Consider the following 56,115-nt stretch of genomic DNA (forward strand, 5'->3'; position numbering starts at 1 on the left):
CCCGCAAGCCGGTTATCCGGCACACGACTGGCCCGATAAAGGCAGGTCGGTCGGACCCAATCGGAAAGGGGTTAGACAGTGAGCACAGCTGACAAGGCCAAGAACAAGGCTGAAGAACTCGCCGGCCAGGCGAAGGAGAAGTTCGGTCACGCCACCGACGACCAGGACCTGAAGAACGAGGGCAAGGCCGACCAGGTCAAGTCCAACCTCAAGGACGCGGGCGAGAAGGTCAAGGATGCCTTCCGTAGCTGACCGATAGTCCGGTCACTGCAGTCGAGCGGGTGCGCGCCCATCGGGCGCCGCCCGCTCGTCCGCGTCCCGCGGTCCGTCCAGCGAACCGAGGTCTTGATGGCGAGTCCGGCGATAGGGTGCAGTGGTCTATCGCGTAGATCGGTGACTCGGGAGGATCGGGATGATCGCGGCACGGATGGTGGCTGTTGTTGCGTCGGTGTTCGTCAGTGCAGGACTATTGGGGGGAGTGGGGCCCGCCGCGGCGGGACCGGTGGCATGTGCGACGGGAAATCCGTTGCAGCCCACCGCGGAACTGTTCGCGACCGACAACACCGCGACGATCACCGACCCGGAAGATCAGCGGCTGCGCACCCGGCTGGACGGGTTCGAGCTGGCCGTCGACGGTATCGCGTTGCAGCACATCGGATTACCAGTCGGCTCGACGTTGGTCAGCGGCGTGTTCTGGTCCGACGACCGGCAGCAGGCGACCTATGAGCGGTCCCGCGAGTTCCATCTGGCCTGTGTCGACAGCGCCGATCTGCGGCAGATCGCCGACCAGGTGCGCGGGCAGTTCCATCAGGAATCGGTGCTCACCTTCCAACGGCTCGCCGCGAATTCCCCTGGGGTGGACGCGTTTACGGTGGCCATCGCGGGGGTCGATGTGCGACGGTTCCGCGATGGTCTGGTCGCCGACCCGGTGGCCCGCGAACGGCTCGTCGGTGGGTCGGTCACCGAGGCGAACACGCTGATTCTCGTGGTCGATCTCGCCGATATGGCGTTGGCGCAACAGTTCGTGGCCGGCCTCGGTGGCACCTGGGATGCGGGCAGCGTGCAGTACGGGGATCGTGAGTTCGTCAGCGCCTGAAGGGTTCCCGGCTCAATGCTCGATCCTGCTCAGGATGTCGCGTAGCGCCCGCAGGTCGTCGGCGGGCAGGGCGTTGACCGAGTCCGGCGCGGGATCCGGCGTCGCCAGCGCCTTGGCGAGCACGGCGCGACCGGCCGTGGTGATGGACACCAGCTTCTTGCGGCGGTTGGTCGGATCGACCTCCCGGACGACGTAACCCTGCTCCTCGAGATCGTTGACCGCGACCGTGGCGGCCGGTGCGTCGATCGCCGCGGCGTGCGCCAGCTCTTTCACGGTCAACGGCGCGGCCCGCAGTCGGCGCAGCACGCGAATCCGGCTGAACGGCAAACCCGTTCGCTCGACCGCGGCGCGCCGCCACGGGTCGCGGGAGTACATCACGACTCGGGTGAGCAGGGCCCACACCTCGTCGGGTGTGGGGTTGTCATCCGGCATGGACGGGCACCTTCTGTTCCAGCAGTGGGGCGACACGGTCGCTCGACCGCTTGGCCCACGGCGTATTCGCGACTATGCCGAGTATGGCGACACCGGCGGTCAGCACCGCGATCACCCACCACAGTCCCGCGCCGGCCAGCGCGCCGCACAGCGCGACACCGATGCTCACGCCCACCTGACGGCTGGTCGAGGCCACCGCCGACGCGGCGCCCGCCCGATCCAGTGGCATCCCGCTCACCGCCGTGGTGGTGATGGGCGCGTTCACCGTGCCGAAGCCGATGCCGAAGATCGCGAACATGATCACCAGCTGCCACACCGGAGTATTCGGATCCAGCGTGGTGAGCATGACGGCGGCGACGGTCATCATCACACCCGCCACGATCAGCGACGGCTTGGTCCCGACCCGGCCGACCAGCCGGCCCGACAGCGGCGAGACGATCACCATCGCGATGGCCATGGCCAGGTACAGCAGGCCGGTGTGCACCGCCGAATAGTGCCTGACCTGCTGCAGATACAGCGAGCAGCTGAACAGGAACGCGCCGAGCGCGGCGAAGGAGAAGATGGCGATCACCGTCGCCGAGGCGAACGGCACGCTGCGGAAGAACCGCAGATCGATGAAGGGGTCAACGCGGCGCGACTCGTAATAGACGAACGCGGCGAGCGCGAGCGCCGACACCACGAAGATCACCGGCCTGCGTTCGATCAGCCCGAAGACCGTGGCGAACAGGAACACCACCGCGAGCAGCTGCCCGATCGGGTCGATGCCGCGCACCGTCGCCGACTTCGATTCCGGCACGAACAGCACCGTCATCACCAGCGCGAGCAGGCAGATCGGCAGGTTGATCCAGAACACCGACGCCCAGCCGAACGCGTCGATCAGCACGCCGCCGACGGTCGGCCCGAGTGCCATCGAGATGCCGACCACCGCGCCCCAGACGCCGATCGCCCGAGCGCGTTCCACCCGTCCGGTGAAGACGGTGGTGATGATCGACATCGCGACCGGATTGAGCATCGAACCGCCGATGGCCTGCAGGAACCTGGCGCCGATCAGGATCTCGATGGACGGCGCGAGGCTGCACAGCAGCGAACCGACCGCGAAGGTGACCAGCCCGATCCGGAACACCCGGCGCCGCCCGAACCGGTCCGCCGTGGCGCCGGCCAGCATCAGCAGGCTGGCCAGGGTGAGCGTGTAGACGTCGACGATCCACTGCAGCCGGGGTAGCGGCGCGTGCAGATCGGACTGAATGCTCGGTATCGCGACATTCACGATGGTCGAGTCCATGGAAACGATCAGCAGGCTCAGACAACAGGTGGCCAGCACGAGCGTCTTACGCCGCGCGGTCATCTCCTGGACAGTTGTATTCACACAACTATTGTGACTTCACAACTATTACCAGCGCAAGGGCTGTGACCGTGCTCGCATCGGGGTGGCCGGAAGGCTCGGCGATCGAGTAGCGACTGTCCTACCCTGACTACGGTTCGTCGGTCCGTTCTAGGGAGTCTCGGTGGTCGCTGCACTCGTCAAAGGGCAGAACGGCGTGCTGGCGCAACCGAAGGTCGTGCTGTCGGTGCGGTCCGAGGCGGCGGTAGATGTGTCGGCGTTGCTGGTGACCGGGGCGGGCAAGGTGCGCTCGGACGCTGACTTCGTGTTTTTCAATCAGCCGGCCGCGCCCGGTATCGTGCTGGGTGCCGGTGCGGCGCTGGAGGTTTCGCTGGCCGAGGTGCCTGCGGAGATCGCGCAGCTGCGGGCGGTGATCACGTTGGACGATTCGAACGCTACATTCGGGCAGTTCGCCGCGCCGGTGGCGACGGTGGCCGATCCGGCCGGGAATGTGTTGTACGAGTATCGGATCGAGGGGCTCGGTAGTGAGTCCGTGGTGATCGCGCTCGAGTTGTATCGGCGCGGTGCCGAGTGGAAGGTCCGGGCGGTAGGGCAGGGGTACGCGGGCGGATTCGCGGCGCTCGTCACCGATCACGGTGTGCGCGTGGACGATACGCCCGCACCGCCGGAACCCGCAGCGGAACTTCAGGTGCGGACCGTGCCCGGCGAGGTAGCCCTCTCGTTCGAGAAGCGCGAAAAGCTGGATATGCGTAAGCGCGAAGTCGCCAAGGTGCTGATCAGCAAGGACGCCTGGGGAATTCGTGCACGCATAGTGCTGGTGATCGACAAGACCGGCAGCATGCTGAAGCAGTACCGCACCGAGGTGGTGCATCGCGTGGTGCAGCGGATGATTCCGGTGGCGACTCAACTCGACGACAACGGGGCACTCGAGGCCTACCTCTACGCCCACTCGTTCGCCAAGCTACCCGACATCACCGTCGCGCACGGCGACGAATGGGCGCAGACCTATCTGCACCTCAGCGGCACGCACGCGGGCATCGACTACAGCCGAATCGGCGGCCGCAACGACGAATTGCCGATCATGCGCGACATCATGGCCTCGCTGCGCCCCGGCGACGGGCCGACCCTGGTGCTGTTCTTCACCGATGGTGGCTTCGCGAACAAGCGCGAGATCGCCGCGCTGATGCGCGAGGCGGCACAGCTGCCTGCCTTCTGGCAGTTCATCGGGCTCGGCCGCGCCAACTACGGTCTTCTGCGCTCACTCGACGAGATGACCGGCCGAATCGTTGACAACGCAGGCTTTTTCGCGCTCGACGACATCGACAAGGTCGATGACGGCGAGCTGTACGCGCGGTTGCTCGGCGAGTTCCCCGAGTGGTTGCGCGCGGCCAAAGCGGCGGGCGTCCTGCGCTGAGCTCAGTCCTCGGGGACCTGCTCCACCGCCCACTTGGCCCATTCCTCGTTCATCGCGAAGAAGCGTTGCCCCCACTCCATCGCGATGCGGCCGTACCTGGAGAAGTCGTTGTCATCCCAGTCGACCGATTCGTTGAGCGCTGCTAGCTCCACTCGATTCTTGCCGGACCTGGTCGCGATGCCGTCCAGGTAGTCGACCGCCTCGGCCTGGGAGACCGCGCCGAGGAAGAAGACACGCAGCAGCGTCTCGTTGCGGATCACCCGCTTCGGCCTGGTGTCGGTGAGCCAGTGTCGCAACTCGGCCAGTCCGGCGTCGGTGATCGTGTATTCCTTGCGGCCGCGCGGGCCTTCGTCGGACACGGCGATCAGTTCGGCCTCGGCGAGTTTGGCCAGCTCGGTATAGATCTGGCTCTGTGTCGCGGACCAGACATTGGCCAGCGAGACCTTGAACCGTTGCAGCAGGTCGTAACCGCTGGCCGGGCGGTCGGCCAGCAATCCGAGCATGGCGTAACGGAGACTCATGGCCCCCACTCTACATTCCACTCTTGACAGGTCGAACATGGAGTCTCTAGTTTTGACATGTCACAACTGGAATGTCGCGGCAATGAGGAGCTTTCGGACATGTCGTACCTGCGCACTTTCGCCCCATGGATCGTCTACGCGATAATCCCCTCCGCGCATTGGCAGTGGGCGGCGCTGATCGCGCTGATCATGTCGGTGGTCGAGGTGGCCCGCCAGCTGCGCGCGGGCCGCACCCTCGACGCCTTGATGATCGAGATCGGCTCACTGGTCTTCTTCGCGGCACTCACGGTGCTCGCCTTCGCCGACCCGAACACCGCCCTGCATCCCTACAGCCCCGCGCTCTCCTCGGGCGTGCTCGCGCTGATCGCCCTCGTCTCGCTGGCGCTGCGCAAGCCGTTCACTCTCGGTATCGCGAAACAGACCACCCCGCAAGAACTCTGGGACAACCCGGTGTTCATCCGCACCAGCTACGTGCTCACCTCGGTCTGGGCGGCGAGCTTCGTCATCGGCTGCGTCGTGCTGGCGGCGCTGGCGCATGCCGATTCGACCCCGCGGACCATCGCGCAGGTCTTGGCCTTCGTGATCCCGGTGGTCTTCACCATCCGCTACGTCGCCTACATCCAGTCCAAGGCGCGCACCGCCGCCGAAGCCTGACCTCTCGACCAGAACGGTTGTCTCCCATGACTACTGCTGTCCCGCACCTCACCGGCAACTACGCACCCGTCACCGACGAACTGACCGCCCTCGATCTCGCCGTCACCGGGCAGATCCCGCCCGAGCTCACCGGCTGGTACCTGCGCAACGGCCCCAACCCGCACGAGGCCGCGTCCCGGCACTGGTTCGCCGGCGACGGCATGGTGCACGGAGTGCGGATCGAGAACGGCCGCGCCGTCTCCTACCGCAATCGCTGGGTGCGCACCTCGACCTTCACCGACGGCGCGCGCAGCTATAGCGAAACGGGCGAGCGGAATCTGGCGGCCGGTGTCGCCAACACCCACGTCATCCGGCACGCGGGACGCACGCTGGCGTTGGTCGAGACGTCCTATCCGTATGAATTGACCTGCGAGCTGGATACCGTCGGCCCCTACGATTTCGACGGCAAGCTGCACACCGCGATGACCGCGCATCCGAAGACCTGCCCGGTCACCGGCGAGCTGCACTTCTTCGGTTACGAGGTGATCGGCGAGCCGTTCCTGACCTACCACCGCGCCGACGCCGACGGCAATCTGCTGCTCAGTCGTCCCATCGACGTGCCGGCCGCGACGATGCAGCACGACTTCAACCTCACCGCCGAGCATGTCGTATTCATGGATCTGCCGGTCGTTTTCGACTTGGCGGCCGCGGCGACCGGCGAGGGCATGCCGTTCCGCTGGAGCGACAGCTACCAGGCGCGGCTCGGCGTGCTGCGCCGCGACGACCCGTTCGGCGAGGTCCGCTGGTTCCCGATCGACCCCTGCTACGTCTTCCACTCGCTCAACGCCTACGACGAGCCGGGCAAGATCGTGCTGTACGTGATGCGCTACGCGGAGTTGTGGCGTGGAACGTCGGAAGGCTTCGACAAGTCGACCCTGTGGCGCTGGACCATCGATCTAGTCACCGGCACCGTCGCGGAGGAACAGCTCGACGATCGCAACGCGGAGTTCCCGCGGGTGGATGATCGCCTGGTCGGTCTTGATGCGCGATTCGGACATGTTGCGGTGTCCGGCGATTCCGGCGCCCTCGTGCGCTATGACCTGCACACCGGCAGCCAGACCTCGCACGAATTCGGTCCGGGCCGAATTCCCGGCGAGGCCGCCTTCGCGCCCGCCGACCAGAATCCCGGCGGCCACGGCTATCTCATGACCTACGTCTACCACGCCGAAACCGACCGCAGTGATCTCGCCATCCTGAATGCCGACGATATGGCGGCCGCGCCGGTGGCCACCATCCACCTGCCGCAGCGTGTCCCGTTCGGGTTCCACGGAAGTTGGCTCGCGGACAAGTAGTGCGGCGGGACGATGCCGCGGCGGGCTGGGTACCGCCGCGGCTTTCCGATGTCCGGCGCAGCGTCAGCCGAGCTGGAGGCGTTGGGGGAGTGGGGTTCTCGTGGTGCGGGTGGTCAGCCGATGACGGCGTTCATAATTGTGCCCGCGCTTGTCGCGACCACACCGCCGATCATGGCGCCCGCCACCATCTTCGGGGAGTCGAGTCCGCCGCCGGTCCACTTCTCCCACGCGAACTTGCCGCCCGCGTAGATGATGGCGGTGATGCCAGCCAGCAGGACGAACCAGGTGAAGTAGCGGACCAGTTGGAGGAACTTGTCGGAGACCGGCGGAGCCTCGGGGCTGGGGTTGCCGATCTGAGCAAGCAGTGTGTCGTGCACGGCGAGCAGGATCATCGTGGTCAGCTCATTCTGGATTCGGGACAGGGCAAGAGTCGCTGACTGCGATGGTATCGGTTTGTTCGCTGCAATGCAGTCGGGTCGGTGCAGCGCAGTGAAGTTCGGCGTCGCCGGGGCCTTGCCGGGGTTGCTGTCGGTCGGGATGATGGGTGGGGCGGGGTGCTCGAAGACCCGGTCGCCGCGCACCGCCGGAGCCGTCGGCGGGTTGTCGCTTACTACCGCTTGGGGGCGAGTCCGCTTGTGATACCGCCGAGCGTGAGCTCGCAGGGCCAGCAATGGTGGTCGATGCCGTGGGGTTCTGCCCGCGGTGGCCACGGGACCGCCGCCGTGCCCGTATCCTCATTCAAGATCGAATTCATCGGTGGTTTAACAGCTTTCGCGTGGCAGCTCGGCGGCGGCAAAGTTGTAGTGGAGCGTAGGGAGTAGACGGTGAGCATCATTTTGACGTCGATCGGGGATACCTTCACGACACTGGCGCAGGTGAGTAACCCGACCCCGCAGGCGCCGCCCTTGTCGGACAAGCTGTTACAGATGGTTCGCTACCTCACCTGGTTCGCGCTGCTCTCCGGGATCCTCGCCATCATCTTCGCGGGCGGCAAGTTCGCCTGGGAGAAGTGGCAGGGTGGCGCGCTGCAATCGCCGAAGATGATCGCGGGCGCGATGATCGGTGGTGTGGTCGCGACAAGTGCGGGCACCATCATGAACGCCGTGCTGGGCACTTAGGGCGTCACTCGGCAAATACTTGGCTATACTCCTGCGCGGATCTCTCGCAATGTCCGATCGGATCGGAAGCAGGGGAAAAACCTATGGGCGAGACCGACGGCGGAATGTCGCGCCGGACCATGTTCGGTGTGGCGGCAACGGTGGCGGCGTGCGCGGCCGGGTTGTCGGCGTGCGGATCCGACGACGCGTCGTCCGGTCCCGTCACCACGGCTCCGAGCACTGCTGAAGCGATCGCCAAGGACGCCTACATCTTCGGGTTCCCGCTGGTCCTGATGGACGTCACCAGGGCGGCCGCCGAGGCGACCACGCCGGCCAATCGGTTCCAGCACGCCGCGGCGCTGCCGACGCCCGCGCGCCGGGATGTGGTGCGGCTCAACCTGGACACGCTGTATTCGACCGCGTGGCTGGACCTGCGAGCCGAGCCGATGGTGTTGCAGGTGCCGGTGATGGACGGCGGCAGATACTGGCTGATGCAGTTGCTCGACGCGTGGACGAACACCGTGCACGACCCGAGCAGCGTTCGGCCGCAGGCGAAGTCGGGTGCGCCGTTCACCTATGCCATCGTCGGGCCCGGCTGGTCCGGCACGCTGCCGGACGATGTCACTCCTTTGCCGATGCCCACGCCGACGGTGTGGCTGCTCGGCCGGATTCAGGTCAACGGTGCGGGCGACCTTCCCGCAGTGCATGCGCTACAACAGCAGTTGCAACTGGTGTCGCTCAGCGACTGGACCGCGAGACGACCGGCGCCCGCCGTTCCGCTTGCGCCGCAAGCGGATTCGACCCCGCCCGCCGAGCAGGTCGCCGAGATGGACGCGCGGACCTTCTTCGATCGACTGTGCGCGGTGCTGGCGATCAACCCGCCCGCCCCCGACGACGCGCCCGCCATGAAACGCCTTGCCACGATCGGCATCACGCCGGGCGGCAGCGTCGTCGGCCTGTCCGACATCGAGCTGTCCTCGGCGGTAGCCACAGCGCGGCAACAGATTCCGGTCTACCTCGATCCGAAGTCGGTGAACGAGAACGGCTGGACCTTCGACCCCGATATCGGCACCTACGGCATCAACTATCTGCAGCGGGCCGCCGTCGCGTGGAAAGGGTTGGGCGCCAACCTGCCTCGGGACGCGATCTATCCGACGCTGTTCGCCACGGCGGGCGCCAACGGCAGCACCGGCCGGTTCCGGCTGCACTTCCCGGCGGGGCAGACGCCGCCGGTCGACGCCTTCTGGTCGCTGACCGCTTACGACGCCGACAGTTATCTGATGGCCAACCCGGCGGGGATCTACGCGATCGGCCACCAGATCCCGGTGGTGCCCAATCCGGATGGCTCCATCGACCTCGCGGTGCAGCGGGCCGACCCGGGCCCGGAGGTCCCGCCGGGCAACTGGCTGCCCATCCCCGAGTCGGGGCAGTTCTCGCTCACCCTGCGGTTGTATGCGCCGAAAGACGAAGCGATCCAAGGGCGTTGGCAACCACCGCCACTGACGCCGGTGCCCTGAGGGCGTGGATCACCGGATGTCACGTCGGCGACTTTCTCGACGTGATGGGCCCACTGTCGGATCCGCGTGCGCACGGCGGTGATCCGGTCGACGCCTTCCACGCAGACGAGACGACCGAGCAACTGGAAAGCAACTTGGGGTGCCGCGACGGCTGCAGGCGGCTGGAACGCGCAATCGAACGAGAGCTGGGGCAGGGCTACGCGGACCTCGGAATCAAGTAAACGGGTTTTACTAAACACTGTTCACAAGCCCCGGTTCTGTGGTTCCATCGTTTCTGGAACGTGTTCCACACAACGTTGTGAGGTCTGCAGTCCAGACCGGTAGGAGATAGCCCCGTGACCGTGACCACGCCCGCGATTCCCGCAGGATTCGATTTCACCGACCCCGACATGCTCGCCAGCCGACTGCCCGTGCAGGAGTTCGCCGAACTGCGCCGCACCGCCCCCGTGTGGTGGTGCGCGCAGTCCGGCCGGGCCAGCGGCTTCGATGACGGCGGCTACTGGGTCGTGTCCAAGCTCGACCACATCAAAGAGATCTCGAAGCACCCCGAGCTGTACTCCTCGCACGAGAACGGCTCGATCATCCGGTTCAACGAGGAAGTGACGCCGGAACAGATCGGCATGCTCAGCGACATGCTGCTGATCAACCTCGATCCGCCCAAGCACACCAAGGTGCGCCGGATCATCTCGAAGGGCTTCACGCCGCGCGCGATCGAGAGCCTGCGCGCCGCGCTCACCGAGCGGGCCGCCAAGATCGTGCACGACGCCAAGAAGACCGGCCGCGGTGACTTCGTCGAGCAGGTCGCCTGCGAGCTGCCGCTGCAGGCCATCGCCGAGCTCATCGGCATCCCGCAGGAGGATCGCCGCAAGATCTTCGACTGGTCCAATCAGATGATCTCCTACGACGATCCCGAATTCGAGGGCGATCACCAGGCGGCGACCGCCGAGGTGATGGGCTACGCGTGGAACATGGCCGAGGACCGGCGCAAGTGCCCGGCCGACGATATCGTCACCCAGCTGGTCAACGCCGATATCGACGGCGAGGGCCTGGCCTCCGACGAGTTCGCCTTCTTCGTCATCCTGCTCTCGGTGGCCGGCAACGAGACCACCCGCAACTCGATCACGCACGGCATGAAGGCGTTCGTGGACAACCCGGACCAGTGGGAGCTGTACAAGGCGCAGCGGCCGCGCACCGCGCCCGACGAGATCGTCCGCTGGGCCACGCCGGTGAACGCCTTCCAGCGCACCGCGACCCAGGACCTCGAGCTCGGCGGCCAGCAGATCAAGAAGGGCCAGCGGATCGGGCTGTTCTACGGCTCGGCCAACTATGACGAGGAAGCGTTCCAGGATCCGTTCAGCTTCGATGTGCTGCGCAACCCCAACCCCCACGTCGGTTTCGGCGGTACCGGCACGCACTACTGCGTCGGCGCGAACCTGGCCCGGTTGCAGATCGATCTGATGTTCAACGCCATCGCCGATGCGATGCCGAATCTGCGTCAGGTCTCAGAACCTGTGCGATTGCGTTCCGGCTGGTTGAACGGCATCAAGCGGTGGGATGTCGAATACGCTTGAATCACAGGATGAGTACCCCTAGCAAACCCCGGGGCCGCTCGCCGATCGTGACCGACGCTGAGATCCGGCGGGTGGCCAGGACGTTGCTTGTCGACCATGGACAAGCAGCGGTGAGCCTGCGTGCGATCGCGCGCGAGCTCGGCATCACCGCGCCCGCGCTGTACCGCTATTACGGGTCGCTGGATGACCTGCTGGAACGGCTACGCCTGGAATTCTGTGCCGATCTCGGCGACGAGTTGTCCGCCGAGATCGCCACCCTGCCCGACGACGGCGTGGTGCAGTTCTTCGCCATCTGCAAGGGCTTCCGCCGCTGGGCATTGGCGCACACCAGGGAGTTCACCCTGGTGTTCGCCTCGCCCGGCGGCGGTGAGGCCCGCGCGCTGCGCCGCTTCGACGAGCCGTTCGGGCGGATCTTCCTCGCGGCGGCGGGCCGGCTGCTGGCCAACTACGACATCGTCACGCCACCGACCGACGTCATCCCGCCGGAGCTGCGCGAAGATCTGGTGCACTTCCAGACCGAGCTGCTCGCGGCGCTGTCGGAGTCCGGGCAGAAATTCCCGGCGGAGAAGCTCGACCTGGGCGTGATGTACCTGATGATCCAGCTGTGGGCGCGCCTGTACGGACACGTCACCCTCGAGGTCTTCGGCAACTATCCGATCCCGCTGTCCAACCCGGAGATCCTCTTCGACGCCATGCTTCTCGACCTCGGCCAGACGGTCGGCCTACTCACCGAGTAAGCCGCACCATCGGAAACCGTGCGGCTGTGTCAGATGCGCGCGCCTTTCGCGCGGTTGCAGGCGCGGCACAGGATCTGCAGGTTGGTGGCGCTGGTGGCGCCGCCGCGGCTGAGCGGGATGATGTGGTCGAACTCGAGGTAGTGGCTGTCGCCGCACTCGACGCATTTGCCGCCGTCGCGCTGCCAGACCTCGGCTTTCACCTCCTGCGGGATGCTGCGGGTGTCGAGCTGGCCCGGCGTGAGGATCAGGCGCTTGGCCACCCGTAGCGCGCCCTCCAGCGCGGCGGCGACGTAGTCCGGATCGCTGACGGTGAAGGTGGCGCCGCCGCGCGACGAGGTCGCCGCGAGCACCACCGCGTTCTGCTCGGTATGCACGGAAACGACGCGGGACCACAGCAATTCGGTGCCCGTGCCGTCGCCGACGAAACGCAGCTTCTTGTTGCTGACGATCATCCGGCCCTCGGTGAGCCGCGGGCCGCGGGCCAGCTGGCGGACGTGCACCGCGGGCAGATCCAGATGCACCTTCTCCTCGGGATCGAGGTGCAGGCCCGGGGTACGGATCACCGGTAGCTCGCCCGCGCGCAGCCGGGACAGGGTGCGGCCGCGATGCATTCGACGACGGAGGTCCTCGATCAATGGACCGGCCAATGCCAGTTCGGTGACGGCGTGCTCGAAGGCGGCCAGCTCGTCGTGCTCGACCTCGCCGTCGGCGAAGGTGAAGGTGACCAACCGCTCCACGTAGCTGAGGCCCGCGTCGCGCAACGCCTCGCGGCCCGCGCTCTCCTCGATTCGCTGGTATCGCAACGACGCCCACAGCGACGCCCACTCGGGACCGCGCGGCCCGTGCGCGGTGAGCACCCGCCACGCCTGGGTGTGCCAGTGCGTCAGGAACTCCTCGATCTCCGCTTCGCAGGACTGGCACGGTGCGAGGCCGCCGAACATCTTGCGGCGGCGGAGGTTTCCGCAGCGGTCGCAGTGCCGGTCGCGGGGCTGATGTCGATGGTGGGTGGCGCTGGTCCACTCGGTGCCGTCCCACCAGCGCAGCCGGGCCGGGTTCTCGGGGTCCGAATGCCAGTCGGCCAGTTCGGGATTCGGTGGCGGTGCGGGCGCGGGTATCGGGTCGGCCAGGCGTCGAGCGAGATCGACCGGGCGCTGGTGGTGCGAGCGGGTCGCGGGCTGGTCGAGCAGATCCGTCTGCTGCATCCGAGGATTCGTCGGGGCGTCTTGGTCGAACGAGTCGCCGTCGACGGGAATGCGCTCCAGTGTCGGGGGCTGCGGTGCGCGTCCACCGAACGGGTTCGCCGGGTGCGGCGTTCGCGGCCGCTCGTCGATGCTGACGCCGAATTCGGTGATCAGCCCGGGCAATCCGGTGGACCAGCCCTGGGCGATGGCGCGGAACCGCCACTGTCCGTCCCTGCGGTAGAACTCGCCGAACATCAGCGCGGTGACCGGGTCGGCGTCCTCGATCTCGAACCCGGCCATCGGGCCGTGCGCGTCGTGAATGGTGAGGGACAGGCCGGTGAGGTCGCCGAAGGTGCCGTCGTCGATGGATCCCGTGATCAGGATCCGGTCCACGTCCGACTCGGTGCGCGGCAGTGAGACACTCAGTCGGGCGGTCCGCGGCGCGGGCTCCTGATCCAGGGTCACCGCCTGGGAAACATGGCGCGGGGCGTTGTAGAACACCAGATCGCGATCCGTGCGCACGGTGCCCGACTCGCCCAGCAAGAGGGCATGCGCGTCTACCGTGTGTTCCGACCGCCACGAAACAACCACGGCAAGAAGGGATGTCGGTACCGCTGCATTGGCGCCTTTGCTGAGTTTCATCGTGTTCGAACTATGCCACGACCCTCCGACACGCCGACTCGGCCGACCCCGCTACTCGGCGGGCCGCGCGCCGTCAGCGGGGTTTTCCTGCCGTGATACAGCCGTGCAGTGATTCAGCGGGCGACGCGGTCCGCCGCCGCGCGCAAGGTGGCGGCGGCCTTGAGCACCATCTCGTGGTACTCGTCCTCGGCGTCGGAGTCGAGCACGATGGCGCCGCCCGCGCCGATCCGCCAGCGGCCGTCGTAGCGCACCGCGGTGCGGATGACGATGTTGAGGTCGGCGGTGCCGCCGAGCCCGAGGAAGCCGATGGTGCCCGAATAGATGCCGCGCGCCTCGGTCTCCAGCTCGTCGATGATCTCCATGGTGCGCAGCTTCGGCGCGCCGGTCATCGAGCCGCCGGGGAAACACGCACGCAGGCAGTCGATCACGCCGACGCCGGGGCGCAGCGTGCCGCGCACCGTGGAAACCAGTTGGTGCATGGTCATATACGACTCGATGGCCATCAGCTTGGGCACGTGCACGCTGCCGATCTCGCACACCCGGCCCAGGTCGTTGCGCAGCAGGTCGACGATCATCAGGTTCTCGGCCCTGGTCTTCGGGCTGTCGGCCAGTTCGCGGGCCAGCCGTTCGTCCTCGGCGGGCGTGCCGCCGCGCGCGGCGGTGCCCTTGATCGGCTTGCTCTCCACCGTGTGGCTGCGGTCGATCTTCAGGAAGCGTTCCGGTGAGGAACAGGCGATTTCGAGGTCGTCGAAGCGCAGGAACGCCGCGTACGGCGCCGGATTGCAGCGGCGCAGCGTGCGATAGAAGTCGAGGCCGCCGTCCTCGACGGCGGGCACGGTGACGCTGTCGGTGAGGCAGATTTCGTAGGACTCGCCCGCGTGCAGCCGTTCCTGGCAGACCGCGATGTCGGCGAGGTAGCGTTCCCGGCCGCGAGTGAGCAGCGGTTCGACCGCGTCGCCGTCCGACGGCACGTCGAGGGTGGGTGGATTCGCCCATGTCGGAAGGGTTTCCAGGGTTTCGCCGGTGTCGCGCAGCCAGTCGGCGCCCGCGCGCAGCGAGTCGGCCGTCGAATCCGTCAGCGACAGCAGGTGCGTGCGGCCGCCGACGTGGTCGACCACCACGATCCGGTCGGCGAAGATCCATTGCGCGTCCGGTGCCGGCGCGCGATGGGCCGCCTGGCCGCCGGTATCGGCCTTCACCTCGTAACCGAGGTACCCGACGTACCCGCCCGCGAAATCGAAAGGCAGATCGGGCAGTTCGAGGTGGCGCAGCCGCAGTTCGGCGGCCAGATAGTCGAGCACGCCACCGGCGATCACGCGCCGATTCCCGTCCGAGGATTCGACGGTCACCTCGCCCGTGCCGACCCGGTAGCGCACCACCTCGGCCAGCGGTCCGCTCGCGTCACCCAGGAACGAGAATCGGTCGAGGCCCGGCTCGACGTGTTCGCTGTCGAGCCAGAAAGCGGTGGGGGAGTTGCCGTACAGCCGGACGAACGCGCTCTCGGTATCGATCGGCCGGTCGAGCACGGCGTGCTGCAGTTGCCAGTGTCGGGGCGGGCCGCCGTAGCGATCGAGGATCTCCGGTCGTGCCGAACCGGCTGCGCCGCTGAGTAGACCGTTGCCCAGCGCGCCGAATTGCTCGACAAGGGCCGGGAATTGCTCGGGGGACAGCGTGGATTGTGTTGTCTCCAAACGAGATTGCGCGCTGTCCGGCGAGGCGATGGTGACCGGCCGGAGCCGCATGGTCACCTGGTCCGGTCGCGCTGATGCCATCGCCCGGCCGGTCGCCCGGTGTCCGGCAGTCAGTTTCGCGAAGTTGCGCAGCAGCGCGGCGCCGTATTCGCTGGCGATCGACTCGGGATGGAACTGCACGCCCCACTGCGGCCGGGTGCGATGCCGCACCCCCATGATCACCCCGTCGGCGGCCGTCGCGGTGACCTCCAGGCTGTCCGGCAGCGGCTGCTCGGCGCACAGCGAGTGATATCGGACTGCGGTGAAGCCCTGGGGCAGGCCGGCGAACAGGTCCTGATCGTCGTGCTCGATCCGGTCGAGGTAGCCGTGCCGCGCGTCCGGGGCGATCGCGACGGTCCCGCCCGCGGCGACCACGATGCCCTGGTGTCCGAGGCATACGCCGAGCAACGGCAGATCCGTCTCGCGAATCACCGCGGCCGAGATGCCGACATCGCGAGCGACGTCCGGGCGGCCCGGTCCGGGCGAGATGACGATGTTGTCGAAGCGGGCCAATTCCAGCTCGCCGACCTCGTCGTTGCGCACGACAGTCGGCTCGATGCCGTTCACCTCGCTGATCAGCTGATACAGGTTATAGGTGAACGAGTCGTAATTGTCGATCAACAACGTGCGCATGGTGCTCGAAACCCTACGCCGCGCCGGTTGGGCCTAACTGTTGTCTAGTGCCCTCAGTTCGGTTCGACGGGTGGTGCACAATGTTGGGCATGTCTGTTGCGCAACCGGTTGGCGTGGATCGTGCAGTCGTCGACTTCGCCCTCGTCGGCAAGTGGATGGATGAGCAGGGCCTGCCCGCAGGCGAATTCGAGGAAGTGACCGCGCTCGGCGGCGGGACGCAGAACGTCATGCTCCGGTTCGGTCGCGGCGGCGCGGACTATGTGCTGCGCCGCGGCCCGAAGCATCTGCGCAGCAAGAGCAACGACGTGATCCGGCGCGAGGCTCGCCTGCTCGGCGCGATCAACGGCACCGATGTGCGCGCGCCGCGGGTGATCGCCGCCTGTCCCGACGACTCGGTGATCGGCGCGGTGTTCTATCTGATGGAGCCGATCGACGGCTTCAATCCGGCCAACGAACTGCCGGAACTGCACGCGGGCGATCCGGCGATCCGCAAGGCGATGGGCCTGTCCGCGGTCGAGGCCATCGCGCGGCTCGGCGCGCTCGACTATCAGGCCCTCGGACTGTCCGACTACGGCAAGCCCGACGGCTTCCTGGAGCGCCAGGTGCCGCGCTGGCTCGGCGAACTCGAGTCGTACTCGGCCAACGAGGGCTACCCCGGCCCGCAGATCCCCGGCGTCGAGCGGACCGGCGAGTGGCTGGACCGCAATCGGCCCGCGCAGTGGACGCCGGGCATCCTGCACGGCGACTGTCATCTCGCGAACATGATGTTCTCCTTCGACGGCCCGGAGGTCGCGGCCATGGTCGACTGGGAGATGTCGACCATCGGCGATCCGCTGCTGGATCTCGGCTGGCAGATCGCGACCAGGCCGGAGCCGGGCAGCACCGGCGCGGCGCTGGTCGGCAAGCTCGGTGCCGCGGGCGGGCTGCCCACGCCGGAGGAGATGGTGGCCCACTACGGCAAGTTCTCCGATCGCGATCTCAGCGTCGTCCCGTGGTACACCGTGCTCGCCTGTTTCAAGCTCGGCATCGTGCTGGAAGGCACGCACGCCCGGGCGTTCGCGGGTAAGGCGCCTAAGCAGGTCGGTGACTTCCTGCACGCCATCACGCTGGAGTTGTTCGAGCGGGCGCAGCAGTTGATGGAGTAATTGTCGGGATGTTGCCGACGGTTGGCTGAATATCTGTGGTTGCCGATATTCGGCCAGGTTAAGTTTGCCGCATGCCGATCGTTCCTGATGTGAAGAACTGGACCTGGGTGCTCGAACGCGCCTGTGCCGATTGTGGTTTCGACCCCGCCGCGGTCCGCTACGAGGATGTGCCGCCACTGGCGCGTGACACTGCGTCGCGATTCGCCGAGGTGCTCGCCCGTCCCGATGCCCGGGTCCGCCCGGACGACTCGACCTGGTCGCCGCTGGAGTACGGCGCGCACGTCCGCGACGTGTGCCGCCTCTTCGATACCCGCCTCGAACTGATGCTGCGCGGCACGACGGATGGCACTGTTCCGCGCTTCGCGAATTGGGATCAGGACGAGACTGCCGTGACGGATCGCTACGGCGAGCAGGATCCGGCTCGGGTCGCCACCGATCTCACTGCCGCCGCCGACTCGGTCGCGCGCACCTTCGAGTCTGTTCCGCTCGATCAGCGCGACCGACAAGGTGAGCGCAGCGACGGCGCGACCTTCACGGTCGACTCCTTCGCGCGCTACTTCATTCACGACCTGGTCCACCACGTGCATGACGTGCGCGGTTGATATTCGAGCCAGGACTAGAACGTGTTCCGGGCCCTCGATCGCCGGTACCGCTGAATTTTCAACTCGGTACTAGAACGCGTTCCACTTTTGCCTTAGTGTGGGTGCAGTCACATATAAGCACGTGCATGCGAGAGGGTCGACAGGAATGAAGACGAAGGGCGCGATCCTGTGGGGGATCGACCAACCATGGTCGGTAGAAGAGATCGAGGTCGGCGATCCGGTCTCCGGTGAGGTGCAGATCCGGCTGGAGACAGCGGGCATGTGCCATTCGGATCATCACATCGTCACCGGCGCGACGCCGATGCCCGCCTTCCCGGTGATGGGCGGGCACGAGGGCGCGGGCGTGATCACCAAGCTTGGGCCGAACTGTCCCACCGATCTGGCGGTGGGTGATCATGTCATCCTGTCGTTCATTCCCGCGTGCGGGCGCTGTCCGTCCTGCGTGAGCGGCAATATGGCGCTGTGCGATCTGGGTGCGGGACTGCTGATGGGACAGGCGATCAGCGACGGCACCTATCGGATCCAGGCGCGCGGCGAGAACGTCATCCCGATGTGCCTGCTCGGCACCTTCGCGCCGTACATGACGGTGCACCACACCTCGGTCGTGAAGATCGACCCGAGCATCCCGTTCGAGGTCGCCTGCCTGGTCGGCTGTGGCGTGCCCACCGGCTTCGGCTCGGCCACCCACGTCGCGCAGGTCGCGCCCGGTGAGACCGTGGTGATCGCGGGCATCGGCGGCGTCGGCATGAGCGCGCTGCAGGGCGCGGTGCTCTCCGGTGCGTCGAAAGTCGTTGCCATCGACCCGAATCCGTGGAAGCGCGAGCAGGCGCAGAAGTTCGGCGCCACGCACACCTACGAGAGCATGGCCGCCGCGATCATGCCGCTGCTGGAAGCCACCGAGGGACGGATGGCCGAGAAGGTCATTCTCACCATGGGCGAGATGCACGGTGACTACGTCGAAGAGGGCCTGATCCTCACCGCGAAGGCGGGCACGCTGGTCGTCACCTCGATGGGCCGGATGGACGCGGGCGACGTCAAGATGAACAGCTTCCTGCTGTCCATGCTGCAGAAGACCGTGAAGGGCACCATCTTCGGCGGCGGCAACGCCCGCCAGGACGCGCCGAACCTGCTCCGGCTGTACAAGGCGGGCCAGCTCAACCTCGACGACATGGTGACCCGCAGCTACGCCCTGGAGGAGATCAACCAGGGCTACCAGGACATGCTGGACGGCAAAAATATCCGCGGCATCATCAAGTACACCGAAGCCGACTGGTGAATAAGCGTGTTCGTGACCCGGCCGAGCTGGGTCACGAGCGCTGTTTTTATGTCTTGGCCACCAGGCGGGTGGCCAAGGTTGTCGCGACCTGGGCGATCAGGTCGTAGGGGATGGGTTTGGTCAGCGGGAACTTCAGCGTTCCCTTGCCTGCCCGGTACGGTTCGACGGCGCGGTTGAAGGCCTTGTCGCCGTCCGGGATCGGGTAGAGGCTGATGTGCTTCTTCCAACCGGCGAAGTGGACGGTGTTGTGGCCGTTCACCGCGAAGGTCGGAATGTCGTAGCTGATCGCCTCCGTCGCGTCCGGCAGGGCGCGCTGGATGGTGTGCCGGATTTCCTCGAGGATGCCGCGCACGTCTTCGGGAAACGCGGCGATGTAGGTGTCGATGGTTGCGGGCTGCTCTGCCACGAGGTCCCTCGATTCCGTGTTCTGGTATCGATCGAAGCGCTGAAAATGGTGGAGCCATCGTCAGTGTAAGCAGGACCGGGCCCGCTGCTGAAGCTTCTTGCTGTACCAGCACTCCGCATACATCTCGTTGTTGTGCGGCGTCGACTCCTCGTACCCGAGCCGGGCATACAGCGCCCTGGCCTCGACAAGATCGAGCCGGGTATCGAGCACGATCTTGTCCGCGCCAAGGATGCGCGCCTGCTGCTCGGCGGCCGCGACGAGAAGTGCCGCACCACCCTTTCCACGCATGTCCGCAAGGACGAATACCCGGCCCAACTCCGCAGTCGCGTCATCGAGCAGATGGACCCCGGCCGTACCGACAGGTTCACCCGCATACCTGGCAACCAGCAATACCCCGCGCGGCGGCGCGAATTCGGCCCCCGTCGCCGCCGCGATCGCACGCTCGAGTTCCGCCCGATCAGTCGCCCGCCCTTCACGCAGCAGATACCAACGGTCGCTGACTTCGGTGTAATAGGCGCGCCACAGCATCGCGGCACCGGGGGAGTCGAAGTCTTCTGGGGCCACCGTCCACAAGTCAGGAACAGACACCGCGTCAGGCTAGCGGCGACAACGCTTCCGCCGCGCACCGATTGTGTCCGGGCGCACGAAATTGCAGACGAATTCGTGCGCGGCAGGCAAACACGTGCGCGGCGGTCACCGCGTGCAGCGGAGTACGGCCTCGCGGAGGTTGCGGCTGCGGACGTCGTCGAGGACGGCGAGGCCGAGTCGGTTCATCGAGTAGCCGAAGCCGAGACCCGTTGCGGGGTCGGCGAATCCGAAGGAACCGCCGAGGCCGGTGGTGCCGTAGGCGCGCTTGTCGGAGCCGAAGCGGAACTCGCCGCCGGACTTGCGGAAGCCGAGGTGGTAGCGAGTCTTGATGTGCAGCACCAGGTCTCCGGCGGGGACGTCGTCGGCGGTGTCCGCGGCGGCCAGGTGGCCGAGCACGGTGTCGTCGATCGGGAGCGCGCCGGTGCGGCCTGCCGCGGCGCCGTAGACGCGGGCCAGCGATCGGGCATTGCCGACGCCGTTGGAGCCGGGCAGTTCCACCTCGAGGAATTCGCGTCGCGTCGCGCGCGCGGGACTGCCCGTGCGCGGATTGCTCAGTGCGGCGTAAGCGAACCCGCGCTTGGCGACGAACTCGGCGCCGATCCGCAGCGGGACGTCACGTTCGTAGCGCAGGACATCCATGCCGCGGGTGGCGGTCATGGTGGCGATGCGCTCCAGTCCCTGATCGGCGGGCAGGCCGATGAAGAAATCCAGGCCGAGCGGTTTCGCGAAGTCCTCGGCGAAGATTCGCCCGAGTGTCCGGTGCTGCGGGTCGACCCGGCGCAGCAGTTCGCCTTGGTAGAGGCCGAGGGTGATCGCGTGATAACCGTGCCGGGTGCCCGGCTGCCACGCGGGCTGCTGCGCGGCGAGGATCGGTGCGAGCCCGTCCAGGTCCGCGATCTGACTCAGCCGCACCACCGAATCCAGGCCCGATAGCCCGGCCTGATGATCGATCAGCTGCCGCACGGTGACCTTGTCCTTGCCCTGCGCGCCGAACTCCGGCCAGTACTTCGCCACCGGCTGCTCGTAGTCGAGCAGCCCCTTCGACACCGCCGCCGCTAGCGTGAACGCGGCCATGCCCTTCGTCGAGGAGAACACCGGAACGATCGTGTCGCGTTCCCAAGGCAGGGTCCGATGCCGATCACGATGACCCGCCCACAGATCCACCACCGGCCGGTCGCCCGCGTACACCGCGACCGCGGCACCGATCTCACCGTGCTGGGCGAAGTTGCGCCGGAAAGCGTCGGCGACGGGCTCGAACCCGGACTCGACCTCGCCGTGGATCGTTAGCCTTTTCACCGTCGCAGCGTAGCGCGAGCGTCCCGTCGTGCATGGTGGCGAGGAAGCCCGCGCTCGGTCACATGGGTGCGTCGTTGGTACGGGTGTTGTAGGTACCCAAGCCGATCACCGCCGCGATCAGGACGGCGATACTGCTCGCCAGCAATGCGCGGCCGAATCCGGAGGCCAGCGCTTCGGGCGGAGCCGTCCCGGCGTGCAGCAGCTGGGTCGTGTGTGACGTCGCGAGGGTGGTCAATACCGCGAGGCCGAGCGCGCCACCGAGTTGCTGGGAGCTGTTCAGCAACGACGCCGCGAGCCCGGCCTGGTCCGGTGATACGCCGGCGTTGGCCGCGTTGGTGACCGACACCAAGACCGTGCCCAGGCCCACCGCGACCACCATCATGCCGGGCAGCAGGTCGGTCAGGAACTCACCATCGACCGGCAACCGCGACAGCAGGAACACACCGGCAGCGGCGAGTACGCAGCCACCCACGATCAACGGCCGGGTCCCGATCAGCGGAATCAGTTTGGTCGACCCACCGGCGCCGATCCCGACGCCGAAGGTCAGCGGTAGATAGACCAGGCCGGTCTTCAGCGCGGAATATCCGAGCACGTTCTGCATGTAGAGGGTGAGGAAGAAGAACATCGACAGGAATCCGGCGATCGCGATCAACTGGGTGGCATCGGCGGCAGCGAGACCGCGGACCCGGAAAATCGACAACGGCATCAACGGATTCGGGTGCCGGTACTCGTTCACCACGAACAGAACCAGCAGCAGCGCCGCACCGGCAAGGCGGCCGATCGTGCTCAGCGAGTCCCAGCCCGCGTGGGGTGCCTCGACCACCGCATAGACCAGCAGCAGCACGCCACCCGTGCCCAGGACGGCACCGGCGGTGTCGAAGTCCCGGCTCGGTGCGCGGTGTCGATCATCGGGCAGCAGCCGATATATCGAAGCGAACAGCACCACACAGATGATCGGGTTGATCAGCAGCACCGCCCGCCAACCGAAGTACTCGGTCAGCACCCCACCGAGCAGGACACCCGCGGTCGAGGCCAGCCCGATCATCGCACCCCAAGCCCCCAACGCTCGATGCCGATCCGAACCTTCCTCGAAGGTGGTCGTCACCAGCGACAACGCGGCAGGCATCATCAACGCCGCGCCCGCGCCCTGCACCAGACGGGCACCGACGAGCAACGGTGCGGTGGTGGCGAACCCGCCGACCAGGGATGCCAGGGCGAAGACGACCACGCCGGCGACGAGGACTCGCCGGCGCCCGATCAGGTCCGCCGCGCGACCGCCGAGCAGCATGAACCCGCCGTAGGTCAGCAGATAGCCGGTCGCGACCCACTGCAAGCCCTGCTCGGAGAAGTCGAGCTGATGCTGGATCGACGGTAGTGCCACATTGACGATCACCGAGTCCATGAAGTCGAGAAAGCCGACCGAGCAAAGCAATACGAGGATCAGCTTGCCGCGCCAGGTCGAGAGGACGGATGGATTTTCCATCGCGCGAGTCATCACGAGGTGCCCCCTTCGGTGAACGTGCTCACCGGTACCAGCCCCGCCGGCGACACGAGATTGTCGTCGTCGAACGCCGCGAACTCGTCGTCGAACGCGCACCCGACTAAGATTTGCTTGAATATTTCATATGCACTGGAGAATTTCAAGTGAGGAGCTGCGATGCGTAGCTACGGCCAGTACTGCGGGCTAGCCCGCTCCCTAGAAGTCGTCGGCGATCGGTGGAACCTGCTCATCGTCCGCCAGCTCCTCATCGCCCCCGCCCGCTATCGGGACCTGACCGACGGCCTCCCCGGCATCGCGACCAACCTGCTCGCCGACCGGCTCCGCGACCTCGAGGCCGCGGGTGTGGTCGAACGGCGACTATCCGGCGCGGGCAGCGTAGTCGAATATGCCCTCACGCCTTGGGGTTCCGAGTTGCGCCAGCCGATCGAGAGTCTGATCCGCTGGTCCGTCCCGCTGATGCTGCGTGGCCCCGAGGGTGACGCATTCCGTCCCGGGTGGCTTGCCCTCGCCGTCCCCGCGCTGCTCGACACCCGGGTCAAGGTCCGCACCTCGGCGACGGTCGGGCTCGAGATCGGCGACCCGCCTTTCCAACTCCGCGCCACGCGCTCCGGCTTCGAGGTCGGCCCGCAGGACGGCCGCGAACTCGACGCCACCGTCCGCGCCGACCCCGCCTACATCCTCGGCCTCGCCGCGGGCGCCCTCACCCTCAGCGACGCGCGCGCCCTCGGACTGATCGAGGTTGACGGCGACGAGTCCGTCGTTCGCACCGTCTTCGCCGCCTGACCGGGCCGCTCCGTTCGGTGCGCGGTGGCTGGCGACGGCGGTCTTCTCGTACGCTCGCTGAGTGGGTTCACTCGAGCAGATCAGGGATTGGCCGGTCCGGCACGCGGCGGGCGCGATCGTCACCCGCGACGGGGAGACGGAGCATGCGGGCGAAATAGACCGGGTGTTTTCGCTCGCGTCGGTGACCAAACCGCTGGTGGCGTATGCGGTGCTCGTCGCGGTGGAGGAGGGGGCGATCGAACTCGATCAGCCTGCGGGGCCGACCGGTTCGACCGTGCGGCATCTGCTCGCGCACACCTCGGGTCTCGCCTTCGACACCGACGACATCCAGGCCGCGCCCGGCACCCGCCGTATTTACTCGAGCATCGGATTCGAGGTGCTCGCGCGATTCGTCACCGAGCAGACCGGGATCGCGTTCGCGGAATACCTGCACGACGCGGTGTTCGAGCCACTCGGCATGAAAGATTCGGTGCTGGCCGGGCCCGCCGGGCACGCGGGGCGATCGACCGCCGCCGATCTGGCGCGTTTCGCGGCGGAATTGCTGAACCCGCAGCTGCTCTCCGCGCAGATGCACGCCGCGGCGACCTCCGTCCAATTCCCCGGGCTCAATGGCGTGCTGCCCGGTTACGGTTCGCAGCGCCCCAATGACTGGGGTCTGGGTTTCGAGATTCGGGACGGGAAGACTCCACATTGGACGGGGAGCACCAATTCGGGGGAAACCTATGGTCATTTCGGGCAGTCCGGGACTTTTCTGTGGGTTGACCCCGCGTCGTCGTTGGCGTGTCTCGTATTGACCGACCAGAATTTCGGCGACTGGGCGAGAGCAGCCTGGCCGCCCCTCAGTGATGCCGTTATTGCGGAGGCGACACTCCCACGCAACACGGCGGTGAAGTAACACACGTAACATCGGGCACTCCAGTACACTCAGGCAACACCAGCAGACGGGCTCGTTGGGGAAGACGTCCCCCGTCGACGCTGGAGGTGTTAGTAGTGCGCGCATCGAGTCAGTTCGCGGACGTGACGGCGGGTGTGGTGTACATCCACTCGTCGCCCGCTGCGGTGTGCCCGCACGTCGAATGGGCGCTCGCCGCCGCGCTCGGCTCGCCCGCAAAGCTGCGCTGGACCGCCCAACCCGCCGACGGCCAACTCCGCGCGACCAGCGAATGGCTCGGCCCGGTAGGCACCGCCGCCCGCATCGCCCAATCCCTGCGCTCCTGGCCCGTCCTGCGTTTCGAGGTCACCGAAGACCCCAGCGAAGGAGTCGACGGCGAACGCTATTGTTTCGTCCCCGGCCTCGGCCTCTGGCACGGTTCCACCAGCGCCAACGGCGACGTCACCCTCGGCGAAATGCGCTTACGCGCAATGCTCCAAGCCGCCGGCGAACTCGGCAAATACAACACCTACGACCTGGCCACCGAATTAGACCGCGCCCTCGGCACCCCCTGGGACGAAGATTTAGAGATCTACCGTTACGGAACCGAATCCGGTGCCGAGGTCACCTGGTTGAGGCGGGACGTGGGTTAGTCGCACAACACTCTGGTTCGCCGAGGTTTGCTGCACTGCAATACTTTCCGCCCTGCTACCGGGCGACCTCGCGCTATTCGAGCGCGTTCGGTCACGCGTTGCGGTCCCTACTTCAGGGGGTAAGCGCCGCAATCTCTTTCGCCGACAATTCACCGATCGGGGAGTGATCGTGGCAGGCCGAACCAGGGGAGGACGGTGTTGTCGAAGCGGGTCATGGCGGAGATTTGGGTGTCGGTGAGGGTGAGGACGTAGAGGCCGGTTCCGTGGCGGATGCCGGTGGGGGTGCGTAGGTAAGCGCCGAATGCTGGTTGGCCGTTGGCGCGGGTCGGTACAAGGTCGAATCTTCTGCCCGCGCCGAACAGGTTGGCGCAGAACCGGATTACGGCTTCTCGACCCTCGTACTCGAAGGGGATCGGTGGCATCGACATGAAGACGTCGTCGGTCAGCAGGGCCACTACCGCGTCGAGGTCGGCGGACTCCCACGCGCGGACGAACTTCGCCACGATCGCGTTCTCGGTGGGTGAGCCGGGGCTGGGTGGCTCGCCGGACGATTGTTTGCGCTGCAAGGTGGCCCGCGCTCGTTTGAGGGCGCTGTTGACCGAATCGAGCGACGCGTCCAGCATTTCTGCCACCTCGTTCGCGTGGAATCCGAGAACGTCACGGAGGACGAGGACGGCGAGCTGACGTGGTGGCAGCGTCTGGAGGGCGGTCACGAAGGCCAGCGAGATCGATTCGGTCAGTTCGTATTCGGCCTCCGGGCCGAGGTTGACCTGCTCTAGCAAGACGTCGGGAAATGGCTGGAGCCATACGATTTCGCCGAGCCGCGTCGGCTCCGGCGGTTCGACGTTGGGCACGTCCCACTCCTTCGCCTGGCGTCGGCTGGTCGAGCGACGGGCGTTGAGGCATCGGTTGGTGGCGATCCGGTAGAGCCAGGTGCGCAGCGAGGAACGTCCCTCGAATCCCGGCAGTCCCTGCCACGCGGTCAGCAGCGTGTCCTGGAGCGCGTCCTCGGCATCCTGGAAGGATCCGAGCATCCGATAGCAGTGCACCTGCAGCTCGCTGCGGTATGGCTCGGTCAGTTCGCGGAACGCCTCGCCGTCCCCGGTCCGGGCGCGCGATATCAGGTCGCCGATCATCGCCTTCCTCTCTGTCGACTACCTGGTATAGACACCGGCCGAGGACCGAACTGGGCGGCGCCCACTTTCCCGTTGCCACGGTGTCTACCTCAGTCAACACCGATAAAGGAGCACCGAAATGGGAAAGATCATCGTGACCGAGAACATCTCACTCGACGGAGTCGTCCACGACCCGACCGGCGACGAGGGTTTCGAGTACGGCGGCTGGGCGAACCAGATCAGCGACAAGGATCGCCGAGAGTGGGCCGAGATTCTGTTCGCCGAAGCGCTGAGCGCCGAAGCTCTACTGCTCGGCCGACGCAGTGACGAGTGGTTCGCCGCCAGATGGACGACCCGCACCGGCGATTGGGCGGACAGATTGAACAGCCTCCCCAAATACATCGTCTCCACCACCCTGACGACACCCAACTGGACCAACGCGACAATCCTGAAAGGCGAAGTAGCAGAAAATATCTCGAAGCTGAAACAAAACCTGTCCGGCGAAATCGTCGTCTACGCCAGCCAACAGCTCGTACGCACGCTGCTCAACCACGACCTGGTCGACGAACTGCGCCTGATCGTCTACCCGATCATCATCGGCACCGGCGACCGCCTCTTCGCCGAAATCGAAGGCCAAAAACACCTGCACCGCACCAACACCCGACCCCTCGGCGACAACCTAACCCTGCTCACCTACGAGACCGTCAGAACCGGATAGCTCGAAGCCGGCGTTGGGTCAGCGGTCGCTGCCCACGGCAAGGAAGCCCCTCCCGCGCACAAGTTATGCGGCCGCGCACAAAATTGCTAGCAATACCGTGCGCGGCCGCACAATTCGTGCGCGGCGACCACCGCCTGGGCGGAGAGATGAGCAGTGGGGTCAGTTGAGGTCGGTGGAGAGGGCTTGGCTTACTTCGGTTAGTAGGGGGATGGCTTGGGCTACTAGGTGTTCGGTCATTCGGGTGGCGGGGCCGGAGATGGAGATGGCCAGGTGGGCGGGGGCTTGGGGGACGGCTACGGCTACGCAGCGGACGCCTAGTTCTTGTTCGCCGTCGTCTATGGCGTAGCCGTTGGTGGCGGCGGTGGCGAGTTGGCGGGTGAATTCTTCGGGGTCGGTGATGGTGTGTTCGGTGTAGCGGGGCATTCCGTTGCGCTGCAGTAGGTCTCGGGCGCGTTCGGGGGGCATGCCGGCGAGTAGGGCTTTGCCTACGGCGGTGCAGTGGGGGAGGACGCGGCGGCCGACTTCGGTGAACATGCGCATCGAGTGGCGGGACGGGACCTGGGCGACGTAGACGATCTGGTCGCCGTCGAGCATCGCCATGTTGGCGGATTCGCCGAGTTCGTCGACGAGGCGGGCCAGGTGCGGGCGGGCGCGCAGGCTGAGCATGTGCGCGGAGGATTCGCCGAGTTTGATCAGCTTCGGGCCGAGGACGTATTGGCGGGAGGGTTCCTGGCGCAGGTAGCCGAGGTCGACGAGGGTGCGCACCAGCCGGTGGATGGTGGGTAGCGGCAGGCCGGAGGCGGTGGCGAGCTGCGAGAGGCCCATCATGCCGCCCTCGTCGGCCATGGTCTCGAGCAGGCCGAACGCGCGCTCGATCGACTGGACGCCGCCGGTGCGTCCCTTGGCTTCGCTCGTTGCGGTCACTGGCTACCTCCATGTTTCCGGATGGTGGAAGCCTACCGGCGGCGGCTCGGCCGTTAGGCGATGGCCAGCACCCTCGACATTCCTTGACCACATCAAAGCCTGCTCCTAAGCTATTCCGTATATCAGAATAATATTTCCGCATTGTGGAATTTGATCTGGAGGGATCCATGAGTCATTCGCTTCGATACGAGGTCAACTGCTCGATCCTGTTCACCGAACTGCCGCTGCTCGAACGGCCGGAAGCGGTGCGGCGGGCCGGATTCGACGCGGTCGAGTTCTGGTGGCCGTTCGACCGCACGGTTCCCGGTGACAGGGAGGTCGATGTCTTCGTCGCCGCGATCGAGAACGCCGGAGTGTCGTTGGCGGGCTTGAACTTCGCCGCGGGTGACATGCCGAACGGCGACCGTGGCCTGCTGTCCTGGCCCGCCAGGTCCGCGGAGTTCCGCGACAACATCGACGTCACCATCGGTATCGGCGAGCGGCTCGGCTGCCGTGCGTTCAACGCGCTCTACGGCAATCGGATCGATGGGGCATCTGCGGAGGAGCAGGACGAGCTGGCGACCGAAAACCTCGCTCTCGCCGCGGTAGCCGCCGCACGCATCGGCGGCACCGTGCTGGTCGAGCCCGTGAGTGGCGCGGATCGCTACCCGCTGCGAACCGCCGCCGACGCACTCGCGGCGATCGATCGGGTGCAAACATCTACGGGGGCGGCGAATCTCGGGTTGCTCGCGGACTTGTACCACCTGGCGGTCAACGGTGACGATGTCGACAAGGTCATCGCGGAGCACACCGCCCGGATCGCCCACGTGCAGATCGCCGACAGCCCGGGCCGGAATCAGCCAGGCACGGGCGAACTTCCCTTGCAGCGGCAACTCGAAGAACTCGAGACCCGCGGCTACCGCGGCTGGGTCGGACTCGAATACAAGCCGTCCGCAGGCTCCGCCGACAGTTTCGAGTGGCTGCCGCGCGAGCGCCGCGCCACCGCGTAAACCATTGTCGAGCAACGACTTCAGGGACTACAGATGACCAATATCGCCTTCCTCGGACTGGGTATCATGGGCAGCCCGATGGCCGTCCACCTGGCCACCGCCGGCCACACCGTGACCGCCTACAACCGCTCCCCGAACAAGGCGGCCCCGCTCGTCGCGGCGGGCGGGCACACCGCGGGCTCGATTGCCGACGCGGTGCGGGGCGCCGATGTGATCTGCGTGATGGTGCCCGATTCGCCCGACGTCAAGGACGTGCTGGCCGGTGCGAAGGGTGTGTTCGACAGCGCCGAGCGTGGCGCGCTGATCATCGACTTCTCCAGCATTCGGCCCGATGTCACCGTTGAGCTCGCGAAACAGGCTGCCGCGCAAGGCTTCCGGCTGCTGGATGCGCCGGTGTCCGGTGGCGAGAAGGGCGCGATCGACGCCGCGCTGTCCATTATGGTCGGTGGTGACGCCGCGGACTTCGAGGAGGCGAAGCCGATCTTCGACGTGGTCGGCAAAACCGTTGTGCACGTTGGCCCTAGCGGCTCCGGTCAGACCGTCAAGGCGGCCAACCAGCTGATCGTCGCCGCCAACATTCAGGCCCTCGCCGAGGCCGTGATCTTCCTCGAGGCATACGGCGTCGACACCGAAGCCGCGCTGCGCGTGCTCGGCGGCGGCCTGGCCGGCTCGAAGGTGCTCGACCAGAAACAGGGCAACATGCTGTCCCGAACTTTTACGCCTGGATTCCGAATCGACCTGCACCACAAGGACATGGGCATCGTGACAGCCGCGGCCCGCGAGGCCGGAGTGGTGGTGCCGATCGGTTCGCTGGTCGAGCAGTTGATGGCCTCCGCCAAGGCGATCGGTGACGGCGGACTCGACCACAGTGCCCTGCTGCGCGGGGTGGAGCGCCTGAGTGGGCGCGCGGACAAGGAGAACTGAACGATGGCACGGATGCGTACCGCGGATGCCGCGGTGTTGATTCTCGAAAAAGAAGGCGCGACACAGGCGTTCGGTTTGCCGGGTGCGGCGATCAACCCGTTCTACAGTGCGATGCGTGCGCACGGTGGGATCAAGCATGTGCTGGCTCGCCATGTGGAGGCTGCCTCGCATATGGCCGAGGGCTATACCCGTGCTACTGCAGGCAATATCGGTGTTTGCATCGGCACGTCGGGTCCTGCGGGGACCGACATGATCACGGGGTTGTATTCGGCGAGTGCGGATTCGATTCCGATCCTGTGCATCACCGGTCAAGCGCCGGTGGCCAAGTTGCACAAGGAGGATTTCCAGGCAGTCGATATCGCCTCGATCGCTGGGCCGGTGGCGAAGTGGGCGGTGACTGTGCTGGAGCCCGCGCAGGTGCCGGGCACGTTCCAGAAGGCGTTCCGGTTGATGCGGGAGGGTCGGCCGGGTCCGGTGTTGATCGATCTTCCGATCGATGTCCAGCTCGCCGAAATCGAGTTCGATATCGATACTTACGAGCCGCTGCAGGTGCATCGCCCGGCCGCGACTCGCGCGCAGGCTGAGAAGGCCATTGCCATGTTGAACGCGGCCGAGCGCCCGCTCATCGTGGCAGGTGGTGGCATCGTCAACGCTGATGCCGCGGGTTTGCTCGTCGAATTCGCCGAACTGACTGGTGTTCCGGTGGTGCCGACGCTGATGGGCTGGGGCACGATCCCTGACGATCACGCGCTGTATGCGGGCATGGTCGGCTTGCAGACCTCGCACCGCTACGGCAATGCCACCATGTTGGAGTCGGATTTCGTCCTGGGTATCGGTAACCGTTGGGCTAATCGTCATACCGGTGGTGTCGAGACCTACACCAAGGACCGCACTTTCGTGCACGTCGATATCGAGCCGACGCAGATCGGACGTGTCTTCGCCGCTGATTTCGGTATCACCTCCGATGCCGGTGCCGCGTTGAAGGTGTTCATCGAGGTCGCCCGTGAGCTTGCGGCGAAGGGTGAGCTGCGTGATCGTTCGGATTGGGCTGGCCAGGTGCGTGCCCGAAAGCAGCTGGGCCAGCGCAAGACTCATTTCGACAATGTCCCGATCAAACCCCAGCGGGTCTATGAGGAGATGAACAGGGCGTTCGGCCCGGACACCCGTTACGTCAGCACCATCGGTCTGTCTCAGATCCAGGCAGCACAGATGCTGCACGTCTACCGTCCACGCCACTGGATCAACGCGGGCCAGGCCGGACCACTGGGTTGGACTCTGCCCGCGGCACTGGGCGTCGCAACGGCCGATCCGGACTCCACGGTGGTCGCTCTGTCCGGCGACTACGACTTCCAGTTCCTCATCGAGGAATTGGCTGTCGGCGCACAGTTCGGCATCCCGTATATCCATGTGCTGGTGAACAACTCGTACCTGGGCCTGATCCGGCAAGCCCAACGGGCGTTCAGCATGGACTATTACGTCCAGCTCGACTTCGACAACATCAACAGCCCCGAGGTCGCAGGCTACGGCGTCGACCATGTCAAAGTGGTCGAAGGTCTGGGCTGCAAGGCAATTCGAGTCTTCGAGCCTGACGGTATCGGCCCCGCCCTGGAAGAGGCGAAGAAGATGATCGCCGAACACCGAGTGCCCGTGGTCGTCGAGTGCATCCTCGAACGCGTCACCAACGTGTCCATGGGCTTGGAGATCGACAATATCGTCGAATTCGAGGAACTTGCCGAGACCGCCGCGGACGCGCCCACCGCCGCCGCGCTGCTGGACTGAGGGCGTGATGCCCCGGGTCCTCATCGCGCCCGACAAATTCAAGGGTTCGCTGACCGCCGCACAGGTCGGCGCCGCCGTCGCGGCCGGTATCCGACAGGTGCTGCCGGACGCGTCCGTGACGGTCGTGCCCGTCGCCGACGGCGGCGACGGAACCGTCGCCGCGGCGGTGGCGGCAGGTTTCGCGGCGATCCAGCTGGTCGCCACCGGACCGACCGGCGCACCGGTTGTCACCACCTACGCGCGACGCGACGATCTCGCCGTCGTGGAACTGGCGGACGTATCCGGGCTGCTCCGGCTACCCGACGGGAAGTTCGCCCCGATGTCGGCAACCAGCCGGGGGACCGGTGAGGTGATCGCCGCGGCCGTCGACGCGGGTTGCCGCCGGGTGGTGCTCGGCGTCGGCGGCAGCGCGGGCACCGACGGCGGCGCGGGCATGCTGCGCGCCCTCGGTGCCCGGCTGTTCGATGCCGAGGGCGCCGAAATCGGTGATGGCGGTGCGGCTTTGGCGGAAGTAGCGACGATCGACCTGACCGCGCTACGCGACCGAACAGCCGGCGTCGAGTTCACCGTCGCCTGCGACGTGGACAACCCGCTCACCGGCCCACGCGGCGCGGCAGCGGTGTACGGTCCGCAGAAGGGCGCGGACGACCGCCAGGTGACCGCCCTCGACGCCGCCCTCACCCACTGGGCCGATACGGTCGCCGCGACCACCGGCACCGATCGCCGAGACATCCCCGGAGCGGGTGCCGCAGGCGGAGTGGGCTTCGCCGCCGTAGCGGTCCTCGACGCCATCTTGGCCCCAGGCATCGAATTGGTCTTGGACCTAGCCGATTTCGCCGACCACCTACCCGGAACCGACTTGGTCATAACCGGCGAGGGCACCCTTGACGACCAAACCTTGCACGGCAAAGCCCCCGCAGGCGTCGCCGCCGCAGCTCACGCCGCGGGCATCCCAGTGATCGCAGTCTGCGGACGAAACACTCTACCCACCAACCGATTACACGCCGCAGGCATCACAGCCGCGTACTCACTAGTCGCAATCGAGCCCGACATCCACCGCTGCTTCACCGAGGGCGAACAACTGCTGAAACGCCTCGGCGCACACATCGCCGACCAACACCTATCGCGGACACCCACCGCACCCGGACCAGCGCAATAGCGGGCCGCACTGACGCTGACGACCCGCACGCTGACTCGCCGCCCTGACGCGCATGCGTATGTAAGAAGGCGTGCGGCTGCTGCAGGGGCGGATGTGGGCGAGGTGCTGGGTTAGCCGAGGCGGGCGCTGAGGGTGGTTGCTGCTGCGGTTACTGCTGCTCCGAATATGGGCTCGGTTTGTTCTGTGAGGCGGCTGAAAGGAACGTTTACGCTGAGGCTGGCAACCGGGGTTCCGTTGTCTCCCAAGACAACTGCGGCGACCGCGCCTACGTCGGAGCGCCACTCGCCGCGGTTGACCGCGTATCCGCGGGATCGGATCTCGGCCAGTTCGGCGCGCAGTTCTTCGGGGTCGGTGACGGTTGTGTCGGTGTAGCGCGGTAGTTCGTCGACGAGCAGTTGCCGGACGAATTCCGGATTGCTATGGGCGAGAACTGCTTTCCCGTTGGCGGACGCGTGCATGGGTAGTGAGTGGCCGAGGGCCATGTTGGTGCGTACGGGTTTGTCGGTTTCCAGGCGCTCGATCAGCACCATTCTGGTGTCTTCGGGGACGGTCAGGTGGATGGTCTCCTCGGTTTGGCGCCGCAGGTTCTCCATGATCGGCAGGGCGACGCCGCGCAGGCCGAGGTCCCCGCCTGCGCGGCTGCCGACCGCGAGCGCCTTGGTGGTCAATACCCAGCGGGTCACCTCGCCCGATGCGGGACGGATCCACCCGGCCTCGTCCAGCGTGACCAACGCCCGCTGGACCGAGCTTTTCGGCATCTCCAGCACCCGTGCCAACTCGCCGACGCCGATCGGCTGCCGAGCCGCGACCTCTTCCAGCACTCGTAGCGTATTCAGGACATTTCGCAAGGTATTGACTCCTTCATCACACATCCCTACCCTTGCTGCACCTTTTCACGGCACAGTGTGCCATATCACGGCACGGAATGGAACCGATGTGATGACCGCTCATAGTGGACGGCATTTCCTGCAGATCCCCGGACCGACGAACGTCCCGGACCGGGTGCTGCGCGCCATCGCGCAACCGACCATCGACCACCGCGGACCCGACTTCGCCGACCTCGCCCTCGACCTCCGGGAACGAGTGAAACCCGTCTTCGGCACCGGCGGTCCCGTCGTCATCTATCCCTCCTCGGGCACCGGCGCGTGGGAGGCGGCGCTGGTCAACACACTCTCTCCCGGCGACCGCGTGCTCGCCTTCGAAACCGGACATTTCGCCAGTCTGTGGCGGGACATGGCGGAACGCCTCGGCTTAGTAGTCGACTTCGTGCCCGGCGACTGGCGGCGCGGCGTCGATGCCGCGGCCGTCGCCGAGCGGTTGGCGGAGGACACCGCACACGGCATCGCGGCGGTGATGGTCGTGCACAACGAGACTTCGACCGGTGTCGCCAGCCGGATACCGGAGATCAGGGCCGCCATCGATGAGGCGGATCATCCCGCACTGCTGCTGGTCGACACCATCTCCTCGCTGGGATCCATCGACTATCGGCACGACGACTGGGGTGTCGACGTAACGGTCAGCTGCTCGCAGAAGGGCTTGATGCTGCCACCGGGCCTAGGCTTCAACGCGATCAGCGACAAGGCGCTCGCGGCGGCGCCGACGGCACGACTGCCGAAGTCCTACTGGGACTGGACACCCATCCTCGACGCCAACGAGCACGGCTTCTACCCGTACACCCCGGCCACCAACCTGCTCTACGGCCTGCGGGAAGCGCTGCTGATGCTCGAAGAAGAGGGCTTGCGCAACGTGTTCGCCCGGCACAACCGGCACGCCGCGGCGACCAGGGCGGCCGTCCAGGGCTGGGGCCTGGAGGTGCTGTGTGTCAACGAGCGCGAGTACTCCAGTTCGCTGACCGCCGTACTGCTCGGCGCGGAACACGACGCGGACAAGGTGCGCCGAATCATCCTGGACCGCTTCGACATGTCCCTTGGCACCGGTCTCGGCAAGCTCTCCGGGCGGGTGTTCCGGATCGGGCACCTCGGTGACCTCAACGACCTGACGCTCGCCGGAACCCTCTCCGGTGTCCAGATGGGTCTCGAATTGGCCGGCGTCGCAGTCGATCCCGCCGGTCTGCAAGCCGCGCTCGCGGTATTACGAGCCGACTGAACTCTGCTCCGGCGCTGTGCTTTCCAACGAGGGAAGGCCGCGAACACACCCGGAAACAGCCCGCTCCAACTGAATTCAATCGCTCTCCGCTGGGCAAGTCGTAAGCCAGATCGGCGCTTCACCGCGATACCGACCTCCTGATCTCGACCCTCGATGCTCCGCCACGAGTGACTCTCCCGCTGCTCCGCCACGAGCCGGGATCCGCTATACGCCGGCGCTTTTCGCGTCGGCCACCTACGAGGAGGTAGGTCGTTGTCCGAGCGAACTTCGCCTGTCCGGCGCCTTTCCGAGATGAAGCGGTGGACTTATATTCTGCCGATCGTCGTCTTCATCTACGTCATCTGTTATATCGACCGAACCAACATCAGTTTCGCGCTGCCGCACCTCGAGGCCGATATGGGGCTCAGCAAAGCCGAGCAGGGCCTGGCGAGCGGCATTTTCTTCTGGGGCTATCTGCTGTTGCAGATTCCCGGCGGCTATATGGCCGAAAGGTGGAGTGCCAGACAGTGGATCGCGATCCTGATGGTGTTGTGGAGCATTGCCGCGATGGCGCAGGGCTTCACCAATTCCGTCGGCCAGCTGCTGATCGCCCGTTTCCTGCTCGGCGTTGCCGAGGGCGGCGTGCAGCCCGCGCTGATGGCCACCATCCGGTCGTGGTTCCCCTTCGCCGAAAGAGGCAGGGCCTACGCGATTTTCAAGCTGTACACGCCGATCGCGGCGATCGTCGCCGCGCCGTTCTCCGGCATCCTGCTGACCTATACGGACTGGCGCTGGATGTTCATCATCCAGGGCGGGGCGCCGCTGGTCGTCGGGCTCGCGGCTTGGCTTGCGGTAGTGCGTGATACGCCCGCCAAGGCCGGCTGGCTGTCGACGGCCGAACGCGACTACATCGAGCGTTCCCGCGTCGCGGAGGGGGAGCCATTGCAGCACCGTGGCACCTTCAAAGCGGCCTTCACCAGCAAGATCGTGTGGCACTTCGCCCTCATCTACACCTTGACGCAGATGGGCTTGCTCGGTCTCACCCTGTGGCTGCCGAGCGTATTGAAGAAGGCCTTCCATACCGATCTGAAGGTGGGTTTCGTCGCGATACTGCCGCAGATCGCCGCGGGCTTCGCCATCATTCTCATCGGCAGATCGGCGGACAAACGCGGCGGGCACATCGCGCACATGGCGTTGGTCCTCGGTTCCGCGGCAATCATTCTCGGCGGCGCGAGTCTGATATCGCCGGATCAGAAGTGGTTGGTGCTCGGGGCGATGATCTTGGGTACGGCGGCGTCGATCGCCTGGTACGGGCCGTTCTGGGCGACGGTCACCAAACTTGTTCCGGTCGCGGCCGCCGGGGCGGGATTGGGTCTGATCAATGGTGTCGGCAATCTCGGCAGCTTCTTCGGGCCTTATATCGGTGGCTGGCTCAGCGATCTCAGCGGTGGTGGGTACGCGCTCACCCAGGCGTTCTTCGGCGGGGTCTTCGCGGTCGCCGGGCTGCTCGTCCTGACGTTGCGCAAGAAGATGCGCGAGGCGACGCGCGCGGCCCAGGCGGAGCCGAAACCTGTTCTGCCGGAGCCACAACCGGTGATCATCTCGAAGACGGCCCAGGCGCAACCGGCGACGGACGCACCGCTCGTCTGAACCGCGGCGGCGGGCGATCCCCGGGTCGGCCGCCGCATGGTCCCTGTTGCGCATTACCAAGGATCAGAAGGAATCTCATGAACCTACCTACCGCAACGGCCGATCGTTCGGCCGTCGCCGCACGGCTCGAGGACGCGCTCCGCGCGACGATGGACGGCGAGGTCGCCTTCGACGACTACAGCCGCCACCTCTTCTCCCGCGACGCCAGCATGTACTCGATAACGCCTCTGGGCGTGGCGTTTCCACGGCACGCCGACGACGTCGCGGCGGCGGTGCGGGCCGCCGGTGAGCTCAGCGTACCGATCGTGGCCCGTGGTGCCGGAACGAGTTTGGCCGGTCAGACCGTGGGGCCGGGCCTGGTCCTCGACCTGTCCCGGTACATGAACCGGATCCTGGAGATCGATCCGATCGCACGCACCGCGCTGGTCGAGGTCGGGGTGGTGCAGGACCAGCTCAATCAGGCCGCGGGCGTGCACGGCTTGATGTTCGGCCCGGACACCTCGACGAGCAACCGGGCCACCATCGGCGGGATGATCGGAAACAATTCCGCGGGAAGCGGTTCCAGGACCTACGGCATGACGATCGATCATGTGCGGGCCCTGGACGTGGTGCTCTCCGACGGTTCGCGCGCACGGTTGGAACCGGTCGACGAGGTCGAACGTAAGCGGCGCGCGACGGCGCAAACACTGGAAGGCCGGATCTACCAGGAACTTCCGGAGCTGGTCATCGTCGAAGAGGCGGCCATCAAAGCCGGGATGCCGACCTTCTGGCGACGCGCCTGCGGTTACCGGCTCGACCGGCTGGTGGATTTCGGGGAGGACAAGCCGTTCGATCTGGCCAAGTTCGTCGTGGGCGCGGAAGGCACGCTGGTGGTCGCCACCCACGCGCTGGTCGACCTGGTGCCCAAACCTGCCCGAACGGTTTATGCCGTAGGGCATTTCACCGACACCGTGAGTGCCATCGCGGCCACCACGGACGCGCTGAGCTGCGAGCCGCATCAGGTCGAGCTGATGGACCGCACCATCCTGGAGTTGTCCCGGCAGAAGATCGAGTACGCCGAACTCGGGAACATTCTCGTCGGCGATCCGGGTGCACTGCTGTTCGTTTCGTTCAGCGGTGACGATGAGGGGCCGCTGATCGCCGATCTCGACCGGCTCGAGCGACTATGGCAGCAGAACGGGCACGGCTATCACACGCTGCGGGCCGTTACCGCCGCCGATCAGACCGCGTTGCTCAAGGTCCGCAAGTCCAGCCTCGGTCTGCTGATGGCCGCGGGCGAGGGCACCCGCCGCCCGCTCGCGTTCGTGGAAGACACCGCCGTCGATCCGGCGCACCTGGCCGAATACACCAAGCGGTTCAAGGAGATTCTCGACGAGCACCACATGGAGGCGGGGTTCTACGGTCACTGCTCGGTCGGCTGCCTGCACATCCGGCCGTTCGTCGACCTGACCGATCCGGCGCAGGTGATCACCATGCGCACGGTCGCCGAGGCGGTCAAGGATCTCGTCGCCGAGTACGGCGGGGTGAACTCCAGCGAGCACGGTGACGGGCTCGCGCGCAGCGAGTTCAACCGGGAGATCTTCGGTGACGAACTGTATGAGGCGATGCGAAAGGTGAAGCGGCTCTTCGATCCCGGGAACATCATGAACCCGGGCAAGATCGTCGACGCGCCGCCGATGACGGACAACCTGCGCGACCGCGACGCGCTGCCGCCCGCGCCGCCGTTGACTACGGCGCTGCAGTTCGAGGTGGTCGGCGGGATGCGTGGTGCGGCGGATCGGTGCATGAATATCGGGTTGTGTCGCAAGTCCACCTCGGGGGTGATGTGCCCGTCCTACATCGCGACCAAGAACGAGGAGCACTCCACCCGCGGGCGGGCCAATGCGCTGGTGAAGGCGCTGTCCGAGCCGGATCCGCATGCCGCGCTGGGTGGTGAGCGGCTGCACGAGATTCTCGATCTGTGCCTGATGTGCAAGGCGTGCAAGAGTGAATGCCCGATGAGTGTGGACATGGCGTCGCTCAAGGCGGAGACGCTCGCGCATCACCACGAGATCCACGGAACGCCTTTACGTTCAAGGGCTTTCGGATCGATCAGGTTGCTCAACCGGATCGGGTCGGCGACCGCTCCACTGTCGAATCTGCCGGGGCGCAACGGATTCGCGCGTCGGATGATGGACCGTACGCTCGGTATCACCGCCGCTCGCCCGCTGCCGGTTTTCCAGCGGGTCAATCTGCTTCGCTGGTTCCGGCGCAGGGCCGTGACGGTCGTCCAGACGCCGCTGGGGACCGTCAACTGGCTCGCCGACTCGTTCACCACGTTCACCGAGCCGCATATCGGTGCGGCGGCGATCGAATTGCTGGAGCATTCGGGCTGGCGGGTCGAGCTGGCGAGCGGCGGCTGTTGCGGGCGGTCGAGCATGTCCAAGGGGCTGCTCGACGACGCGAAGAAGAAGGCCACCGGGCTGATCCGTTCGCTGGCCGAGGACACCGAACCCGGCTCGCCGATCGTCGGCTGCGAGCCCTCGTGCCTGTTCATGTTGCGAGACGAACATGTTGCGCTGCTGCCGGATTCGACGTCGGTGCGGGCGGTCGCGGACAGGGTCAGGCAGGTGGAGGAACTGCTTGTCGAGGCGATCGACGCGGGTCGGCTGACGCTGCGCGAGGATTCGCCGCTCGCCGGTCGACGGATCGTCTTCCACGGTCATTGCCACCAGAAAGCCGAGGTCGGCACGGCGGCCACCATGGCATTGTTGCGCCGGATCCCGGGTGTGGAGGTCATGGAGATCGACTCCGGGTGCTGCGGGATGGCAGGGTCGTTCGGCTTCGAGTCCGAGCACTACGAAACGTCCATGACCGTCGGCGGCGACCGGCTTTTCCCGGCGCTCGCGGCCGAGTCGGACGACACCATCGTCGCCGCGACCGGTGTGTCCTGCCGGCAGCAGATCTTCCACGGCGCGGGTCGTACCGCGTGGCATCCCGTCGAGCTGGTGCGCGAAGCGCTGGCCGGACCCGAATAGGAGACATCCATGCGTATCGTCCGCTACTCACTCGACGGACGGACCGGGGTCGGTGCCCTGGTCGGAGATGTGGTGCACGACCTGCTCGAAGTAGAGCTCGGCGCGGTGGTCGGAAGATTGTCGGAACTGACATTGCTCGCACCGTGCGACCCCCGCACCATCGTCTGCGCAGGCAGCAACTACGCGGGCCAGATCATCGAGAAAGGCAGACCCTGGCCTCAACAGCCGTCGCTATTCCTCAAGTCCCCCAACGCAATTACGGGACTCGACGCGGCGATTCGCCACCCCGCCGAGGTGCAGCGACTGGAGTACGAGGGCGAACTGGCCGTCGTCATCGGCCGCACGGCCCGCAACGTCCCCGCCACCCGCGCCGCCGACTACATCCTCGGTTACACCTGCGCCAACGACGTCACCGCCGACGACTGGCGAGCCGACGGCCAATGGGCCCGCGCAAAGAGCGCAGACACCTTCTGCCCCCTGGGCCCCTGGATCGAAACCGACATCCCCGACCCCTCAGCCCTGCAGATCACCACCCGCCTAGCCGGCCGAGTCGTCCAATCGGCCCCAACCTCGGAAATGGTCTTCGGAGTAAGCGAACTATTGGCATTCGTCACCCGCTGGTTCACCCTCGAACCCGGCGACGTCCTCCTGACCGGCAGTCCCGCCGGAGTCGGCCCGATGAACCCCGGCGACGTAGTGGAGGTTGAAATCTCCGGCATCGGCACACTCCGCAACACCGTTATCGACGGGGGAACGGCTCGGTTCGCCCGTGCCTCCGGTGAAGTGGATGGCCATCAACTTCGCTGAGATCGAGTTGTGCGCAGCCATTCTTCGAGAACAGTGAAGTCCGCTCGCTCGAGGCCCCGAGATGCTTCGACTCGGTGCAGCAGGGCTCGACTCCGATGGTGGGTGGCGACCCAGTCCCGGTCGGAATCGGTGATCTCGTCGTCGACCCACACGAACGGGCGTCCCGCCGCCCAATTCACCAGTGTCCTTGTCTTCCAGTGCAGTCCGAACCATTGGTCTTCGCGTTGATGTTCGTCGGACGGATCGGGCCAGGCGACCACGGGGAGTCTCGGCAGCCCGATCCGCGGTGCTACTTCTTTGTTTGCCTCTTCCTCCCAGGTGGTGGCCCAGACCAGCTCACATGGCAGGGCCGCCAACCACAATCCGACCTCTGGCCGTAGCCGTGCCAAGTGCCCGATCGAGGTGAGGCCAGGTGGTTCGGGCCGCGTACCGGCGCCGAACGGGAGTAGCGGGCCGTCGACATCTAGGAAGAGCAGCGGGAGCTCTTCGTGGGCGGTCATCGGTCATACGATAGCGGGCTGTGGCGAATTCCCAAGTGCGCGAACCGGTTCGATGTCAGCTGGATGGGATCAGGGGTAGCGGGGTCAGTCGAGGATGGCGGTGGCTTCGATTTCGACCAGGTGGTCGGGGATATCCAGAGCCGCTACGCCGATCAGGGTGCCTGGCGCTACTGGAGTGATGCCGAGTTTTGTGGCTGCGCGGGTTACTCCCTCCATGAATAGGGGCATCTTGTCGGGGGTCCAATCGACCACGTAGACAGTCAATTTCGCGACGTTGGCGAAGGTGGCGCCGACTTCTTCGAGGGCGGTGGCGATGTTGAGGTAGCAGTGTTCGACCTGGGTGGCGAGGTCGTCTTTGCCGATCGTGGATCCGTTGGTGTCCCAGGAGACTTGGCCGGCGAGGAAGATCAGTTTTGTGCCGGTTGCGATCGAGACCTGATGATAGGCATCGACTTTCGGTAGGCCGGTGGGGTTTACCAGGGTGATGGTCATGTTGCTTGCCTCCGGGTGAGAGAGCCGTTGCTCTCGTGGTCTCTTGTGGTTACTGGAGAACTGTAGGAGAGTGGCCGCTGACGTGGAAGAACGCACTTTTTAGTGACTGGGGAACCTGATGGTGACTAAGCAGGTCAGTGGGTTGGGCAACGAGGCGGACTTGTCGCGCGCGGATTCGCTGGCGCGCGAGATCTTCTCGGATGTCGCCAACAAGTGGGCGCTTCTGATCATCGAAACGCTGGGTGAGCGCACCCTGCGGTTCGGGGAGTTGCGGGATGAGGTCGAGGGCATCAGTCACAAGATGCTCACGCAGAATCTGCGCATGCTGGAGCGCAATGGTCTGGTCGAGCGGAACGTACACCCGACCGTGCCACCGCGGGTCGAGTACACGCTCCTCGAGCCGGGCCAAGCCCTCCGCGAAACGGTCGATCGGATGTGTGGCTGGACCCAGCGGTACCTCGGTCACATCGAGACCGCACGCCATCGCTTCGACGCCTGACGCAACTCCGCCGACCGGGAGCAATTTCACCTGCTGGTGTCAATCGTCCGATCATCCGAGGGCATTGTGGCGGGGTGCCAGGTCCGCAGGCGATAATGCGGCCATATCGCTCGCTTTATCAGCGCAATTAACAGTGTTTTTCAGCGTGGCTTTATGCAGTAGCGGTGGGCGGGTGAGGTGCGACATATTGGATAACAGATGGCTGAAATTACTGATTATTCCTGTTGGGCGGCCGACCAGTAGCGGCTTCCTGAGCGGTGCTGTTGGCCGAGGAAGGTGGCAGCACGCCACCAGCTGCTGGAAGACGATCGCTTCTACGCCGGAGGAATAGCCCATGCGAACGCCACGCCACCGAATGCGAGCCCCCCACAGTCAGTTCCGGGGAACTGACTCCGACTACGCGACCACCGATGCCGATCGGGATGGTTGGGAGGTAGTCGAGGAGTCCGGCGCCGACGACGGGATCCTGTACCCGAGGTCGCCGGAGGACCCGCCCCATGATCCGATCCCGTCGGGCCGCTTCTTGCTGCCGGCCTATGCCGGTGGCCTCGATGCCCCTGACACGGGGGAACTTCCCGGATTCCACACCGGGGAATTCACCGAGTACCACACCGGAGAGTTCAACGAGTACCACGCCGGGGAGGTCACCGAACAGGATCAGCCGCGACACGCGGCGCCCGCCTGTGGGGTATCCCGAGTCCGGCAGACGCGCAGAACCGACAACGCGCCGTCCGCACTGCCGACCGATCAGGTCCGAATCGACTACGGCCTCGTCTACGTCGTAGACGAGAACGGTGACGTGCGCCGAGTCACGCCCGATCATCCACTGGCGCAGGCCGTCTACGAGCGCACTCGGCAATGGGGCATCCGCCCGCCGAGTCCCGCGCTCGCCGGGATCGTCTCCGCGTACTACCTGTCGGCGCTCGGCCCCGGCCTGCTGGAGGATGTCGAAGCACTCACCCCGGAGTGGCAGCGCGCCTTCGCGCGGTGGAGTGTGCACCGTGCCTTCGAACGCGCGGGCCTCGCCGACGTCGACTGGATCCGCGAAGGTCTGCAGGCCATGGACGACAATCGGCCACCGCCGCCCCATTTCCAGACCAGTGGACGGTTGCGCCGCCGCCTCGACAGCGACACCCGCATATCGAAGACGGTCGTCTCCGGCGTGCCGGGCTCGAGTGCGCACATTCAGCAATATCCGCCGCTGGGCGCCTATTTTTCCGTCGACAACGAAGACCCGCTCGAGGCGGCTCTGGACGCGTTCCGGTATGCGGCGTGGACCTACGGCATGGGCTATCGCGACCTCATGACCGCTGCCGAACGTGACTTCTTCCCATGGACCCGGCGGCGGTAGGTAAGCGAAGTTCGACGACGATGGTTACGCGCGCAGGAGACCGGATTCGGCGTCGTACAGCAGGACTCGGCCGGGTTGTGGGACTACCCAGGCCTCGGCGCCCAAGGCGGGCTCGTCCGCCTCTGGCACGGTGACACCTACGCTGAATCCGTCTGCCGCCACGGTGACCAGCGAGGTGGCGCCGAGGTGTTCGACCGTGGATACGGTGCCGCGCAGGGCATCAGGCACGGAGGTGGCGGAGAAGGTCAGGTACTCCGGGCGGGCACCCCAGATGACGGAGGGGGCCTCGCCGACCAGTTCTCCTGGGATCAGGTTCATCGGTGTGGAGCCGATGAAGTTGGCCACGAAGGTATCGGCGGGGCGGCGGAATACCGCACGGGCGCTGCCGAGTTGGCGAATCCGGCCGTTCGACATCACCGCGATTCGATCGGCCAGGGCCAGCGCCTCGGCTTGGTCGTGGGTGACGAAAACGGTGGTGACACCGAGATCGTGTTGCAGCTTCTTCAAGAAGGTGCGGGCTTCGAGGCGCAGGCGTGCGTCGAGGTTGGACAGTGGTTCGTCGAACAGAAAAACCTTGGGGTGGCAGGCCATTGCGCGGGCCAGCGCCACTCGCTGTTGCTGGCCGCCGGAGAGTTCGGCGGGGCGGCGGCCCATTAATCCCTGTAGGGACAGCTGATCCCCGGTTTCGGTTGCCTTCGCCGCTCGGGTATGCCGGTCGGTGCCACGGACTTTGAGCGGATAGGCGATGTTGTCGAGCACCGTCATGTGCGGGAACAGCGCGTAATCCTGGAAGACCATCGCCACGTCGCGCCGTCCGGGCGACAACCGGGTGACGTCCTTGTCGCCGATCCGAATCTGCCCGCTGGTCGGGGTTTCCAGCCCGGCGATGGTGCGCAGCAGCGTGGTCTTGCCGCACCCGGACGGGCCGAGCAGTGCGAAGAACTCGCCGTCCTGAATCGTGAAGGACAGGGCGTCAAGGGCTTTCACGTCGCCGGGGAAGACCTTGGTCAGGTCGGTCAGATCGATCTGCGCCATCTAGGACTTGATCCCTCCGTGGAGCCGGAAGCCGTAGCGCCGGTTGACGAATAGATACATCAGCACCACCGGTATCGAGTACAGCAGCGAGAACGCCGAGATCGGACCGAGCTGTGCGCCGCCGCCCTCGTCGTAGAAGGTGCGCACCACCACGGCGGCCGGTTGCTTGTCCTGGTCGCGCAGCAGCAGGAACGGCACCAGGTAACTGCCCCACACGTTCACCACGGTCCACACCGCGATAGTGGCCAGCCCCGGCCGGGCCAGCGGCACCACGATGTCGCGCAGGATGCGCAACGGTCCGGCGCCGAACACCCGCGCCGACTCCTCATAGGACCGGGGGACCGAGTCCATGAAGTCCTTCAGGATGAAGATCGCCGCGGGCAGCAGCCCACCGGACAGCACCAGCACCACGCCGAATTGCTTGTCCAGCAACCCGATCTTCCAGATCATCAGGAAAATCGGCACCATCGCCGCGGTGCCGGTGACCACGCTGGACAGCAGTAGCAGCAAGTACAGCAAGGCATCTCGGCCGGGGATCCGGACTCGGGACAGCGCGTAAGCCGCCAGCGCCGCACTGGAAACCACCAGCACCATGCAGAAGAAAGACAAGAGCACGGAGTTCCAGAGCGAGCCCATGGTGAGATCGTTCTCGAACAGTGCCGAAAAGTGTTTCAGGGTGGGCTTTTCCGGTATTCGCGGCGCATATCCGGGGTTGGCGTCGAACGGTGCCGAGGCGAGCCACAGCATCGGCAGCACGAAGAACCCGGTCACCACCGCGACGAAGGTGTAGAAGCCGATCCGCGCGACGATCTGTCGTGGATTCATCACGTCCTCCGCCGCAGTAACCGCAGGTAGAACAGCGCGAGCACCAGGTTGATCAGCAGCATCAGCACCGAGGCGGCCGCGCCGTAACCCAGTGCGCCGTCGTCGATTCCCTGCCGGTACAGGAAGATCGGCAGGGTTTCGCTGCGATGGTTCGGCTCACCCCGGGTCAGCAGGTACGGCGTGAAATCGTTGAACGTCCACAGGCTGATCAGCAACGTATTCGTCAGCGTGTGTCCGCGCACGTGCGGAAACACGACGTCCCGCAGCATTTGCGGCCCGGACGCCCCGGCCAGCCGCGCCGTCTCGAGTTGTGACGGCGGCACGGTGGACAGCGCCGCCGAATACAGCAGCATCGAAAACGCGGTGCCGCGCCAGATGTTGAACACGATGATGACGGCCAAGGGCTGCTGGATCATCCAGGCATAGCCGGGGTGATCCAGCAGCCGGTTGACGGTGCCTTCGTCGCGGTCCAGCATCGTAATCCACAGCACCGCAACAACACTGGCGGGCAGTATCCAGGCGAGCAGTACCAGGCTCTCCACCATGCCGCGCACCCAGCGGGCTGCGGTGCGCATCGACCAGGCCAGGCTGAAACCGAGGACGTTCTGGCCGATGATGGCCGAGCCGAACACGAACAGCAGCGTGATCCAGACGCTGTTCCCGAACAGCGGGTCCGTCAGAGCCTTCGCGTAATTGCCCAGTCCCACAAAGGAAACGTCCACCGAGGTGCGCCCGGAGACGGTGAGATCGGTCAGTCCGATCCACAGCAGCCACAGCGCCGGAAACACCAGGAACGCCGCGATCAGCAGCAGTGCCGGTGCGACGAACGCGCTCGCCTTCCAGCGCCCCAATCCGGCTACGTCGGCACTCTCGGGGATTGGGCCCGGGACGGATGTCGCGGGGTCAGTCACCGGCGACCTTGTCCTTGCCGACCGCCTCCGTCACGGCTTTGCCATATGCCGCAGCGGCATCCGCTGTGCTCTTGCCGGTGACCACGTCCAGCGTCGCCTGCTGCAGCGCCTTGGAAACCTTGGTGTATTCGGGCAGCGCGGGGCGCAACGACGTGATCGGCAGGATCTGCTGGGAAATGAAGGTCAGCAACGGATCCTTGCCCAGCGCATCGGCATTCACATCCTGCCGGGCGGTGATCCGCGGCCCGCCGCCGGCGATCAACGCTGTGAGCGCCTCCGGTGAATTCATGAATTGCAGCAATTCCCACGCCAATTCGACGTGCTTGCTCTTCGGGCTGATCACCCGTCCGCCGCCACCGGACATGCTCACGAAGTCTTGATGATTCACCCCGGTCCCGGGTGTGGCGGCGGGAATCTTCGCCCAACCCACCTGGGTGTCTCGTTCGGCCATCGGGAAGCTGCCTGCGGCGGGATCGAGCACGCCCCGCCAGAAGTAGTCGCTCTCCAACAGGATCCCGACCTGGCCCTTGGCGAACTTTTCGAAGCTCTTTTCGCGGCCTTTGCTGTCCTGCTGCAACTCCGCATCGCCCAGCTTCTCGCTGTACAACGTGTGGTAGAAGTCCAGCACCGCACGGAATTTGGCGGTGTTGCCGACCCATTTGCCGTTCTCGAACAAGGTGCTGCCGGTGCCCGCCAGCAGCGGCAGGATGCCCTGCGTGGTCGTGGCCTCGCCGAAGCTGGTGCCCGCGTTGAGCTGCACCGGCGTCACGCTGGGCACCGCCTTCAGCTTCCGTCCAGCTTCCAGGACCTGGTCCCAACTGGTCGGCTGCCAGTCCGCGGGCAGGCCCGCCTGCGCGAACAGCTTGCGGTTGAAGAACAGCACCCGCCCGTCGGTCTCCTGCGGTATGCCGTACTGGGCACCGTTGTAAGACGTCAACTGCTGCACGGTGTCCGGTATGTGCTGCCAGCCGTCCCACGCCTTGACCTTGTCCGCTCCGACCAGGTCGTTCAGCGGTTTGATCTGCTCGCCCTCGGCGAATTCGCCGACCCAGATCCCGTCCAGCGACACCACGTCGGCGCCGGTGCCGGTCTTCAGGTCCTTGGCGATCCGGCTCTTGTAATCCTCGTCCGCAACTCCGGTCGCCTGGAACTTCACCTTCACGGTGACTCCCTTGGCCTGCTGGTCCGCCACGAATTTCGGGATCACCCAGTCTTCGATCCACTTCGCCTCGGCCGCGTTCTTCCCGCCGGCCGAGTTGATCGCGTTCGCGGTGATCGTCAGCGAATCCCCGTCGCCACCCGACCCGCACGCCGCCACCCCGACCAAGAGCGAGCTGACGCTCACCACCGCCGCGAGCATCCGCCAGTTCGATGCCATGGGTCCTCCTGAAAGGCCGATCCATACTCACCCTGACGTTGTCACAAGACGATGCCCGCCGAAGCCCATTCCCCGGAATACGGCCGAAGACGCCGCGCCGGGCCCAAATCGTCCGGTCCGCCGGAGAATTCACCCGGCTGTCGCAGAATGGGTGCAGTTCGTTGATCATGTCCTCGATGCGGATCGGAGCCACCGCCATGCATGATGATCGTCGGTTGATCGAGGACCGCCTCGGGCGCGTTCTCAACGAGCGGATCGCGCCGGCGATCTACCCGGAATCGGTGCCGATGACGGCGTCCATCTGGGTTGCGCCCGATGAGCCGGTGCCGGTTGCCGAGGGTTTGGCCGCGCCACGCACGCCGATCTCATCCGGGGCCCAGTGGGGTGCGCCGTGGGGGACCAGCTGGCTCACGGTCGAGGGGACTGTGCCCGCCGAGTGGGCGGGCAAGACCGTCGAGGCGATCATCGATATCGGTTTCGATCCGAACATGACCGGTTTCCAGTGCGAGGGGCTGGTTTATCGGCCGGACGGATCGCCGGTCAAGGGTCTGCATCCGCGCAGCCAGTGGGTGCGGGTGGCGGCTCCGGCGGTCGGTGGCGAGCAGGTGCTGTTGCACGTGGAGGCGGCGTCGAATCCGGTCATTCCGTTCTTCGGGCCGACCGCGCTCGGCGACAAGCTCACCGCCGGTACCGAGCCGCAATATCGGCTCGGCCGAATGGATCTCGTGGTTTTCGACGAGGAGGTCTGGCAGCTGGTGCTGGATCTGGAGGTGCTCGGCGAGCTGATGCACGAGATGCCGGAGGATCCGGCCCGGCGCTACGACATCGTCCGCGCGATCGAGCGGGCGCTCGACGCCGTCGATCTGCAGAACGTCAACGCGACCGCGGCGGCGGCACGTGCCTGTCTGGTCGATGTGCTGGCGAAACCGGCGATACCGTCCGCGCATACGGTCTTCGCGGTCGGGCACGCGCACATCGACTCGGCGTGGCTGTGGCCGTTGCGCGAGACGGTGCGCAAGGTCGCGCGCACCACCGCGAACATGACCGCGTTGCTGGCCGAGGAACCCGAGTTCGTCTTCACGATGTCCCAAGCGGCGCAATACGACTTCATCAAGCAGCATCGGCCCGAGGTCTACGAAAAAGTCAAGAAAGCGGTATCGGAGGGACGGTTCGTCCCGGCCGGTGGCATGTGGGTCGAGGCCGACACGAATATGCCGGGCTCCGAGGCGATGGCTCGGCAATTCGTGCACGGTAAGCGGTTCTTCCTCGACGAGTTCGGTGTCGACAACGAAGAGGCCTGGCTGCCGGACACATTCGGCTTCGCCGCCGGGCTGCCGCAGATCATCAAGGCCGCCGGAGCCAAATGGCTGTTGACACAAAAGATCTCCTGGAGTCAGATCAATCAGTTTCCGCACCACACCTTTCTGTGGGAGGGCATCGACGGAACTCGGATCTTCACCCATTTCCCGCCGGTCGACACCTACAACTGCTCGATGCATGGGCGCGAGATCGCGCACGCGGCACGGAATTTCAAGGAGAAGGGGCGCGCGTCGATGTCGCTGGCGCCGACCGGTTACGGCGACGGCGGTGGTGGCACGACGCGGGAGATGGTCGCGAAGGCCGCCAGGATGAAGAACCTAGAGGGTTCGCCGAAGGTGGTGTGGGACAAGCCTGCCGAGTTCTTTGCCAAGGCCGAGGCGGAGTACGAGAATCCGGCGGTGTGGGTGGGGGAGCTGTATCTGGAGTTGCATCGCGGCACGTTGACCAGTCAGGCGAAGACGAAGCAAGGTAATCGGCGCAGTGAGCATCTGCTGCGGGAAGCTGAGCTGTGGGCCGCGACGGCGGCGGTGCGGAAGGGCGTTTCCTATCCGTACGCGGCACTGGATCGGCTCTGGAAGACTGTGCTGCTGAACCAGTTCCACGACATTCTGCCGGGGTCGTCGATCGCGTGGGTTTATCGCGAGGCGGAGCAGACGTACGCGGCGGTGGCCGAGGAGCTCACGACGATCATCGAGCAGTCGCAGTGGGCGCTCGGCGGTGCGCAGGCCGGACCGAACGTCTTCAATCCGACACCGCACACGTGGCGGTCGGTTCCGGCCGGTGCCGCGGGTCCCGAGCAGTCGGATCACCCGAGCTCGGTGACCGAGCGCACAGGCGGCGGGTTCGTGCTCGACAACGGCCTTTTGCGGGTCGAAGTGGATGCGCGCGGCCTGATCGTGTCGGTGTTCGACCTCGAGCGGCAACGCGAGACCCTGCCGCCGGATTCGGTCGCGAACCTGCTCCAGTTGCACCCGGATCTGCCGAACTCCTGGGATGCCTGGGATGTCGATCTCTTCTACCGAAACCGGGTCACCGATCTCACCGAAGTGGATGCCATTGCGGCGGAACCAGATTCGGGCAGCATTCGAATCAGCCGCTCGTTCGGCTCCTCCAAAGTCGAGCAGACCCTGACCCTGCGCTCGGCCGCCCTGGACATCGACACCAGCGTCGACTGGCACGAAACCGAGAAATTCCTCAAACTCGCCTTCCCCCTGGACATCCACGCCGACCGCTACGCCTCCGAAACCCAATTCGGCCACCTGTACCGCCCCACCCACACCAACACCAGCTGGGAATACGCGAAGTTCGAAGCCTGCAACCACCGCTTCATCCACTTCGCCGAACCCGGCTGGGGCGTCGCCCTCGTCAACGACGCCACCTACGGCCACGACGTCACCCGCACGGTCCGCGCCGACGGCGGCACAACGACCACCGTCCGGGCTTCGCTGTTGCGGGCCCCGCGCTTCCCCGACCCGCAGACCGACCACGGCCCACACCGCTTCCGGCACTCCCTGATTCCAGGTGGATCGATCGGCGACGCGGTGCGTGCGGGCTACCGCATCAACCTCACGCCGGAGCGGTCAGGCGTAGCCGAGGCCGTCGATCCGCTGTTCACCATCGACAACGACGCCGTGGTGACCAGCGCGGTCAAACTCGCGGACGACGGCAGTGGTGACGTCGTGCTGAGAGTCTATGAGGCACATGGTGGTAGGGCCTCGGCGCTGGTGACCGTCGGCTTCGATTTCACCGGTTTCGAGACCTGCGACCTGCTGGAACGTCCACTGCAGGAGGACACCCCCGCAACCTCAGAGGACACCGGGGTTCGCTTGCACCTGCGCCCCTTCCAACTCGTCACCCTCCGATTCGCGCGTTCCTCTGCACCCGTCGCCTAGTGAGTCAGCCCAGGGTGCAGCCTATCTGCGGGCCAAAAGCCGTTGTTTCCCAAGGAGTTTTGCCTGTTCCCCCTTCAACCGCGCGAATCGGCTACCGGTGTACTCGCGTAACTCTGGCCCTGGAAAACGGATGATCGAGAGGTGTTCGTCGTAGTTGCCTGCGGTCCAACGTGCGGCGGTTATTTCGTAGCCGGATACGTGCGCGCACAACCGAAGTAGGACAGGGGGCATTTCCGGCTCGATCAGGAGATCGGACTTGGTGACGATCACGTCGCGCATCGCCTGGATGTTGGGGATGAACACGGTCGTTGCCCAGATCCGCCACTCCGCGAGCTCGTGCTCGTTCGGTGGTGTATCGGCGGAGAAGGGATCCGTACCGTCGGCCCGTTCGAACTTCTCCAAGAATGCGTCGTAGGTCCGGCTGTTCGTCTCCATCAGCGCGAACAGTGGCCCGTAGAACTCACTCAGCTGCAGGTTGATTCGCGCGATTCGAGCCTGCCGCTGGGCGAGGCGTAACCCGTTGATATACGTCGCCAGGTAGCCGACGAAAGCCAGCCCGACGGTCAAACCCACAGTCACCACAGACCTGATCGTAGGGCGTTCGCGAATAGACGGATGCCGCTGCGTTCTGGGTCAGTTCTCCCGCATCCCAGCCACAGCGTGCTGAGCGCTGGCCCGCATCTACCGACGGCTACTGTCGGCAGGTGTCCCGGAATGCCCCGCGCACCACCGCGGCGTCCGACGCATCACGATCCTCGATGCCAGACACCACCTCGGACACACGCCAGTAGTGCGACGGCACCAGGTTGCCCGACGTCACCACGGTGAGCGCGACGTCCGCAGCCTCATCGGGCTTGTCGGCAGCGACCAGCGCCAGGCCCAGATCCAGACTCGCCATCGCGATCCGGCGCGGGCGGGTAGCGGCCGCGCCGGACAGATCCGCGAGGACGTGCCGGGCGTAGGACTCTGCCGCCGGATCACCGAGCCAAGCCAGCGTCGTCGTCACGTAGGCATCGGACTTTGCCGGGTCGTACCGGAAATGGTGTTCTGGCCGGTCGGGAACGCTGAGTCCGGACACAAGCCGGGCGACTCGGCGCAGCGCTGCATATGTACCTGTGGTGTCTCCCAGCCGTGCCAACGCGCGGCCCTCCTGAGCCGTCGCCTGGATATGGACCGAACTGCGTTCTGGGGCAAGGGATTGCGCGGCGCGCGACAGCTCCGCCGCTTCGATGAACGCACCGTCTGTCAACTGTTGCCACGCTCGTGTTTCCATGCACCATGCCGCGATCTCGGGGTGCTGCGTTTCGTTGGCCAGCTTCCACGCCAGGTGTCCTCGGCCCGCTGCGGCGGGGATGTCACCCAGGTCGATATGGCAGGTACTGCCCAGCAGCGACAACCAGCCGACCGCGACAAGTAAGCGGCGGTGCTGGGTCAGGGTCTTGCGGGAGTCCATGAGTCGTCCGGCATAGCCAAGGTGCTGGCGGATGAGCACGAGCAATTCACCGGGCGCAGTCGTCGGATAAGCCGAGGCCAGGTCGTCAACGGCGAGTTCCAGCCGTTCAAGGGTGTCGCCTCCGATATCCGAAGCTGCCGCGCGCTGCATCCATTCCGCCGCCGCCCGTTCACCATCGGCTGGTTCGACGAACAAGGCCGAGCCGACTCCCAGCACATCGGTGTACGCGCGCACATGCTCGGCTCTGACAGTGCGCTGTCCCGTCTCCAGCAGCCCCAGCAACGCCTTGCTGTAGTACGTGCGCGCGGCCATGGCGGACAAGCTGAGTCCGGCCGCCTCACGCGCAGCACGCAGCCGTTCACCGGTGACGTTCTCCCCGCCGGGGTCCATGCGTCTCACGGTAGCCGTGCGTCACCTTCGCTGTAGACGGTTGTGGACGCCAAGAGGACCACAGGTCTAAAAGCGCACGCCTAGCGTCTTTTTCATGGCCTCGCCGCCGGATATCGAACCGCCCAGCACCGGCTCTCCGGCGGCGGGTGCCCATTCAACCCTGACGGCGGAAGGGGCGGGCTGTGAAACTTCCCGCGCGACGCGATGACGACGAGAACGCCCGGAAGCTGGCGCTGGCCCCGGACGACGGTCCGCGGTATCTCCAGCACAGCGACGGGTCTTGGTCGCAGGTCGGCCCGGACGGCTGGCCGGTCGATTTGGACGACCATGTAGAACCGGGCGCCGAAGTGATCAGTGTCCTGGCGACCTTGGCCACGATGCTGATCGACGTGGACCCGATCGACGTGCGCGACACCGAGATCCGATGAGCGGCGGATGGGTGACGCTGGGATGGGTCATCGTGTTCGCGCTGCCGTTGGCGGTCGGCCTACTGGCAATCCTGTGGCCGGAGCGGATCCCGAAGGATCGGACTGTCGACGGCATCCGGCAACGCATCCAGGATGAATGCATCGAGGGGCACGAGACTTGTCGCCCTGCGATTCCCCATTTCCCCGAACCGGCGGACGGGTGACCTGTCGAAAGTGTTACGACCAAGGCTGTTTCGCGCGGTACTGAACACGGGGCTCATTGCCAGCGCCGGTCGCTGCGTGGTCGTAGAGCCAATCTATGTAGATGCGATCTACGTAGATTGGATCTACATAACTCCGCACCGCTTTGGCGCGGTGCCGTTCAGCTGAGCATCACTCGGTCAGTGCGGTGGTGCGGCAGAAGACTCGCGTGAGTGCGCTACGGGGCAGGTCGGTGCTGGTTCGGGGTCTTGGGTGGCGAAGTAGGTTGCGCAGAGGCGTAGGCGGCGGGCGTCGAGGACCATCCAGGTGCCGAGGACGAGTTGGGTGAGGGCGCGCCAGACGTCTTCGAATCGGTCTCGTGCGCGTAGGGCGGTCAGGCTGGCGCGCAACAGGATTGGTGATGGTGGGTGATCGGTGGACAGGAGTAGGCAGGGGGCGCGGTGGGGGATGGAGCGGGTGTGGGAGACGGAGGAGTGTAGGCGGTATTGGTCGAGGACTGTGCGGGCGACTGTTCGCATGGCGATCGGGGAGAGGCGCCAGGCGGGGCAGGGGCGGTTGGCGGCTACGCCGAAGGGGATGTGGTGGGTGTTTTTGGGGCGGTGGGTGGACCAGCGGTCGGGGTCGAAGTGGTCTGGGTTTTCGTGGCCGGTGCGTTCGAAGTCTGGGTAGTTGAAGCACAGGACTGTTCCGGTGGGGATGGTGTTGCCGTCGTCGAGGTCGATGTTGTCGGTGGTGATTCGGTGGGCGATGCCGAAAAGTGGGAACTGGCGGAGGGTTTCGTCCAGCACGTGATCTAGGTATTGGGTGTTCGGTTCGGCGGCGAGGCGGTCCTGCACGTCTTGGTGTTGTGCGATGGCGAGCAGGAGGTGGGCCATGCCCTCGGACATCTGGACGACAGCGGTGTTGAAGAACGCGCCCTGTAGGTAGTAGGCGCGTTCGCGGCGGCTGAGCAAGGTGGGTAGGGGGTGGGGGACCTCGTCGGCGTCGATTCTGGTGAGTAGGTATTGGGTGAGGCGGTGGCGGCGGCGCATGTGGCGTAGGCCGGTGCATTTCAGCGAGGTCACTACGTCGTCGGCGTTGCCTACGATGAGATCTCGGGCGGCTTGTGGGCAGGGTTCGTGGAAGACCAACTCGTAGAAGAACTCTGCCCAGATGGGCATCATGAGATCGCGTAGTCGCACCAGAGTCAGTGGGCGGGTGGGCAATTCGTCGAGTATCCGGCGGGCGCAGCGGTCGGCGAGTTGTTCGATCTCGGTGGTGGGTATGGACAATACGGCGCGGGTGGTGCGTGCCGCCTCGTCGTAGCGTGGGCCGTCTTCTAGGTGCTCCTGGTGTACTTCGGGTCCTGGTGCGAGCCAGTACCAGAACAGGTCCGACAGGGCCGCTCCTCGGCTGCGGCCGTTGGCCGCCGGGTCGGTGTACAGGCGCCAGAACAGTTCTGGGCCGCCGCGTTCGCCGGGCAGCGTGATCTCGTTGCTGCCGTTGACTTTCGCGAAGATCCAGACCCGCAGTGCGACCACCGCCTGTGGCAGCCAGCGGGATACCGCCCATAGTGCGCCTGCGGTTGCCAGTACCGGCATCGGTTTGGTCATCGCTCCGCCCCTCGCGCGATGACCAGGCTTCGGTTCAGTTCGGCCAGTTCAGCTATCCCACAGAGGGTCAGCGTGTGTTCGAACTCCGAGCGCAGGGTGTTCAGCACGCCGGTGACCCCTTTGTCGCCGCCGACGGCCAAGCCCCACAACACCGGTCGCCCCACGCCGACCGCCGTGGCGCCGAGGGCCAACGCCAGCACCACATCCGAGCCGCGCCGGACGCCGCCGTCGAGAAAAATGGGGATCCGCCCGGCCACTGCGGCGGTGATCGCGGGCAACGCGTCCAAGGCGGCGGCCGCGCGATCCAGCTGGCGCCCACCGTGATTGGACACCACGATCGCGTCGGCCTCGTGCTGCACCGCCAGCCGCGCGTCGTCGGGGTGCAGGATCCCTTTGAGCACAACGGGAAGCTGTGTCAGCTCGCGCAGCCGGTGCAGGTGGTCCCAGGTGAAGTCTGGTGTCATCGCGATCGGCCGGGCGCCACTTCCGTTCGCCCCCGGCAGATTTCGCATGTTCTCCGCGCACATATTCGGCGGCAGGTCATGGAAGCCGTGGCGGTCTTCCCTGGCTCGGCGGCCGTGCACCGGGGAATCGACGGTCACCACCAGCGCCGTGCAGCCCGCTCGCTCGGCCCGCCGGACCAGCTCTTCGGTCACCTCCGGCTCGGGCTGCAGATACAGCTGGAACCACACGCGCGCCTCGCGGTCGATCTCCCGCGCGGCGGTGGTGACCTCGCCGATGGCGACCGTCCCGGCCATGCTGGCGATCATGATGAGCCCGGCCGCGGCCACGCCCCTGGCAGTGGCCCGCTCACCATCCGGGTGGGCCAGCCGGTGAAATGCGGTGGGGGACACGAATACCGGCATGCTGCTCGGATCGCCGAGCAAGCTCGTCGCGATGGATCGGCCGCTGGTGTCGCGCAGCACCCGGGGCAGCAGTGCGAGCCGCCGGAAGGCCTGCTCGTTGTCGGCCACGGTGATCTCGTCGCCCGCCCCGCCCGCGAAGTAGTCGTAGTGCGCCGGATCGAGCAGTTCCCGGGCTCGCTGCTCGAGGACGGCCGGCGAGGTGTCGTCTCGCGCCTCCGCGGCTCGCGAGTGCTCTGTGGTCACGGTGTCAGCTCCGGCGCGCGCAGTGCCGAGTCGAGGAAGTCGAGCAGTGGCTTGCGGTGTGTCGCTTCGTCGGTCCACTCGTTCTCGAGGTTCTCCGTGATGTGGTGTTCGGCGATTTGCCGGTCGCCGCGGTACTGCCGCAGCACGGGGTGCAGGTAGCGGCCGTCCAGGGCATGCTCGGCATCGGACTGCGCGATGCGCCTGCCGTTGATATCGAACGGGTCCAGTCGGTCGTGGTCCTTGCCGTACTCCAGGGTGACCACCAGGTAGGTGTCCACCTCGCCGAAGAAATCCGCGGCGACGGCGTCCGCCACGAAATCGACGGGTAGCTCCTCCCAATACCGTGCCGACCCGGCCGCGGTCAGCGTGACGACATCGCCGAGAACGCCGAACATCTGCCACAACGCGGAGGTCCGGTTCACTCGCGCCAGGATCGCCTCACCTATCTCGCCCGCGGTCCCCGCGGGCGCGCGGTGCGGCCATATCTGCCCATGGTGACGTTGCTCCAGGATTCGGTGCAATGCCCTTGTGCCATAACGGAACCCGTGGATGA

The 56,115-nt window shown here is 66.0% G+C and carries 54 protein-coding genes (1 of these 54 cut by a window edge); 30 read left to right on the forward strand and 24 right to left on the reverse strand.

Going from position 1 to position 56,115, the window contains the following annotated elements:
• Window positions 1-78 precede the first annotated feature (78 nt).
• Together ACFWF1_RS15890 and ACFWF1_RS15895 are read left to right on the forward strand one after the other, a co-directional pair.
• Complete coding sequence (locus ACFWF1_RS15890; protein ID WP_379282698.1) at window positions 79-252, forward strand: CsbD family protein; 174 nt, start codon at window positions 79-81, stop codon at window positions 250-252.
• A 160-nt stretch (window positions 253-412) separates the two neighbouring features.
• On the forward strand, window positions 413-1,096 hold the full coding sequence (locus ACFWF1_RS15895) for a hypothetical protein (RefSeq protein WP_379282699.1): 684 nt from the start codon (window positions 413-415) through the stop codon (window positions 1,094-1,096).
• Between the two features lie 12 nt (window positions 1,097-1,108).
• Here ACFWF1_RS15895 and ACFWF1_RS15900 read toward each other — a convergent pair whose 3' ends face one another.
• Complete coding sequence (locus ACFWF1_RS15900; protein WP_379282700.1) at window positions 1,109-1,528, reverse strand: MarR family winged helix-turn-helix transcriptional regulator; 420 nt, start codon at window positions 1,526-1,528, stop codon at window positions 1,109-1,111.
• On the reverse strand, window positions 1,518-2,894 hold the full coding sequence (locus ACFWF1_RS15905) for an MFS transporter (protein ID WP_379282701.1): 1,377 nt from the start codon (window positions 2,892-2,894) through the stop codon (window positions 1,518-1,520). Before ACFWF1_RS15905 ends, ACFWF1_RS15900 begins: the two co-directional genes overlap by 11 nt.
• A 139-nt stretch (window positions 2,895-3,033) precedes the next feature.
• Between ACFWF1_RS15905 and ACFWF1_RS15910 the strand changes: the two genes are divergently transcribed.
• Window positions 3,034-4,284, forward strand: a complete 1,251-nt coding sequence (locus tag ACFWF1_RS15910) for a VWA domain-containing protein (protein ID WP_379282702.1) — start codon at window positions 3,034-3,036, stop codon at window positions 4,282-4,284.
• A 2-nt stretch (window positions 4,285-4,286) separates the two neighbouring features.
• On the opposite strand, the gene ACFWF1_RS15915 is transcribed toward ACFWF1_RS15910, so the two are convergent.
• Window positions 4,287-4,805: a PadR family transcriptional regulator gene (locus tag ACFWF1_RS15915; RefSeq protein ID WP_379282703.1), complete on the reverse strand. Its 519-nt coding sequence runs from the start codon at window positions 4,803-4,805 to the stop codon at window positions 4,287-4,289.
• Window positions 4,806-4,862: 57 nt separating this feature from the next.
• Here ACFWF1_RS15915 and ACFWF1_RS15920 point away from each other — a divergent pair, with 57 nt between their 5' ends.
• Together ACFWF1_RS15920 and ACFWF1_RS15925 are read left to right on the forward strand one after the other, a co-directional pair.
• On the forward strand, window positions 4,863-5,459 hold the full coding sequence (locus ACFWF1_RS15920) for a hypothetical protein (protein ID WP_379282704.1): 597 nt from the start codon (window positions 4,863-4,865) through the stop codon (window positions 5,457-5,459).
• 26 nt (window positions 5,460-5,485) lie between these two features.
• Window positions 5,486-6,790, forward strand: coding sequence for a carotenoid oxygenase family protein (locus tag ACFWF1_RS15925; RefSeq protein WP_379282706.1), 1,305 nt, complete (start codon window positions 5,486-5,488; stop codon window positions 6,788-6,790).
• 113 nt (window positions 6,791-6,903) lie between these two features.
• Here ACFWF1_RS15925 and ACFWF1_RS15930 read toward each other — a convergent pair whose 3' ends face one another.
• Window positions 6,904-7,182 carry a hypothetical protein gene (locus ACFWF1_RS15930; protein ID WP_040733125.1) on the reverse strand — a complete coding sequence of 93 codons (279 nt, stop codon included), beginning with the start codon at window positions 7,180-7,182 and terminating at the stop codon, window positions 6,904-6,906.
• A 432-nt stretch (window positions 7,183-7,614) separates the two neighbouring features.
• Between ACFWF1_RS15930 and ACFWF1_RS15935 the strand changes: the two genes are divergently transcribed.
• From ACFWF1_RS15935 to ACFWF1_RS15955, 5 genes are all read left to right on the forward strand, one after another.
• Entirely contained in the window at window positions 7,615-7,908 is a 294-nt protein-coding gene (locus ACFWF1_RS15935; protein ID WP_357382603.1) for a hypothetical protein, read from the forward strand.
• A gap of 83 nt (window positions 7,909-7,991) precedes the next feature.
• Window positions 7,992-9,404 carry a DUF1254 domain-containing protein gene (locus ACFWF1_RS15940; protein WP_379282707.1) on the forward strand — a complete coding sequence of 471 codons (1,413 nt, stop codon included), beginning with the start codon at window positions 7,992-7,994 and terminating at the stop codon, window positions 9,402-9,404.
• Window positions 9,371-9,625, forward strand: a complete 255-nt coding sequence (locus ACFWF1_RS15945; protein ID WP_379282708.1) for a hypothetical protein — start codon at window positions 9,371-9,373, stop codon at window positions 9,623-9,625. Before ACFWF1_RS15940 ends, ACFWF1_RS15945 begins: the two co-directional genes overlap by 34 nt.
• Before the next feature lie 120 nt (window positions 9,626-9,745).
• Window positions 9,746-10,975: a cytochrome P450 gene (locus tag ACFWF1_RS15950; protein WP_379282902.1), complete on the forward strand. Its 1,230-nt coding sequence runs from the start codon at window positions 9,746-9,748 to the stop codon at window positions 10,973-10,975.
• Between the two features lie 8 nt (window positions 10,976-10,983).
• Window positions 10,984-11,712, forward strand: coding sequence for a TetR/AcrR family transcriptional regulator (locus tag ACFWF1_RS15955; RefSeq protein WP_379282710.1), 729 nt, complete (start codon window positions 10,984-10,986; stop codon window positions 11,710-11,712).
• Window positions 11,713-11,741: 29 nt separating this feature from the next.
• On the opposite strand, the gene ACFWF1_RS15960 is transcribed toward ACFWF1_RS15955, so the two are convergent.
• A complete protein-coding gene (locus ACFWF1_RS15960) occupies window positions 11,742-13,535 on the reverse strand; it encodes a TerD family protein (protein ID WP_379282711.1) in 1,794 nt (597 codons plus the stop codon).
• 113 nt (window positions 13,536-13,648) lie between these two features.
• Complete coding sequence (pabB, locus tag ACFWF1_RS15965) at window positions 13,649-15,898, reverse strand: aminodeoxychorismate synthase component I (protein WP_379282712.1); 2,250 nt, start codon at window positions 15,896-15,898, stop codon at window positions 13,649-13,651.
• A gap of 80 nt (window positions 15,899-15,978) precedes the next feature.
• Between pabB and ACFWF1_RS15970 the strand changes: the two genes are divergently transcribed.
• From ACFWF1_RS15970 to ACFWF1_RS15980, 3 genes are all read left to right on the forward strand, one after another.
• On the forward strand, window positions 15,979-17,043 hold the full coding sequence (locus tag ACFWF1_RS15970; protein ID WP_379282713.1) for a phosphotransferase family protein: 1,065 nt from the start codon (window positions 15,979-15,981) through the stop codon (window positions 17,041-17,043).
• Between the two features lie 71 nt (window positions 17,044-17,114).
• Window positions 17,115-17,645, forward strand: a complete 531-nt coding sequence (locus ACFWF1_RS15975) for a DinB family protein (protein ID WP_379282714.1) — start codon at window positions 17,115-17,117, stop codon at window positions 17,643-17,645.
• Window positions 17,646-17,790: 145 nt separating this feature from the next.
• Window positions 17,791-18,921 carry an NDMA-dependent alcohol dehydrogenase gene (locus ACFWF1_RS15980; RefSeq protein ID WP_379282715.1) on the forward strand — a complete coding sequence of 377 codons (1,131 nt, stop codon included), beginning with the start codon at window positions 17,791-17,793 and terminating at the stop codon, window positions 18,919-18,921.
• A 46-nt stretch (window positions 18,922-18,967) separates the two neighbouring features.
• On the opposite strand, the gene ACFWF1_RS15985 is transcribed toward ACFWF1_RS15980, so the two are convergent.
• The 4 genes from ACFWF1_RS15985 to ACFWF1_RS16000 form a co-directional block, all read right to left on the reverse strand.
• On the reverse strand, window positions 18,968-19,327 hold the full coding sequence (locus ACFWF1_RS15985) for an iron chaperone (protein ID WP_379282716.1): 360 nt from the start codon (window positions 19,325-19,327) through the stop codon (window positions 18,968-18,970).
• A gap of 60 nt (window positions 19,328-19,387) precedes the next feature.
• Window positions 19,388-19,915, reverse strand: coding sequence for a GNAT family N-acetyltransferase (locus ACFWF1_RS15990; protein WP_379282717.1), 528 nt, complete (start codon window positions 19,913-19,915; stop codon window positions 19,388-19,390).
• A 105-nt stretch (window positions 19,916-20,020) separates the two neighbouring features.
• Window positions 20,021-21,211, reverse strand: coding sequence for a serine hydrolase domain-containing protein (locus tag ACFWF1_RS15995; RefSeq protein WP_379282718.1), 1,191 nt, complete (start codon window positions 21,209-21,211; stop codon window positions 20,021-20,023).
• A gap of 58 nt (window positions 21,212-21,269) precedes the next feature.
• Window positions 21,270-22,694, reverse strand: coding sequence for an MFS transporter (locus tag ACFWF1_RS16000; protein WP_379282719.1), 1,425 nt, complete (start codon window positions 22,692-22,694; stop codon window positions 21,270-21,272).
• A gap of 174 nt (window positions 22,695-22,868) precedes the next feature.
• Between ACFWF1_RS16000 and ACFWF1_RS16005 the strand changes: the two genes are divergently transcribed.
• The 3 genes from ACFWF1_RS16005 (at window position 22,869) to ACFWF1_RS16015 (ending at window position 25,019) form a co-directional block, all read left to right on the forward strand.
• Window positions 22,869-23,495 carry a winged helix-turn-helix transcriptional regulator gene (locus ACFWF1_RS16005; protein ID WP_379282721.1) on the forward strand — a complete coding sequence of 209 codons (627 nt, stop codon included), beginning with the start codon at window positions 22,869-22,871 and terminating at the stop codon, window positions 23,493-23,495.
• A gap of 61 nt (window positions 23,496-23,556) precedes the next feature.
• Window positions 23,557-24,390 (forward strand): serine hydrolase domain-containing protein, encoded by an 834-nt coding sequence (locus ACFWF1_RS16010; RefSeq protein ID WP_379282722.1) that lies wholly within the window; start codon window positions 23,557-23,559, stop codon window positions 24,388-24,390.
• 95 nt (window positions 24,391-24,485) lie between these two features.
• Entirely contained in the window at window positions 24,486-25,019 is a 534-nt protein-coding gene (locus tag ACFWF1_RS16015; protein ID WP_379282723.1) for a DUF3145 domain-containing protein, read from the forward strand.
• Window positions 25,020-25,168: 149 nt separating this feature from the next.
• Here ACFWF1_RS16015 and ACFWF1_RS16020 read toward each other — a convergent pair whose 3' ends face one another.
• Complete coding sequence (locus tag ACFWF1_RS16020; RefSeq protein ID WP_379282724.1) at window positions 25,169-26,155, reverse strand: sigma-70 family RNA polymerase sigma factor; 987 nt, start codon at window positions 26,153-26,155, stop codon at window positions 25,169-25,171.
• Window positions 26,156-26,273: 118 nt separating this feature from the next.
• Between ACFWF1_RS16020 and ACFWF1_RS16025 the strand changes: the two genes are divergently transcribed.
• The gene (locus tag ACFWF1_RS16025) at window positions 26,274-26,852 is read left to right on the forward strand and encodes a dihydrofolate reductase family protein (RefSeq protein WP_379282726.1); all 579 of its coding nucleotides are present in this window, start codon (window positions 26,274-26,276) and stop codon (window positions 26,850-26,852) included.
• Between the two features lie 159 nt (window positions 26,853-27,011).
• Here the strand turns inward: ACFWF1_RS16025 and ACFWF1_RS16030 are convergent, their stop codons facing one another.
• Entirely contained in the window at window positions 27,012-27,776 is a 765-nt protein-coding gene (locus ACFWF1_RS16030; protein ID WP_379282727.1) for an IclR family transcriptional regulator, read from the reverse strand.
• Between the two features lie 167 nt (window positions 27,777-27,943).
• On the opposite strand from ACFWF1_RS16030, the gene ACFWF1_RS16035 reads away from it, so the two are divergent.
• Genes ACFWF1_RS16035 through ACFWF1_RS16050 form a run of 4 tightly spaced genes read left to right on the forward strand, consistent with a single transcriptional unit; the run spans window position 27,944 to window position 32,627 of the window.
• The gene (locus ACFWF1_RS16035) at window positions 27,944-28,765 is read left to right on the forward strand and encodes a hydroxypyruvate isomerase family protein (RefSeq protein WP_379282728.1); all 822 of its coding nucleotides are present in this window, start codon (window positions 27,944-27,946) and stop codon (window positions 28,763-28,765) included.
• A 33-nt stretch (window positions 28,766-28,798) separates the two neighbouring features.
• On the forward strand, window positions 28,799-29,689 hold the full coding sequence (locus tag ACFWF1_RS16040) for a 2-hydroxy-3-oxopropionate reductase (RefSeq protein WP_379282729.1): 891 nt from the start codon (window positions 28,799-28,801) through the stop codon (window positions 29,687-29,689).
• 3 nt (window positions 29,690-29,692) lie between these two features.
• A complete protein-coding gene (gene gcl / locus ACFWF1_RS16045) occupies window positions 29,693-31,468 on the forward strand; it encodes a glyoxylate carboligase (RefSeq protein WP_379282730.1) in 1,776 nt (591 codons plus the stop codon).
• Window positions 31,469-31,475: 7 nt separating this feature from the next.
• Window positions 31,476-32,627, forward strand: a complete 1,152-nt coding sequence (locus ACFWF1_RS16050) for a glycerate kinase (RefSeq protein WP_379282903.1) — start codon at window positions 31,476-31,478, stop codon at window positions 32,625-32,627.
• A gap of 110 nt (window positions 32,628-32,737) precedes the next feature.
• Here the strand turns inward: ACFWF1_RS16050 and ACFWF1_RS16055 are convergent, their stop codons facing one another.
• Complete coding sequence (locus ACFWF1_RS16055; protein WP_379282732.1) at window positions 32,738-33,475, reverse strand: IclR family transcriptional regulator; 738 nt, start codon at window positions 33,473-33,475, stop codon at window positions 32,738-32,740.
• Between the two features lie 91 nt (window positions 33,476-33,566).
• Here ACFWF1_RS16055 and ACFWF1_RS16060 point away from each other — a divergent pair, with 91 nt between their 5' ends.
• The 4 genes from ACFWF1_RS16060 (at window position 33,567) to ACFWF1_RS16075 (ending at window position 40,186) form a co-directional block, all read left to right on the forward strand.
• Complete coding sequence (locus tag ACFWF1_RS16060; protein WP_379282733.1) at window positions 33,567-34,733, forward strand: pyridoxal-phosphate-dependent aminotransferase family protein; 1,167 nt, start codon at window positions 33,567-33,569, stop codon at window positions 34,731-34,733.
• A 252-nt stretch (window positions 34,734-34,985) separates the two neighbouring features.
• Window positions 34,986-36,362, forward strand: a complete 1,377-nt coding sequence (locus tag ACFWF1_RS16065; RefSeq protein ID WP_379322190.1) for an MFS transporter — start codon at window positions 34,986-34,988, stop codon at window positions 36,360-36,362.
• Window positions 36,363-36,439: 77 nt separating this feature from the next.
• Window positions 36,440-39,379 (forward strand): FAD-binding and (Fe-S)-binding domain-containing protein, encoded by a 2,940-nt coding sequence (locus ACFWF1_RS16070; RefSeq protein ID WP_379282735.1) that lies wholly within the window; start codon window positions 36,440-36,442, stop codon window positions 39,377-39,379.
• A 9-nt stretch (window positions 39,380-39,388) separates the two neighbouring features.
• Window positions 39,389-40,186, forward strand: coding sequence for a fumarylacetoacetate hydrolase family protein (locus ACFWF1_RS16075; protein WP_379282736.1), 798 nt, complete (start codon window positions 39,389-39,391; stop codon window positions 40,184-40,186).
• Here ACFWF1_RS16075 and ACFWF1_RS16080 read toward each other — a convergent pair.
• Window positions 40,174-40,686, reverse strand: coding sequence for an HAD domain-containing protein (locus ACFWF1_RS16080; RefSeq protein WP_379282737.1), 513 nt, complete (start codon window positions 40,684-40,686; stop codon window positions 40,174-40,176). The genes ACFWF1_RS16075 and ACFWF1_RS16080 overlap by 13 nt on opposite strands.
• 84 nt (window positions 40,687-40,770) lie before the next feature.
• Window positions 40,771-41,178 carry a RidA family protein gene (locus ACFWF1_RS16085; RefSeq protein ID WP_379282738.1) on the reverse strand — a complete coding sequence of 136 codons (408 nt, stop codon included), beginning with the start codon at window positions 41,176-41,178 and terminating at the stop codon, window positions 40,771-40,773.
• 118 nt (window positions 41,179-41,296) lie between these two features.
• Here ACFWF1_RS16085 and ACFWF1_RS16090 point away from each other — a divergent pair, with 118 nt between their 5' ends.
• Both ACFWF1_RS16090 and ACFWF1_RS16095 read left to right on the forward strand, forming a co-directional pair.
• On the forward strand, window positions 41,297-41,677 hold the full coding sequence (locus tag ACFWF1_RS16090) for a winged helix-turn-helix transcriptional regulator (protein ID WP_379282739.1): 381 nt from the start codon (window positions 41,297-41,299) through the stop codon (window positions 41,675-41,677).
• A gap of 334 nt (window positions 41,678-42,011) precedes the next feature.
• A complete protein-coding gene (locus ACFWF1_RS16095) occupies window positions 42,012-43,028 on the forward strand; it encodes a hypothetical protein (protein ID WP_379282740.1) in 1,017 nt (338 codons plus the stop codon).
• A 24-nt stretch (window positions 43,029-43,052) separates the two neighbouring features.
• Here ACFWF1_RS16095 and ACFWF1_RS16100 read toward each other — a convergent pair whose 3' ends face one another.
• The 4 genes from ACFWF1_RS16100 to ACFWF1_RS16115 are packed head-to-tail and all read right to left on the reverse strand — an operon-like array spanning window position 43,053 to window position 47,177.
• The gene (locus ACFWF1_RS16100) at window positions 43,053-44,063 is read right to left on the reverse strand and encodes an ABC transporter ATP-binding protein (RefSeq protein ID WP_379282742.1); all 1,011 of its coding nucleotides are present in this window, start codon (window positions 44,061-44,063) and stop codon (window positions 43,053-43,055) included.
• Entirely contained in the window at window positions 44,064-44,888 is an 825-nt protein-coding gene (locus ACFWF1_RS16105) for a carbohydrate ABC transporter permease (protein ID WP_379282743.1), read from the reverse strand.
• Window positions 44,888-45,799 carry a carbohydrate ABC transporter permease gene (locus tag ACFWF1_RS16110; protein WP_379282744.1) on the reverse strand — a complete coding sequence of 304 codons (912 nt, stop codon included), beginning with the start codon at window positions 45,797-45,799 and terminating at the stop codon, window positions 44,888-44,890. The genes ACFWF1_RS16105 and ACFWF1_RS16110 overlap by 1 nt, the downstream gene beginning before the upstream one ends.
• Complete coding sequence (locus ACFWF1_RS16115; RefSeq protein WP_379282745.1) at window positions 45,792-47,177, reverse strand: extracellular solute-binding protein; 1,386 nt, start codon at window positions 47,175-47,177, stop codon at window positions 45,792-45,794. Before ACFWF1_RS16115 ends, ACFWF1_RS16110 begins: the two co-directional genes overlap by 8 nt.
• 197 nt (window positions 47,178-47,374) lie before the next feature.
• Here ACFWF1_RS16115 and ACFWF1_RS16120 point away from each other — a divergent pair, with 197 nt between their 5' ends.
• Window positions 47,375-50,389 (forward strand): alpha-mannosidase, encoded by a 3,015-nt coding sequence (locus ACFWF1_RS16120; protein ID WP_379282746.1) that lies wholly within the window; start codon window positions 47,375-47,377, stop codon window positions 50,387-50,389.
• Window positions 50,390-50,410: 21 nt separating this feature from the next.
• Here the strand turns inward: ACFWF1_RS16120 and ACFWF1_RS16125 are convergent, their stop codons facing one another.
• Both ACFWF1_RS16125 and ACFWF1_RS16130 read right to left on the reverse strand, forming a co-directional pair.
• Window positions 50,411-50,971: a hypothetical protein gene (locus ACFWF1_RS16125; RefSeq protein ID WP_379282747.1), complete on the reverse strand. Its 561-nt coding sequence runs from the start codon at window positions 50,969-50,971 to the stop codon at window positions 50,411-50,413.
• 109 nt (window positions 50,972-51,080) lie between these two features.
• A complete protein-coding gene (locus ACFWF1_RS16130; protein ID WP_379282748.1) occupies window positions 51,081-52,232 on the reverse strand; it encodes a helix-turn-helix domain-containing protein in 1,152 nt (383 codons plus the stop codon).
• A 182-nt stretch (window positions 52,233-52,414) separates the two neighbouring features.
• Between ACFWF1_RS16130 and ACFWF1_RS16135 the strand changes: the two genes are divergently transcribed.
• Window positions 52,415-52,660: a hypothetical protein gene (locus ACFWF1_RS16135; RefSeq protein WP_379282749.1), complete on the forward strand. Its 246-nt coding sequence runs from the start codon at window positions 52,415-52,417 to the stop codon at window positions 52,658-52,660.
• Window positions 52,657-52,863, forward strand: a complete 207-nt coding sequence (locus ACFWF1_RS16140; protein WP_379282750.1) for a hypothetical protein — start codon at window positions 52,657-52,659, stop codon at window positions 52,861-52,863. The genes ACFWF1_RS16135 and ACFWF1_RS16140 overlap by 4 nt, the downstream gene beginning before the upstream one ends.
• A gap of 177 nt (window positions 52,864-53,040) precedes the next feature.
• On the opposite strand, the gene ACFWF1_RS16145 is transcribed toward ACFWF1_RS16140, so the two are convergent.
• The 3 genes in view from ACFWF1_RS16145 to ACFWF1_RS16155 are tightly spaced (each overlapping or abutting the next) and all read right to left on the reverse strand, a layout consistent with a single transcriptional unit that may run on beyond the window.
• Window positions 53,041-54,453 carry a cytochrome P450 gene (locus ACFWF1_RS16145; RefSeq protein WP_379282751.1) on the reverse strand — a complete coding sequence of 471 codons (1,413 nt, stop codon included), beginning with the start codon at window positions 54,451-54,453 and terminating at the stop codon, window positions 53,041-53,043.
• Window positions 54,450-55,562 (reverse strand): alpha-hydroxy acid oxidase, encoded by a 1,113-nt coding sequence (locus tag ACFWF1_RS16150; RefSeq protein ID WP_379282753.1) that lies wholly within the window; start codon window positions 55,560-55,562, stop codon window positions 54,450-54,452. Before ACFWF1_RS16150 ends, ACFWF1_RS16145 begins: the two co-directional genes overlap by 4 nt.
• A protein-coding gene (locus tag ACFWF1_RS16155; RefSeq protein WP_379282754.1) for an NAD(P)-binding domain-containing protein crosses the window boundary here: on the reverse strand, window positions 55,559-56,115 show its final stretch. It continues 1,024 nt past the right edge of the window; only the last 557 of its 1,581 coding nucleotides appear in the window; its start codon lies beyond the right edge, outside the window — the gene reads right to left on this strand; it ends in the stop codon at window positions 55,559-55,561. The genes ACFWF1_RS16150 and ACFWF1_RS16155 overlap by 4 nt, the downstream gene beginning before the upstream one ends.

Origin of the sequence: Nocardia sp. NPDC060255 (assembly GCF_042727395.1) — a bacterium.
In the GTDB taxonomy this organism is placed as follows: Bacteria; Actinomycetota; Actinomycetes; order Mycobacteriales; family Mycobacteriaceae; genus Nocardia.

Excerpts from the sequence above, each read along its gene's own strand:
- ACFWF1_RS15895 (WP_379282699.1), top strand. The coding sequence starts at position 413 with ATGATCGCGGCACGGATGGTGGCTGTTGTTGCGTCGGTGTTCGTCAGT.
- ACFWF1_RS15900 (WP_379282700.1), bottom strand. The coding sequence starts at position 1,528 with ATGCCGGATGACAACCCCACACCCGACGAGGTGTGGGCCCTGCTCACC.
- ACFWF1_RS15915 (WP_379282703.1), bottom strand. The coding sequence starts at position 4,805 with ATGAGTCTCCGTTACGCCATGCTCGGATTGCTGGCCGACCGCCCGGCC.
- ACFWF1_RS15920 (WP_379282704.1), top strand. The coding sequence starts at position 4,863 with ATGTCACAACTGGAATGTCGCGGCAATGAGGAGCTTTCGGACATGTCG.
- ACFWF1_RS15925 (WP_379282706.1), top strand. The coding sequence starts at position 5,486 with ATGACTACTGCTGTCCCGCACCTCACCGGCAACTACGCACCCGTCACC.
- ACFWF1_RS15930 (WP_040733125.1), bottom strand. The coding sequence starts at position 7,182 with ATGATCCTGCTCGCCGTGCACGACACACTGCTTGCTCAGATCGGCAAC.
- ACFWF1_RS15940 (WP_379282707.1), top strand. The coding sequence starts at position 7,992 with ATGGGCGAGACCGACGGCGGAATGTCGCGCCGGACCATGTTCGGTGTG.
- ACFWF1_RS15955 (WP_379282710.1), top strand. The coding sequence starts at position 10,984 with ATGAGTACCCCTAGCAAACCCCGGGGCCGCTCGCCGATCGTGACCGAC.
- ACFWF1_RS15960 (WP_379282711.1), bottom strand. The coding sequence starts at position 13,535 with ATGAAACTCAGCAAAGGCGCCAATGCAGCGGTACCGACATCCCTTCTT.
- pabB (WP_379282712.1), bottom strand. The coding sequence starts at position 15,898 with ATGCGCACGTTGTTGATCGACAATTACGACTCGTTCACCTATAACCTG.
- ACFWF1_RS15970 (WP_379282713.1), top strand. The coding sequence starts at position 15,979 with ATGTTGGGCATGTCTGTTGCGCAACCGGTTGGCGTGGATCGTGCAGTC.
- ACFWF1_RS15975 (WP_379282714.1), top strand. The coding sequence starts at position 17,115 with ATGCCGATCGTTCCTGATGTGAAGAACTGGACCTGGGTGCTCGAACGC.
- ACFWF1_RS15980 (WP_379282715.1), top strand. The coding sequence starts at position 17,791 with ATGAAGACGAAGGGCGCGATCCTGTGGGGGATCGACCAACCATGGTCG.
- ACFWF1_RS16000 (WP_379282719.1), bottom strand. The coding sequence starts at position 22,694 with ATGGAAAATCCATCCGTCCTCTCGACCTGGCGCGGCAAGCTGATCCTC.
- ACFWF1_RS16005 (WP_379282721.1), top strand. The coding sequence starts at position 22,869 with ATGCGTAGCTACGGCCAGTACTGCGGGCTAGCCCGCTCCCTAGAAGTC.
- ACFWF1_RS16020 (WP_379282724.1), bottom strand. The coding sequence starts at position 26,155 with ATGATCGGCGACCTGATATCGCGCGCCCGGACCGGGGACGGCGAGGCG.
- ACFWF1_RS16025 (WP_379282726.1), top strand. The coding sequence starts at position 26,274 with ATGGGAAAGATCATCGTGACCGAGAACATCTCACTCGACGGAGTCGTC.
- ACFWF1_RS16035 (WP_379282728.1), top strand. The coding sequence starts at position 27,944 with ATGAGTCATTCGCTTCGATACGAGGTCAACTGCTCGATCCTGTTCACC.
- ACFWF1_RS16040 (WP_379282729.1), top strand. The coding sequence starts at position 28,799 with ATGACCAATATCGCCTTCCTCGGACTGGGTATCATGGGCAGCCCGATG.
- gcl (WP_379282730.1), top strand. The coding sequence starts at position 29,693 with ATGGCACGGATGCGTACCGCGGATGCCGCGGTGTTGATTCTCGAAAAA.
- ACFWF1_RS16050 (WP_379282903.1), top strand. The coding sequence starts at position 31,476 with ATGCCCCGGGTCCTCATCGCGCCCGACAAATTCAAGGGTTCGCTGACC.
- ACFWF1_RS16060 (WP_379282733.1), top strand. The coding sequence starts at position 33,567 with ATGACCGCTCATAGTGGACGGCATTTCCTGCAGATCCCCGGACCGACG.
- ACFWF1_RS16070 (WP_379282735.1), top strand. The coding sequence starts at position 36,440 with ATGAACCTACCTACCGCAACGGCCGATCGTTCGGCCGTCGCCGCACGG.
- ACFWF1_RS16075 (WP_379282736.1), top strand. The coding sequence starts at position 39,389 with ATGCGTATCGTCCGCTACTCACTCGACGGACGGACCGGGGTCGGTGCC.
- ACFWF1_RS16080 (WP_379282737.1), bottom strand. The coding sequence starts at position 40,686 with ATGACCGCCCACGAAGAGCTCCCGCTGCTCTTCCTAGATGTCGACGGC.
- ACFWF1_RS16085 (WP_379282738.1), bottom strand. The coding sequence starts at position 41,178 with ATGACCATCACCCTGGTAAACCCCACCGGCCTACCGAAAGTCGATGCC.
- ACFWF1_RS16090 (WP_379282739.1), top strand. The coding sequence starts at position 41,297 with ATGGTGACTAAGCAGGTCAGTGGGTTGGGCAACGAGGCGGACTTGTCG.
- ACFWF1_RS16095 (WP_379282740.1), top strand. The coding sequence starts at position 42,012 with ATGCGAACGCCACGCCACCGAATGCGAGCCCCCCACAGTCAGTTCCGG.
- ACFWF1_RS16100 (WP_379282742.1), bottom strand. The coding sequence starts at position 44,063 with ATGGCGCAGATCGATCTGACCGACCTGACCAAGGTCTTCCCCGGCGAC.
- ACFWF1_RS16105 (WP_379282743.1), bottom strand. The coding sequence starts at position 44,888 with ATGAATCCACGACAGATCGTCGCGCGGATCGGCTTCTACACCTTCGTC.
- ACFWF1_RS16115 (WP_379282745.1), bottom strand. The coding sequence starts at position 47,177 with ATGGCATCGAACTGGCGGATGCTCGCGGCGGTGGTGAGCGTCAGCTCG.
- ACFWF1_RS16120 (WP_379282746.1), top strand. The coding sequence starts at position 47,375 with ATGCATGATGATCGTCGGTTGATCGAGGACCGCCTCGGGCGCGTTCTC.
- ACFWF1_RS16130 (WP_379282748.1), bottom strand. The coding sequence starts at position 52,232 with ATGGACCCCGGCGGGGAGAACGTCACCGGTGAACGGCTGCGTGCTGCG.
- ACFWF1_RS16140 (WP_379282750.1), top strand. The coding sequence starts at position 52,657 with ATGAGCGGCGGATGGGTGACGCTGGGATGGGTCATCGTGTTCGCGCTG.
- ACFWF1_RS16145 (WP_379282751.1), bottom strand. The coding sequence starts at position 54,453 with ATGACCAAACCGATGCCGGTACTGGCAACCGCAGGCGCACTATGGGCG.